Origin of the sequence: Streptomyces sp. NRRL S-31, from assembly GCF_000718775.1 — a bacterium.
Classification (GTDB): domain Bacteria; phylum Actinomycetota; class Actinomycetes; order Streptomycetales; family Streptomycetaceae; genus Streptomyces.
Map to the genome: position 1 here is coordinate 1 of NZ_JOCB01000047.1, position 57,671 is coordinate 57,671.

At 73.4% G+C, this 57,671-nt stretch carries 40 protein-coding genes and 1 pseudogene; 24 read left to right on the forward strand and 17 right to left on the reverse strand.

Annotated features, from left to right (window positions below; all coding sequences use genetic code 11):
• Positions 1 to 189: 189 nt before the first annotated feature.
• Genes IF37_RS0119420 through IF37_RS0119440 form a run of 5 tightly spaced genes read right to left on the reverse strand, consistent with a single transcriptional unit; the run spans position 190 to position 7,639 of the window.
• Positions 190 to 3,210: a glycoside hydrolase family 38 C-terminal domain-containing protein gene (locus IF37_RS0119420; RefSeq protein WP_030743996.1), complete on the reverse strand. Its 3,021-nt coding sequence runs from the start codon at positions 3,208 to 3,210 to the stop codon at positions 190 to 192.
• Positions 3,203 to 4,465: a hypothetical protein gene (locus IF37_RS0119425; protein ID WP_030743998.1), complete on the reverse strand. Its 1,263-nt coding sequence runs from the start codon at positions 4,463 to 4,465 to the stop codon at positions 3,203 to 3,205. The genes IF37_RS0119420 and IF37_RS0119425 overlap by 8 nt, the downstream gene beginning before the upstream one ends.
• 28 nt (positions 4,466 to 4,493) lie before the next feature.
• On the reverse strand, positions 4,494 to 5,429 hold the full coding sequence (locus IF37_RS0119430) for a carbohydrate ABC transporter permease (protein ID WP_030744001.1): 936 nt from the start codon (positions 5,427 to 5,429) through the stop codon (positions 4,494 to 4,496).
• Complete coding sequence (locus IF37_RS0119435; RefSeq protein WP_030744002.1) at positions 5,426 to 6,337, reverse strand: carbohydrate ABC transporter permease; 912 nt, start codon at positions 6,335 to 6,337, stop codon at positions 5,426 to 5,428. The genes IF37_RS0119430 and IF37_RS0119435 overlap by 4 nt, the downstream gene beginning before the upstream one ends.
• Positions 6,338 to 6,343: 6 nt before the next feature.
• Positions 6,344 to 7,639, reverse strand: a complete 1,296-nt coding sequence (locus tag IF37_RS0119440) for an ABC transporter substrate-binding protein (RefSeq protein WP_030744004.1) — start codon at positions 7,637 to 7,639, stop codon at positions 6,344 to 6,346.
• 257 nt (positions 7,640 to 7,896) lie between these two features.
• On the opposite strand from IF37_RS0119440, the gene IF37_RS0119445 reads away from it, so the two are divergent.
• Positions 7,897 to 8,946, forward strand: coding sequence for a LacI family DNA-binding transcriptional regulator (locus tag IF37_RS0119445; protein WP_030744007.1), 1,050 nt, complete (start codon positions 7,897 to 7,899; stop codon positions 8,944 to 8,946).
• Between the two features lie 61 nt (positions 8,947 to 9,007).
• Here IF37_RS0119445 and IF37_RS0119450 read toward each other — a convergent pair whose 3' ends face one another.
• Positions 9,008 to 9,385, reverse strand: coding sequence for a hypothetical protein (locus IF37_RS0119450; protein ID WP_030744010.1), 378 nt, complete (start codon positions 9,383 to 9,385; stop codon positions 9,008 to 9,010).
• Positions 9,385 to 9,624, reverse strand: a complete 240-nt coding sequence (locus IF37_RS0119455; RefSeq protein WP_030744012.1) for a hypothetical protein — start codon at positions 9,622 to 9,624, stop codon at positions 9,385 to 9,387. The genes IF37_RS0119450 and IF37_RS0119455 overlap by 1 nt, the downstream gene beginning before the upstream one ends.
• A 215-nt stretch (positions 9,625 to 9,839) precedes the next feature.
• Between IF37_RS0119455 and IF37_RS0119460 the strand changes: the two genes are divergently transcribed.
• The 3 genes from IF37_RS0119460 (at position 9,840) to IF37_RS0119470 (ending at position 13,280) form a co-directional block, all read left to right on the forward strand.
• The gene (locus IF37_RS0119460) at positions 9,840 to 11,204 is read left to right on the forward strand and encodes an MFS transporter (RefSeq protein ID WP_063886397.1); all 1,365 of its coding nucleotides are present in this window, start codon (positions 9,840 to 9,842) and stop codon (positions 11,202 to 11,204) included.
• A gap of 450 nt (positions 11,205 to 11,654) precedes the next feature.
• Entirely contained in the window at positions 11,655 to 12,188 is a 534-nt protein-coding gene (locus IF37_RS0119465) for a 2'-5' RNA ligase family protein (RefSeq protein WP_030744018.1), read from the forward strand.
• 300 nt (positions 12,189 to 12,488) lie between these two features.
• Complete coding sequence (locus tag IF37_RS0119470; protein WP_030744020.1) at positions 12,489 to 13,280, forward strand: membrane protein; 792 nt, start codon at positions 12,489 to 12,491, stop codon at positions 13,278 to 13,280.
• Between the two features lie 53 nt (positions 13,281 to 13,333).
• On the opposite strand, the gene IF37_RS0119475 is transcribed toward IF37_RS0119470, so the two are convergent.
• Both IF37_RS0119475 and IF37_RS0119480 read right to left on the reverse strand, forming a co-directional pair.
• Positions 13,334 to 14,698 (reverse strand): HAMP domain-containing sensor histidine kinase, encoded by a 1,365-nt coding sequence (locus IF37_RS0119475; RefSeq protein ID WP_037856772.1) that lies wholly within the window; start codon positions 14,696 to 14,698, stop codon positions 13,334 to 13,336.
• Positions 14,695 to 15,357, reverse strand: coding sequence for a response regulator transcription factor (locus tag IF37_RS0119480; RefSeq protein WP_030744026.1), 663 nt, complete (start codon positions 15,355 to 15,357; stop codon positions 14,695 to 14,697). The genes IF37_RS0119475 and IF37_RS0119480 overlap by 4 nt, the downstream gene beginning before the upstream one ends.
• 737 nt (positions 15,358 to 16,094) lie before the next feature.
• Here IF37_RS0119480 and IF37_RS0119485 point away from each other — a divergent pair.
• Both IF37_RS0119485 and IF37_RS0119490 read left to right on the forward strand, forming a co-directional pair.
• A complete protein-coding gene (locus tag IF37_RS0119485) occupies positions 16,095 to 16,934 on the forward strand; it encodes a membrane protein (protein ID WP_030744029.1) in 840 nt (279 codons plus the stop codon).
• A 149-nt stretch (positions 16,935 to 17,083) separates the two neighbouring features.
• On the forward strand, positions 17,084 to 18,013 hold the full coding sequence (locus IF37_RS0119490; RefSeq protein ID WP_052845252.1) for a hypothetical protein: 930 nt from the start codon (positions 17,084 to 17,086) through the stop codon (positions 18,011 to 18,013).
• Between the two features lie 33 nt (positions 18,014 to 18,046).
• Here the strand turns inward: IF37_RS0119490 and IF37_RS0119495 are convergent, their stop codons facing one another.
• The gene (locus tag IF37_RS0119495) at positions 18,047 to 20,428 is read right to left on the reverse strand and encodes a helix-turn-helix domain-containing protein (RefSeq protein WP_367647097.1); all 2,382 of its coding nucleotides are present in this window, start codon (positions 20,426 to 20,428) and stop codon (positions 18,047 to 18,049) included.
• 341 nt (positions 20,429 to 20,769) lie between these two features.
• On the opposite strand from IF37_RS0119495, the gene lanKC reads away from it, so the two are divergent.
• The gene (gene lanKC, locus IF37_RS0119500; protein ID WP_037856773.1) at positions 20,770 to 23,325 is read left to right on the forward strand and encodes a class III lanthionine synthetase LanKC; all 2,556 of its coding nucleotides are present in this window, start codon (positions 20,770 to 20,772) and stop codon (positions 23,323 to 23,325) included.
• 488 nt (positions 23,326 to 23,813) lie between these two features.
• Here lanKC and IF37_RS0119510 read toward each other — a convergent pair whose 3' ends face one another.
• The gene (locus IF37_RS0119510; protein WP_052845255.1) at positions 23,814 to 24,875 is read right to left on the reverse strand and encodes a hypothetical protein; all 1,062 of its coding nucleotides are present in this window, start codon (positions 24,873 to 24,875) and stop codon (positions 23,814 to 23,816) included.
• A 132-nt stretch (positions 24,876 to 25,007) separates the two neighbouring features.
• Here IF37_RS0119510 and IF37_RS0119515 point away from each other — a divergent pair, with 132 nt between their 5' ends.
• A complete protein-coding gene (locus IF37_RS0119515; RefSeq protein ID WP_030744045.1) occupies positions 25,008 to 25,664 on the forward strand; it encodes a TetR/AcrR family transcriptional regulator in 657 nt (218 codons plus the stop codon).
• Between the two features lie 120 nt (positions 25,665 to 25,784).
• Here the strand turns inward: IF37_RS0119515 and IF37_RS0119520 are convergent, their stop codons facing one another.
• On the reverse strand, positions 25,785 to 27,143 hold the full coding sequence (locus IF37_RS0119520; RefSeq protein ID WP_030744047.1) for a hypothetical protein: 1,359 nt from the start codon (positions 27,141 to 27,143) through the stop codon (positions 25,785 to 25,787).
• Positions 27,144 to 27,566: 423 nt separating this feature from the next.
• On the opposite strand from IF37_RS0119520, the gene IF37_RS0119530 reads away from it, so the two are divergent.
• Together IF37_RS0119530 and IF37_RS0119535 are read left to right on the forward strand one after the other, a co-directional pair.
• Entirely contained in the window at positions 27,567 to 28,235 is a 669-nt protein-coding gene (locus IF37_RS0119530; protein WP_030744053.1) for a hypothetical protein, read from the forward strand.
• A gap of 2 nt (positions 28,236 to 28,237) precedes the next feature.
• Positions 28,238 to 28,891 carry an RES family NAD+ phosphorylase gene (locus IF37_RS0119535; RefSeq protein ID WP_037856774.1) on the forward strand — a complete coding sequence of 218 codons (654 nt, stop codon included), beginning with the start codon at positions 28,238 to 28,240 and terminating at the stop codon, positions 28,889 to 28,891.
• Between the two features lie 161 nt (positions 28,892 to 29,052).
• On the opposite strand, the gene IF37_RS0119540 is transcribed toward IF37_RS0119535, so the two are convergent.
• Both IF37_RS0119540 and IF37_RS40885 read right to left on the reverse strand, forming a co-directional pair.
• The gene (locus IF37_RS0119540; RefSeq protein ID WP_030744057.1) at positions 29,053 to 31,047 is read right to left on the reverse strand and encodes a caspase family protein; all 1,995 of its coding nucleotides are present in this window, start codon (positions 31,045 to 31,047) and stop codon (positions 29,053 to 29,055) included.
• A 79-nt stretch (positions 31,048 to 31,126) separates the two neighbouring features.
• Complete coding sequence (locus IF37_RS40885) at positions 31,127 to 35,386, reverse strand: CHAT domain-containing protein (protein ID WP_052845256.1); 4,260 nt, start codon at positions 35,384 to 35,386, stop codon at positions 31,127 to 31,129.
• 461 nt (positions 35,387 to 35,847) lie between these two features.
• Here IF37_RS40885 and IF37_RS44500 point away from each other — a divergent pair, with 461 nt between their 5' ends.
• The 14 genes and pseudogenes from IF37_RS44500 to IF37_RS0119620 all read left to right on the forward strand — a co-directional run.
• Positions 35,848 to 35,997, forward strand: coding sequence for a hypothetical protein (locus IF37_RS44500; RefSeq protein ID WP_158727358.1), 150 nt, complete (start codon positions 35,848 to 35,850; stop codon positions 35,995 to 35,997).
• A gap of 1,714 nt (positions 35,998 to 37,711) precedes the next feature.
• Entirely contained in the window at positions 37,712 to 39,592 is a 1,881-nt protein-coding gene (locus IF37_RS0119560) for a WD40 repeat domain-containing protein (RefSeq protein ID WP_030744064.1), read from the forward strand.
• Positions 39,592 to 40,260, forward strand: a complete 669-nt coding sequence (ribA, locus tag IF37_RS0119565) for a GTP cyclohydrolase II (RefSeq protein WP_030744067.1) — start codon at positions 39,592 to 39,594, stop codon at positions 40,258 to 40,260. Before IF37_RS0119560 ends, ribA begins: the two co-directional genes overlap by 1 nt.
• A complete protein-coding gene (locus tag IF37_RS0119570; RefSeq protein ID WP_030744070.1) occupies positions 40,257 to 41,231 on the forward strand; it encodes an SUMF1/EgtB/PvdO family nonheme iron enzyme in 975 nt (324 codons plus the stop codon). Before ribA ends, IF37_RS0119570 begins: the two co-directional genes overlap by 4 nt.
• Entirely contained in the window at positions 41,228 to 42,337 is a 1,110-nt protein-coding gene (locus IF37_RS0119575; protein WP_052845258.1) for a pyridoxal-phosphate dependent enzyme, read from the forward strand. Before IF37_RS0119570 ends, IF37_RS0119575 begins: the two co-directional genes overlap by 4 nt.
• A 7-nt stretch (positions 42,338 to 42,344) precedes the next feature.
• Positions 42,345 to 43,034 carry a class I SAM-dependent methyltransferase gene (locus IF37_RS0119580; protein ID WP_158727359.1) on the forward strand — a complete coding sequence of 230 codons (690 nt, stop codon included), beginning with the start codon at positions 42,345 to 42,347 and terminating at the stop codon, positions 43,032 to 43,034.
• A 6-nt stretch (positions 43,035 to 43,040) separates the two neighbouring features.
• Positions 43,041 to 46,523 (forward strand): ATP-grasp domain-containing protein, encoded by a 3,483-nt coding sequence (locus tag IF37_RS0119585; RefSeq protein WP_030744078.1) that lies wholly within the window; start codon positions 43,041 to 43,043, stop codon positions 46,521 to 46,523.
• Entirely contained in the window at positions 46,520 to 47,077 is a 558-nt protein-coding gene (locus tag IF37_RS40890) for an NADPH-dependent FMN reductase (RefSeq protein WP_052845260.1), read from the forward strand. Before IF37_RS0119585 ends, IF37_RS40890 begins: the two co-directional genes overlap by 4 nt.
• A gap of 10 nt (positions 47,078 to 47,087) precedes the next feature.
• Positions 47,088 to 48,044 (forward strand): isopenicillin N synthase family oxygenase, encoded by a 957-nt coding sequence (locus IF37_RS0119595; RefSeq protein ID WP_030744082.1) that lies wholly within the window; start codon positions 47,088 to 47,090, stop codon positions 48,042 to 48,044.
• Positions 48,045 to 48,141: 97 nt separating this feature from the next.
• Entirely contained in the window at positions 48,142 to 49,431 is a 1,290-nt protein-coding gene (locus IF37_RS40895) for an acetyl-CoA carboxylase biotin carboxylase subunit family protein (protein ID WP_052845262.1), read from the forward strand.
• Between the two features lie 8 nt (positions 49,432 to 49,439).
• Complete coding sequence (locus IF37_RS0119605; protein ID WP_063886398.1) at positions 49,440 to 49,940, forward strand: serine O-acetyltransferase; 501 nt, start codon at positions 49,440 to 49,442, stop codon at positions 49,938 to 49,940.
• Positions 49,937 to 51,226, forward strand: coding sequence for an MFS transporter (locus IF37_RS0119610; RefSeq protein ID WP_030744088.1), 1,290 nt, complete (start codon positions 49,937 to 49,939; stop codon positions 51,224 to 51,226). The genes IF37_RS0119605 and IF37_RS0119610 overlap by 4 nt, the downstream gene beginning before the upstream one ends.
• On the forward strand, positions 51,223 to 51,666 hold the full coding sequence (locus IF37_RS0119615; RefSeq protein ID WP_063886399.1) for a VOC family protein: 444 nt from the start codon (positions 51,223 to 51,225) through the stop codon (positions 51,664 to 51,666). Before IF37_RS0119610 ends, IF37_RS0119615 begins: the two co-directional genes overlap by 4 nt.
• A 142-nt stretch (positions 51,667 to 51,808) precedes the next feature.
• Positions 51,809 to 52,276, forward strand: a pseudogene (locus tag IF37_RS0119620) (deaminase); the annotation flags it as partial.
• A gap of 760 nt (positions 52,277 to 53,036) precedes the next feature.
• On the opposite strand, the gene IF37_RS0119635 reads toward IF37_RS0119620, so the two are convergent.
• The 3 genes from IF37_RS0119635 to IF37_RS0119645 form a co-directional block, all read right to left on the reverse strand.
• Positions 53,037 to 54,437, reverse strand: coding sequence for a serine/threonine-protein kinase (locus IF37_RS0119635; RefSeq protein ID WP_052845264.1), 1,401 nt, complete (start codon positions 54,435 to 54,437; stop codon positions 53,037 to 53,039).
• Between the two features lie 5 nt (positions 54,438 to 54,442).
• Entirely contained in the window at positions 54,443 to 55,216 is a 774-nt protein-coding gene (locus IF37_RS43670; RefSeq protein ID WP_030744095.1) for a hypothetical protein, read from the reverse strand.
• A gap of 397 nt (positions 55,217 to 55,613) precedes the next feature.
• Positions 55,614 to 57,656, reverse strand: coding sequence for a family 43 glycosylhydrolase (locus IF37_RS0119645; RefSeq protein ID WP_030744097.1), 2,043 nt, complete (start codon positions 57,654 to 57,656; stop codon positions 55,614 to 55,616).
• Positions 57,657 to 57,671: the final 15 nt, after the last annotated feature.

Below are 57,671 nucleotides of genomic sequence, written 5' to 3' on the forward strand. Positions count from 1 at the left end.
CGTCCACCCCTACCTCGTCGCCACCCAGGCCCACCCCGAGCTGCGCTCGCGGCCGACCCGCGCCAACCCCCTCTTCGCCGGACTGGTGAAGGCCGCGGTCGAACACCGCACCGGCACTGGGCAGTAGGGGGCGGACCGCCGGGGACGACAGAGGGGTGCGGGCCCGGTACCGGACCCGCACCCCTCGGCTCAGGCGCGCCGCAGCCTGAGCGTCATCAGCTGGAACGGGCGCAGGCGCACGGTGATCCGTTCGCCTTCGTGTTCCGGGGCGGTCTCCTCGGGCAGCGGGCGCTCGAGGAGGTCGGTGACGGCGACGTCCGCGACCGCGAAGCCGGCCGTCAGGGTGGTGCGGGCGCGTCCGCCGTGGGCCTCGTGGAAGCGGACGACGACGTCCCCGCTGCCGTCGTCGGCGAGTTTGACGGCGGTGACGACGACGGCGTCGTTGTCGGCGGTGATCAGCGGGGTCACCTCGCGGGCACCCGTCAGACGGCGCTCGGGCAGGTTGATCCGCCAGCCTTCGCGGACGGCGTCGGCGATGGCCGCGCCCGGGACGAGGGCGTGGCGGAAGCGGTGGACGCCCTGGTCGGTCTCCGGGTCGGGGAAGCGCGGAGCCCGCAGCAGGGACACCCGGACCGTGGTGGTGGTGCCGTGGTCGGTGTCCGTGCGGACGGTGCGGGTGACGTCGTGGCCGTACGTCGAGTCGTTGACGACCGCCACGCCCCAGCCGGGCTCTTCCAGGTGCAGGAAGCGGTGGTTGCAGGCCTCGAACTTGGCCGCTTCCCAGGAGGTGTTGGTGTGGGTGGGACGGTAGGCGTGTCCGTACTGGGTCTCCGAGGCGTACCGCTCGGCGTGCACGTCCAGAGGGAAGGCCAGCTTGAGGAACTTCTCCGTCTCGTGCCAGTCCACCTCGGTGTCCACCACCAGCCGCCGCTCGCCCGGCGGCAGTGACAGCACCTGCTCGACCCGCGAGGCGCCGAAGGCCCGGACGACCCGCACCGACGCGCCGTCGTCGCCCGGGGTGACGGACTCGGCGTCGGTGAGGTCGGTGACGGTGTTGCGGTAGAACTCGTCCACGTCCCAGGCGTCCCACATGTTGGGGAAGTCCGGGTGGAGCTGGAGGAGGTTGCCGGCCCGGCCCGGGGCGATGGTCTCGCGACCGGCGGCCGGGTCGTAGGCGGAGACGACCAGGCCCTGGGCGTCGACCTCGATCCGCAGCAGACCGTTGTCCAGCGTGAACCCGCCGCCCTCGCGCGGTACGACGCTGGTGGCACCGGCTGCGGCCGGCGCGGCGGCACCACCCGCCGCGACACCCGACCGCAGGTGCGGAGCGGAGTTGAACACCAGCTCCCGGCCGCCCTCACCGGCCAGCGCCCGCTGGGCGCCCTCGATGATCGCGTTCAGTTCGGCGGCGACCCGGGCGTAGGTGGCGCGGGCCTCGCGGTGCACCCAGGCGATGGACGAGCCGGGCAGGATGTCGTGGAACTGGTGCAGCAGGACCGTCTTCCAGATGCGGTCCAGCTCCTCGTACGGATACGGGAACCCGGTGCGGACCGCGGCCGTGGCCGCCCACAACTCCACCTCGCGCAGCAGGTGTTCACTGCGCCGGTTGCCCTGCTTGGTCTGCGCCTGGCTGGTGAGGGTGGCGCGGTGCAGTTCGAGGTACAGCTCGCCCACCCAGACCGGCGGCTCGGGGTACTCGGCCTCGGCCTTCTCGAAGAACGTGCGCGGCGTCTCCCACACCACCTGCGCGGAGCCTTCCAGGTCGCGCATGCGCGCCGCCTTGGCGACCATCTCGCGCGTGGTGCCGCCGCCCCCGTCGCCCCAGCCGGTGGGGGCCAGGGAGTGCCGGGCCCGGCCCTTGTCCTTGAAGTTGCGGGCCGCGTGGGCGATCTCGCTGCCCTTCATCGAGCAGTTGTAGGTGTCCACGGGCGGGAAGTGGGTGAAGATCCGCGTGCCGTCGATCCCCTCCCAGTCGAAGGTGTGGTGCGGGAACTTGTTCGTCTGCGACCAGGAGATCTTCTGCGTCAGCAGCCACTTGGACCCGGCCGCCTTGATGATCTGCGGCAGGCCCGCGGCGAAGCCGAAGGTGTCCGGCAGCCACGCCTCCTCGTTCTCGATGCCGAACTCGTCGAGGAAGAACCGCTTGCCGTGCACGAACTGCCGGGCCATCGCCTCCGAACCGGGCATGTTGGTGTCCGACTCCACCCACATGCCACCGGCGGGCACGAACCGGCCCTCGGCGACGGCCGCCTTCACCCGCGCCCACACCTCGGGCCGGTGCTCCTTCACCCACGCCCACTGCTGCGCCTGGGACATGGCGAAGACGAACTCCGGCTCGTCCTCCAGCAGCGCGGTCATGTTCGACGTCGTCCGCGCCACCTTGCGCACCGTCTCCCGCAGCGGCCACAGCCACGCCGAGTCGATGTGCGCGTGCCCGACGGCGCTGATCCGGTGCGCGGAGGGCACGGCGGGGGCGGACAGCACCCCGGTCAGCTGCTCACGGGCGCGCCCGGCGGTGCCGTTCACGTCCTGGAGGTCCACGACGTCCAGGGCGCGGTCGACCGCGCGCAGGATGTCGTACCGGCGCGCGGAGTCCGCGGGCAGCTCGGCCATCAGCTCGCCCAGCACCTCCAGGTCCAGCACCAGCTGCCACACGGTCTCGTCGAACACGGCGAGGTCCATGCGGGTGAGCGTGTACTGCGGCTCGCTGCCGGCCGTCTCCTTGTCTCCCAACTGCGTCGGCAGGAAGGGGTGGTAGTCCAGGATCACCGGGTTGGACGCGGCCTCGACGTGCAGGCGCACCTCCTCGCCGCCCGCGACGGGCGAACCGATCCGCACCCACTGGTTACGCGGGTTGAGCCCCTTCACGGGAGTCCCGTCGGGCCGGTAGACCAGGCCCTCGCACTGGAAACCCGGCATGTTCTCGTCGAACCCGAGGTCCAGCAGGGCCTCGACCGTCTTCCCCGCCCACGCCTCGGGCACCGTCCCGGTCACCCGGAACCAGCTCGTCCCCCACGGAGCGCCCCAGCGCGCGCCCACCTCGATCGGCTCCGGCTCGGCGGCCAGACCCTCCGCGACCGGCACCGGCTCGCCCGGCGCGTGCCACACCGCCACGTCGAGCGGCACGGACTCCGGGTACACGGCAGGACGGATGCGCTCGTCCAGGACACGCTTCAGACGGGCTTCGATCAACGTACGGTCGTCATGCATGACGGGTGCTCCATCGGTGGTGCTGGGTGAGGACCTGCTCGGCCGTGACGGTCTCGGTGACACCGCGGGCCGCCAGGTGGGCCGCGTCGTCCGCGCGGACGTCGAGGACCGTGGTGGGCCGGGCGCCGTCGGCGGTGAGCTGGAAGAAGGCGTCGTACACGCTTCCGCCCGGGGCGAGCGCGGCGCGCTCCCGAGGGTCGGCGGGTACGACGAGGGCGGTCGTGCGGGGTGCCGGGGCGCGGTGGGTCCGGCCGGCCGCGTCGGACAGGACCCGGGCGATGTCCTTCGGCTGCCGGTCGTTGGTCAGCAGGCCGAGGCTGTACTCGAGTTCGGGGAAGTCGGCGAGGCCGCGGGAGACGTCGTGGGAGCACCACCAGGTGATCCCCCACAGGTCGGGGCAGTCCAGGACGTTCGTGACGGTGGCCTCGGCGAAGGCGGCGGCGTGCTCGGCGGGCACCAGCGGCGCGGGGGCGCCGACCTCCTGGAGCCAGACCGGCCGGTGCGGGTCGTCCGCCCACGCCTTGCTCAGTTCGACCAGGTAGGCGGCGTGGTGCTCGCTGGGGACGGAGTCACGGCCGTGGCGCTGGGCGGTGCCGTTGAACACCCAGGAGTGCACGGCGGTCACCCCGCCGTAGCGGGCGGCCTGGGCGGGGGTGAACGGCATGTCGTACTGGTACCACGTGGCGTCGTACTCGGCGTGCAGGTGCAGCCGGCCGGGGGCGCCGTCCTCGCAGGCGGCGAGCATGCGCTCCAGCCAGCCGTCGATCTGCTCCGGGGTGGCCCGGTCGGGGTCCGGGTGGGGGCCGGCGGAGAACTGGTTGACCTCGTTGCCGACGGTCATGCCGATGAAGTTGGGGCGGTCGGCGAGGGCGGCGGCGAGGGTGCGCAGATAGGCGGCCTGGCCGTCGATGACGTCGGGGTCGGTGAACAGGTTGCGCCGGTGCCAGGTCCGGGTCCAGGCGGGCAGGAAGTCGAAGCTGGACAGATGGCCTTGCAGACCGTCCACGTTGACGTCGAGGCCGCGTTCGGCGGCGGCGTCGGCGAGCGCCACGAGCTGCTCCACCGCCCTGGGGCGGATCAGGGCCCGGTTCGGCTGGAAGTACGGCCACAGCGGGAAGACCCGGACGTGGTCGAGGCCGAGCGCGGCGATGGAGTCGAGGTCGGCGCGTACCGAGTCGAGGTCGAAGTCGAGCCAGTGGTGGAACCACCCTTCGCTGGGGGTGTAGTTGACGCCGAAGCGCACGGCAGGAGACATGGATGTCCTTGGTGGGGGTGTACGGTGGTCAGCCCTTGACAGCCCCCTCGCCGACCCCCCGGAAGAAGAACCGCTGGAGGCAGGCGAAGAGAACGATGAGCGGCGCCACGGCGATGACCGTGCCGGCGGCGACGAGGCGCTGGTCGTTGGCGAACGTGCCGTGCAGATAGTTCAGGCCGACGGTGAGGGTGAACTTCGACGGGTCGCCGAGCACGATCAGCGGCCACAGGAAGTCGTCCCAGGCGCCCATGAAGGCGAAGATCGCCACCACGGCGAGGGTGCCCTTGACCGACGGCAGCGCGATGCGCAGGAACCGCTGCCAGACGTTGGCGCCGTCGACGTAGGCGGCCTCCTCGACCTCGTGCGGCAGGTTGAGGAAGGCGTTGCGCATCAGCAGCACGTTCATCGCGCCGATGCAGCCCGGCAGCACCACGCCGATCAGGGTGTTGTTCAGCTCCAGCGACCGCATGGTGGTGAACTGGGCGATGATGATGCTTTCGGCGGGCACCAGCAGCGCCAGGATGAAGACCAGGGTGGCCACCCCGCGGCCCCGGTAGCGCAGCCGGGCCAGGGCGTAGCCGGCGAGGGCCGAGCCGACGCAGTTGGTGACCACGCTGGCGACGGCGACCTTCAGGGAGTTCAGGGCGTAGTCCCAGACCGGGATGACGTCGGCGACCCGGCTGTAGTTGCGCAGCGTGGGATGCTCGGGCAGGAACGACGGAGGAGAGCTGTAGATGTCCTCCGTCGGACCCTTCAGCGAGGTCGACAGCTGCCACAGGAACGGGCCGATGGTCAGGGCCAGCACCACGAGCAGCAGGACGTAGCGGACGACGAGTTCCACGGGCCGGACGCGCCGGCCCGTCTCGTCGGTGAAGCGGGACCGGCGGGGAGCCCGCCGGGGGGTGTCGTCGGCCGAACGGCCCCGGGGGGCGCCCTGCCGGGCGGGGGTGGTGATGTCGGTCATGCCCGTGCCTCGTCCTTCCGGTCCGCGCGCAGCACCAGCAGCATCAGCACCACGGTGATCAGGAAGACCACCACGGAGATGGCGGAGGCGTAGCCGACCCGGCCGCTCAGACCGGTGCCGGTGCGCTGTACGAGCATGACGAGGGTGGTGTCCTCGCCGCCCGGGCCGCCGGTCGGGTTCGCGATCAGGTACACCTCGGAGAACACCTTGAAGGCGGAGACCGAGGCGAGCGCGGCCACCAGGACCATCGTGGACCGCAGCGCGGGCATGGTGACCGAGAGGAAGCGGCGCACCGGACCCGCGCCGTCCACGGCGGCGGCCTCGTGCAGTTCGCGCGGCACGTTCGCCAGCGCGGCGAGATAGATGATCATGTAGTAGCCGAGGCCCTTCCACACCGTGACCGCCATGGCGCTCAGCAGGATCAGCCACTGGTCGCTGAGGAACCCGACCTGTCCGCCGCCGAGCGACTCCAACAGCGAGTTGACGAGGCCGCGTTCGTCCAGCAGCCAGACCCAGATCAGACCCACGACCACGATCGAGGCGACGACCGGGGTGTAGAACGCCGACCGGAAGAACGAGATGCCGGGGATGTGCTTCTGCACCAGCAGCGCGAGCAGCAGCGGCAGGAGCACCAGTGCCGGGACGACTCCGACGACGTACAGCGCGCTGTTGCGCAGGGCGATCCAGAACATGTCGTCGTGGAGCATCTCGCGGAAGTTGGCGAGACCCACGAAGTGACCCGGTATCAGGGTGCGGCGGTCGGTGAACGAGTTCACCACCGTGGAGACGAACGGGTATAGCACGAACGCGCCGATGACGAGCAGTCCGGGTGCGGCGAACAGCCACGGGCTGGTGGGCAGTTGACGCCGCACCCGGGAGCCTCGACGGGCAGGGGAGGAGAGGGCCACGACGGATCAGCCCTGCTTCAGCAGCTGGTCACAGGCCTTGACAGCGTTGTCCAGGGCCTGCTTGGGGCTCTGCTTGCCCTGGAGCGCCTTGGCGACCTCCTGCTGGAGCGCGGTCTTCATCTGGTCGCTGAACAGCACCGGGGTGTAGTTCACGGCCGTCTTCAGGGACTTGGCGGCGGCCACCCGCACCCGGGTCTCGTCGGTGCCGTCCTCCTTGGTGAAGTACGGGTTGTCGAGGGAGCCGGCGGTGCTCGGGAAGATGGCGACCTTCTTGGCGAAGGACATCTGGTGCTGCGCGTCGGTCACGAAGTGCGCGAACGCCACGGCCGCCGGCTTCTGCTTGGACTGGGAGCTGACCAGCAGGCCCATCACGTACATGTTGGCGTGCCCGGTGCTGGTGATCTGGTCGGTGATGCCGATGTTCTTGTACAGGCTCGGCGCCTGCGTCTTGAAGTTCTTCAGGTCCAGCGCGCTGCCGGGGTTCATGGCGACGGCACCGGTGAGGAACTTGTGGCCGGCCGACTCCGGCGTGGCGGCCAGCGCCTGCGGGTCGAGGGCCTTGGCGTCGTACAACTCCTTGTACTTGGTGAGGAGTTCGACACCCTTGGCATCGTTGAAGGCGAAGGCGGTGCCTTCCTTGTTCATCTGCGGGACGCCGTAGCGGCCGAAGTCCTCGATGGCCGGCACGTTGGAGAGGGTGGCGACCTTGCCGTCGGTCTTCTTGGCGATCTCCAGACCGTCCTTGAACAGGTCGGCGTACGTCTTCGGCGGCTGGTCGGGGTTGAGACCGGCCTCCTTGAACAGGGCCTTGTTGTAGAACAGCGGGCCGGTGTTGAGGTACCAGGGGAACGCCCAGGTGCCCGAGAGGCCCGGGACGGCGGTGCTGCTCCAGGCGCCGGGCAGGTACTCGCTCCGGTACTTCGCCGCCGTCTTGTCCTTGTCCAGGTCCAGCGCGAGGCCGGCCTTGGCGAGCGGGGCGGCGAGGTCGGGGGAGACGTTGACGACGTCCGGCAGGCTGCCGCCGGCCGCCTCGGCGCTGATCTTGTCGGCGTAGCCCTCGGCGGGCTGGTCGACCCACTTCACGTGCGTGCCCGGGTACTTGTGCTCGAAGTCGGAGATCAGGCCCTCGAAGTAGGGCTTGAAGTTGGCGCGCAGGTTCCAGGTCTGGAAGGTGATGTCGCCCTGGATCTTGCCCGAGGCGTCGCCCGACGAGCTGTCGTCTCCCCCGGTGCCGCAGGCACTGAGCGGCAGCAGGGCCGCGACGACGACAGCGGTGGCGAGGGTTCTGCGGGATATGCGCACGGCTGGGGACTCCTTCGGACGACGGGCCACGGCGACGGTGCCGGCCACGGGTTCAGAGGCAGACATTGCATCCTTCGGCGGAAAAATGTCAATGGATTCGTCCGAAAACTTACTCACGATGATGGAAACCGCAGGTCAGATGGGTTGACGGGAGCTGAACAAAGACGACATGCGGCTCTTGCCTCCTGCTGCTAATGCGCTTTAGGCTGAGGTAGCTCAAGCGCATTAGTGCGCGATGCCAGCGAAGGGGAGCGGAAGTGACGGACAAGCGTGCACCGGCTCGCCGGCCGACGATGAAGGACATCGCGCGGCGGGCGGGGGTCTCCGAGAGCGCCGTCTCCTTCGCCCTCAACAACCGCCCCGGCGTCTCGGAGGTGACCCGGGCCCGGGTGCGCCGGGTGGCGGAACAGCTGGGCTGGCGGCCGAGCACGGCCGCACGCCAGCTCTCCGGCGAGGGCGCGGCGACGGTCGGGTTCGTGCTGGCCCGCCCCGCCCACACCCTCGGCGTGGACTCGTTCTTCCTCCAATTGGTCTCCGGCATCCAGGAAGTGCTGGCCGAGCGCCATCTCGGCCTGCTCTTCCAGGTCGTGGAGGACATCGCGGACGAATGCGCGGTGTACCGGGCGTGGTGGGCCGAGCACCGGGTCGACGGCGTCCTCATGGTCGACCCCCGCACCGACGACCCGCGCCCCCGACTCCTCGACGAACTCGGCCTGCCCGCCGTGGTCATCGGGGGCGCGCCGGCCGGGCTGAACCCGCGGCTGTCGGCGGTGTGGGCCGACGACGCCGGTGCGATGGCCGCCGTCGTCGGGGAACTGCACGCCCTGGGGCACCGGCGGATCGTGCACATCGCCGGGCTCCCCGGCCTCGCGCACACCCAGCGGCGGGTGCGCAGCCTGCGGGCCGAGGCCGAACGGCGCGGGCTGACCGAGGTCCGCTCGGTGACCACGGACTACTCCGACGCGCAGGGAGCGGCCGTCACCCGCCGGGTCCTGACCGCCCGGGCCGCGCCCACCGCGCTGATCTACGACAACGACGTGATGGCGGTCGCGGGCGTCGCCGCCGCGGCCGAACTGGGCTTCGCCGTGCCGGACGAGGTGTCGGTGGTGTCCTGGGAGGACTCCACGCTGTGCCGGATGGTCAAGCCGTGGCTCTCCGCGCTCTCCCGGGACACGGTGGCCTTCGGCCGCGCGGCGGCCGGGGAACTGGTCTCCCTCCTGGACGGCGCCGCCCCGGGCACGGTCCAGGTCCCCCTGCCCGAACTGATCGCCCGCGAGAGCACGGGACCGGCGCCGACGGCACGGTGAACCGCGGGCGCGAGGGCCCCGCCCCTGACCGGACGCCGGGGCGGAGGCGGGTGCCCCCGCTTCAGATCCGCCAGGAACGCAGCGCCTCGGCGACGGCGTAGACGCTCAGACGGGTGTCCCGGACCTTCCGGACCAGCTCGGACAGGGCGCCGTACGGCGGGTCGATGCCCTCACCGGACTGGTCCATGTACTGAGCGGCCACGAAAGCGGCGAACAGGCTGTTCCGGTGGGGGAGCGGTTCGAGGCGCACGATCGTGTGCAGCAGCGCTGCCGCGCGCCAGGCGCTGTCGGGGTCGGCCGTCTCCAGCGTCGGCAGCTTGGTCTTGTGCCGCGCGACGGCCGCCACCAGCGCCGAGTAGTCCGTCACGGTCACGTCCTCGTGCCCGAGGGCCGCCTCCTGGACGTCGAGCAGCCAGGAGACATCGATGTGGAGAACCATCAGGCGGCCGCAGCCCCGCCGCCGCGCCCGGAGGGGGGCACCTCGTCGGGGAACGCCTCGTCGAACTCGCCGCGCAGCCTGTCGGCCCAGGTGACGGCGCCGGCGACGAACCGCCTGCGGTGCATCTCCCGCACGCCGAGGTCATGGAGGTACTGCTTCAGGCTCTTGCCCTCCGCCGCCGCGGCGGCACGGACGCCTTCCATTTCCTCGTCGGAGAAGGACACGTTCAGTGATGGCATGCTCCGATGGTACCTAGTTGGTACCGGGCTTGTCAGGTCATGGCAGACCGGGACAGGCCCTGGCAGATAAAAGCATTGGCGTAGACCAAGTGCCGGCCCCTACGTTGCTGCCCGTGACTCGCCCTCGCCCTCGCTCCGCACCCGGCCGAACCGCCGCGTCCACCGGTCTGTTCGCGCGCGGGTACCTGGCCACCACCGCCAGCTTCGCGGCCGTGATGTTCCTGACCGGGTTCGCCTCGCTCGCGGTGATGCCGTTGCTCCCGGTGGCGGCCGAAGACCTCGACGGAGTCGGCCTGTACCCCCTCGTCGCCGGGGCCTTCGTCGCCGCGAGCCTCTTCGGCGGAGTCCTCGGCGGCGCGTGGGCGGACCGCGGCGGGGCCCGCCGGCCCCTGATCGCCGGAGTGGTCCTGACCGTGGTGACCCTGCTCGTCTCCGCGACCAGCACCACCATCTGGCAGCTGGCCCTCGGGCGCTTCACGGACGGCATCGCGGCGGGGATGGTGGCGGTGTCCGTCAACGCGGCCATCGGCCAGTCCTACCCGGACCACCTGCGCGCCCGCGCCCTGGCCCTGATGAGCGCCTGCTGGATCGTGCCGTCGCTGGCGGGCCCGCCGCTCGCCGGGGCCGTCGCGGCCTGGTGGTCGTGGCGGGCGGTGTTCTTCGGCCTCGCGGGGCTCACCCTGATCCCGGCGGTGGCCGCGGTGCTGCTCCTGCGGCGGCCGACGGCGTGGTCCGGAGCGGCGGCCGGGAACGAGGAAACCGAGGGACCGGTACGGCGGTCCGCCCTGCCCGCGGCGGTCGTGGTGAGCGTGGCCGCCGCCCTCACCCAGTACGGCGTCTCGGCCTGGAACGTCCGGCACGCGGCCTGTCTGGCGGCCGGGCTGGCACTGCTCGTGGCCTTCGCCCCGCGCCTGCTGCCCCCGGGCACCTGGCGGGCCGGGCGCGGACTGCCCGCCACGGTGCTCCTGCGCGCGCTGACCTCGGGCGCCTACTTCACGCTCGAAGCCTTCGTACCCCTCATGCTCAGCACGGCCCGACGGGTGCCCGGCGTCGTGACCGGACTCGCGTTCACCACGGCGGCGCTCGCCTGGGCCGGGGCGTCCTGGGCGCAGGGCCGTCTCCAGGACCGCGTGCCGAGGCACCGGCTCGTCGCGGTCGGGGCCGGGACCATGGCGGTCTCGGTGGCACTGGCCGCGCTCTGCACCCTGCCCGCGGTGCCCGCGGCCACGGCGGTGTCCGCCATGGCGCTGGCCGCCGTCGGCATGGGACTGGCGGCGCCCTCGCTGACACTGCTGTCGCTCGCCCACGCGCCGGCCGGCCGGCACGGCTCTGTGAGCGGCGCGATGCAGATCTCGCAGAACCTCGGCCAGACCCTGGTCCTGGCACTGTCATCGGCTCTGTTCAGCGCGGTGTCGGCGGGAACGGCCGGGCGCCTCCCCGCGTTCGCCACGGCGTTCGTCCTGCTGCTGGTGCCGATCGCGGGCGCGGCCTGCCTGGCGGGCCGTACGCGTACGACGAGCCCGGACCGGCGGCCCGGCCCCGAGCCGACCGGCACCGCCGCCCGTACCGAACACCTGTGACGAGCGCGGCCGGGACGCAGGGCCTCCCGGGGCCGCCGCCGCGCACGGAAGCCCGGGCGTACGGTGAGGCCATGCCGTCCCAGCCGCACCGCGCCGCGCTCCTCGTCATCGACACGCGGGCCGACCTGGCTCCGGAACCGCTCCCGCGCGGGAGCCGGGGGACGCACGGGGCGGACGCCCCGCGCGGCTGGTCTCCGAGCCCCTGTCCGCAAGTGCCGTGGCCGCGTCGGAAGCCCGGAGTGCCGGTGCGGCCGGACGGCGAATCACCGGGCCGCCGCCACGGGTGCGTGGAGCGCCGCGCGGTCGCATGAGCCACGCAGGACCGGCCGCGCCCGCGGGCAGTGCCACCCGGGGCGCCGGAACCGCCGGCGGACCGCGGACCGACCGGGCCGCGGCCGGACGGACCGGCCGGCGGCGGAAACCGCGCGCGATCGCCGGTAGGCTGCGGCGGTGCGTACGGTCGAACTCCTGTTGGACGAGGCGGCGGAGGCGGCGGTCCGGGAGGCATGGCGGCGGCTCGCGGACGCGGGGCTGCCCAGCCAGGCACGCCACCGTTCACCGACCAACAGCCCGCACCTCACCCTGGCCGCCTGCCCGGAGCTGACCGCCCCGATCCGCTGGGAGCTCGCCGAGGTGGCCGCCGCGCTGCCGCTGCCGGTGCGGTTCACCGGCCTGGTCCGCTTCGAGCGGCCCACCTCGGTGCTGGCCTGGGCGCTGGACCTCGACTCCGCGCTGGCGGACCTGCACCGCCGGGTGTGGGAGGCGGTGGCCTCGGACAGCCCGTCCGAGGCGCTCAACCCCTTCCATCAACCCGGGCGTTGGAGCCCGCACGTCACTCTCGGCCGGACCCGGCGGGCCGGTGCCTTCACCGACCGGCGGGTCCCCGAGCTGCTCCCGGCGCCGCCGCTGTCGGTCCGGCTCACCACCCTGCGCAGCTACGACACCCTGACCGGCCATCTGGAGGTGCTGGGGCCCCGCCCCTGAGGGCCCTGTCCTTGAGGGCCCCGCCCCTGAGGGCCCTGTCCTTGAGGGCCCCGCCCCTGAGGGCCCTGTCCTTGAGGGCCCTGCCCCTGAGGGCCCTGTCCTTGAGGGCCCCGCCTCTGCCGGCCCCCGAACCCGCCAGCGTTCTATCACCGGTCGCACGCCTCTGACCAGGCCATCCGTCCCGCCGTTCAGGTTGCGCTCAGGTTCACGCGCGCCTCGGGCAACGTGAGTACCAGAGGCGACAAAGCTCTGGCAAAAGGGTCTGGGACGACGGCCGGGCGCCATGTCATCGTGCCTGCCATGTCGACTGATCACCTCACTTACCACCGGCCCTCGGGCAACATCCAGCGCGCGGCGAGCAAGGTGCCGGAGGTGACCGTCTACTTCTGGATCATCAAGGTGCTGACGACCGGCATGGGCGAGACGGCCTCCGACCTCCTGGCCCATGTCCTCGGCCCGATCCCCGCCGTCGGTCTCGGCGGCGCCGGCCTGGTGGTCGCCCTGGCGGCGCAGTTCGCCGTCCGGCGGTACGTGGCCTGGGTCTACTGGACGGCGATCGTCATGGTGAGCGTGTTCGGCACGATGGCCGCCGACGTGCTGCACGTGGGCCTCGGTGTGTCGTACGCCCTCGCGACCCCGTTCTTCCTGGCGGCGCTGGCCGCCGTCCTCGTCCTCTGGTACCGCAGCGAGGGCACCCTGTCCATCCACGGCATCCGCACCCGGCGCCGGGAGACCTTCTACTGGGCCGCCGTGCTGGCCACGTTCGCGCTGGGCACCGCCGCGGGCGACCTCACCGCCACGATCGGCCTCGGCTACCTGGGCTCCGCCGTCCTGTACGCCGCCGCGATCGCCGTTCCGGCCGTCGCCCACCGCTGGGGCGGCCTGAATGCGGTGGCCGCGTTCTGGGCCGCGTACGTCCTCACCCGCCCGCTCGGTGCGTCGGTCGCCGACTGGATGGCCGTCGGCGGTGGCCGAGGCGGACTCGGCCTGGGCCTCGGGCCGGTCACGCTGTCCTGGACGGTGGCCATCCTCGGCTTCGTCGGCCATCTGGCCGTCTCCCGCAAGGACACCCGGCCCGATGTCACGCCATGACACGCCATGACACGGCATGACACGCCGGCACCGCCGCGGGGCCGGGGCCGCCTTCACGCGGCGGGCAGACGGACCACGAACCGTGCCCCGGGCGCGTGCCCGGGGTCGTGGGTGACCTCGCCCCCGGCGGAGCGGGCCAGGCGCCGTGCCAGCGGCAGCCCCAGGCCCGCTCCGCCGTGTCCGTCGCCGGGATCGGCGCGTTGCCCGGGTTCGAAGAGCCGCCCGGCGAAGGAGGGCGGCACGCCGGGGCCGTCGTCGGTGACGTCGACGCGTACGCCGTCGGGTGCGCGGTACGCGCGGACGGTGACGCCGGTGCGGGCGTAGCGGCAGGCGTTGGCGAGGAGCGGGCCGACGATCCGTTCGAGGAGGGCGGGCGGGACTCCGGCCGTCAGGCGCGGGCCGTCGGTGGTGACCGTCACGTGGCCCGGCACGTCCAGTGATTCGGCGAGGCGGTGCAGCGCGGGGAGGACCTCCGCGGTGCCCGGGGCGGTGAGCGTAACGCCCCGGGCGTCGTCGAGGAGGGTGTCGCAGATGACGCGCATGGACTCGGCCGCGTCCGCGATGACCTCGTGGCTGGCGCGGGTCTGGTCGGCGGTGCGGGGCCGGGTCCGCCACCAGTCGAGTTCGGCCGTGATCCGGCTCAGCGGCGTACGCAACTCGTGCGAGAGTTCCCCGGTGAGCTGCCGTTCGTGACGCAACAGGGTGCGGATGCGGTCCAGTATGGCGTCCAGCGAGGCACCGAGCCGGGCGAGTTCGGCCGGGTGCCGCGCGCTGCCGAAGCGTTCACCGGAGGCGACCGTGCTCCACTGGGCGGCCTGGTCGGTCATCGTGCGGACGGGACGCAGCGCGTGGCCGACCGCCAGCCGTGTCAGTGCGTAGGTGCAGGCGAGCATCACGGCGTCCAGCGTGAGCGACCCCAGGAGCAGGGTGTCGGCCGAACTCCGGTAGGGGGAGAGGTCGAGCGCGGCGACCACCGTGGCCCCGCCGCCTTCGGACACCGGCTGGGAGCAGAGCCGGAGGGGGCCGTGCACGTCGGCGGTGACGCACCGCTGCCCGCCGTGCGCGGCGAGCGTGTCGGCGAGGCGGGTCAGGGGGCCGGCGTTCGGCGGCTCCTCCAGCAGCCGCCGGCCGGCGTAGATCCACACGTTGGTGTCGAGGAGCGCGTCGTGGGAGGTCTCCAGGACGCGTACGGTCGTGCCGCCGGTGTCGACGGTCGTGGCGACGGCGGCGGCGCGGGTGCGCAGTTCGTCGTCCGCCTGGTGCTGGAGGCGGTGCTGGGCCACGGCGTTGAAGGCGACGGTGAGGACGAGCATCAGCAGCGTGGCCGTGACGAGGGCGAAGAGCGAGAGCCGGCCGCGCAGTGTGCGGGGCGCCGGACGGCGGAACAGGGCCGCGCGCGGTTGGTGGACGTCGTTCACGACAGCCGGTGCCCGACACCGCGGGCCGTGCCGATCGTCCGGTCGCTGCCCGCCTCGCGCAGCTTGCGGCGCAGCCGGGTCAGGTACTGGTCGAGGGTGTTCTCGTGGACCTGGGCGCCCTCGGGCCAGGCCGCCCGGACCAGCTCGCGGCGGCGCACGAGGCCGCCGGAGGCCGCCATGAGCGCGGCCAGGAGACGGAACTCGGTCGGTGTCAGGTCGACCCGGGCGCCTCGGACGGTGACCAGGTGCCGGACGGCGTCCAGTGCGAGGTCTCCCACCGGGGCGGCGGGCGGCGGCGCGGCCCGTTTGAGGGCCGCCCGCAGCCGGGCCGCGAGTTCGGCGAGATGGAACGGCTTGGGCAGGTAGTCGTCGCCGCCGGCCGAGAACCCGGACAGCCGGTCGGCCAGCCGGTGGTGGGCGGTCAGGAAGACGACGGGGGAGCGGAAGCCGTTCGCGCGCATCGCCTGGCACACGTCCCGCCCGTCGGCGTCGGGCAGCCCGATGTCCAGGACGGCGGCGGAGACGTCGGCGGTGGCCAGCCGCAGGGCGGTGGCGCCGTCCGGCGCGGGCAGGGTGTCGAAGTCCTCCTCGCGCAGGCCGCGCATCAGCACGTCACGCAGGGCGTGATCGTCCTCGACGACCAGGATCGTCCGACGCATGGTTCTCCCTCTGTTCCGGTGGCCCGGCGGTCAGGCCCTTCGGCGGACCGGTCCGCCCTGTCGTCCCCCTGCGCAGCCCGCCCGGCCGGGCGCCCACCACCCGGCCACGGCACACGGACCCGCGCGCCCGTCGGCGGAGGACCCCGGCAGCCCGGCGCGAGCGACGTACCTCGGAGACGGACGCGAGCGGCGACAGGGCCGCGTACCGGTGTCCGGCGGACCGGCCGTGAACAGCGGCGGTCCGCCGGCGAGGAGCAAGCCGATCAGCGGCCCGGTCGCGGCGAACAGGGCCGTGCCCACGCCCGGCACGCCGAGGGCGGCCGGCCGGGACCGGGCATCCGGCACGTTGACGGCGGGCCGCGACGGCAGGTGCGTGGCTGAGGTCATCGCCGAGGGCCCCTTCGTCGTTCTTCCCGGCCGCCGACCGCCGGCCGCCGACCGCACCGGCACCGCCACCGGCCACCCGGCACCCGGCCACGCTCCCGTGGACGGTCTACTGCACTGTAGACGATGGCGGGGCGGGGATCGTTCCCGTGACCGGACGCGAGGCACGGGACGCGAGGGACTGGACGCGAGGGACTGGACGCGAGGGACGGCACGCTAGGGACGGCACGCGAGGGACGGGCGGCGGCCGGATGGAGGTGCCTGCGGCCATCGTGTCCGCGGGGGACCGGCGGGGGCATGATCACCGCGGGCGGTCAGGAAGCGTTCAGGTGACCGATGGCACGGTCGCCCCCATGACCAGCGAACTCTCCGAGACACCGAAGCCCGCGCGGGACGTCGGCGGTCCCGCCTGGCACCCGCGACTCCGCCGTCTGAACAAGGTCCCCGAGGTCACCGTCTACTTCTGGATCATCAAGGTCCTGTGCACGACGGTCGGCGAGACCGCGGCCGACCTGCTCAACGAGAAGGCCGGGCTCGGCCTGACGGGCGTGTCGGTGCTGATGAGCGCCCTCCTCGCGGTCGCCCTGGCCGTCCAGTTCCGCACGCGCGCCTACCGGGCCGGCGCGTACTGGCTCGCGGTGGCCCTGATCAGCGTCGTCGGCACGCTGATCAGCGACAACCTGACCGACAACGTGGGCGTACCCCTGGAGACCAGCACCGCCGTGTTCGCGGTCCTCCTCGCGGTCGTGTTCGTGGTCTGGCACCGGCGGGAGCGGACCCTCTCCATCCACAGCGTCGACTCCACCAGCAGGGAGGCGTTCTACTGGCTGGCCGTTCTGTTCACCTTCGCCCTCGGTACCGCGGCGGGCGACCTGGTCTCCGAGCGTATGGACCTCGGTTACCGGCTCTCCGCGGTCCTCTTCGCCCTGGCCATCGCGGCCGTGGCGATAGCCCGCTTCACTCTCGGCCTGAACGCGGTGTGGAGCTTCTGGACCGCCTACGTCCTCACCCGCCCGCTGGGTGCCTCGATCGGCGACTACCTCTCCCAGCCGTCCGGCGACGGCGGCCTCGGGTTCGGCACCGTCGCCACGAGCGGGCTCTTCCTCGCGGTCGTCCTCGGCCTGGTCATGTACCTGACGGTGACCCGCAAGGACGTCGCGGAACCGGCGCGCGAGCCGCGGCGGGCTGCCTGAGCGGGCCGGCGGGCGTTCAGGCAGCGTTCAGGCGATCGTTGGCAGGGTGATCCACCACGACCGTCCAGCGCGCTCGGCCGTATGCCCTGGGGGCGTCCGTCCTCTCCGCGGGGACGGGCGCCCTCCCCCACGAACAGGAGTGTCCGACCTTGGAGAACCCGGAAGTCCTCACCGACTCCGACGCCGCAGGAACGAGCGGGCGGGCCGCGACCACGGCCAAGTCGGTGATGAAGAAGCTCCCCGAGGTCACCCTCGCCTTCTGGATCATGAAGATCGCGGCGACGACCCTGGGCGAGACGGCCGGTGACCTCTTCGCCCAGACCCTGAAGCTCGGGTACTTCCTCACCACGACCGCGCTGTTCCTGATCTTCGTGGTGACCCTGGTCGTGCAGCTGCGCTCCCGGCGCTACAACCCGTATCTCTACTGGACGGTCATCCTGTCGACCAGCATGGCCGGCACCACGATGTCCGACTTCATGAACCGCGACGCCAGCGCCAGGTACCTCCAGCACGGCGCCACCTCACTGGGCTGGGGACCCCAGGGCCTCGGCCTCGGCTACCCGACGGGCGCGGCGATCCTGATCTCGCTCCTGGTCGTCATCTTCGCCGTCTGGAAGCTGACCGGAATGACCTTCGTCATCCGTGACATCGTCAGCTTCCGCGGGGAGGCGCTGTTCTGGTCGGCGATCCTCGTCTCCAACACACTCGGCACCTCGCTGGGCGACTTCCTGTCCGACAGCTCGGGCCTCGGCTACGCCGGCGGGGCGGCTCTCGTGACCGGCGTCCTGCTGGTGCTGCTGGCCCTGATGAAGGTGCCCGCGGTGCCGAACGTGCTGCTGTTCTGGATCGCCTTCGTGCTGACCCGCCCGCTCGGCGCCACCGCCGGCGACTTCCTGACCAAGCCGGTCGCCAAGGGCGGACTCGACCTCGGTACGGCCGGTTCGTCAGCCGTCCTGCTGGCCGTGCTGCTCGGCCTGACGGCGTACGCCCACGCCCGGGAGCGCCGCGACCGCGCCTCGTCCCCGGCCCTGCCACCGGAGACCGGCGGGCACGACCGGCTCACCGAGCGGTCCGGCTGAGCAGAGGACCCGGGACCACCGCCGACCGCTCCGCTACCGTGCCCGCTCCCGGAGTTCGCGCAGTTCGGCGGCGGCCTCCTCCTGGCGGGGGTGGTTCAGTTCGCGGAGCGCGTCGTGGGCGGCGAGCAGGGTCTCGTGGGCCTCGTCGTAGCGGGCCAGCCGGCCGAGGACGATCCCGAGGTCGAGCCGGGTGGGTTCGGCCCAGGCCGCCATGTTGACCGTCTCGAAGGTCTCCAGCGCCTGCCGGAGCGGCAGTTCGGCCTCCGCCCAGCGTCCCAGCGCCGCGAGGTCGTTGCCGATGTGCTGACGGGCCGCCCCGAGGTAGGCGGTGATCAGTTCGGCGGGCGCCCCGGACACCTGCGCCTGGCAGATCGCCTCGCTGCGCCGGTGCATGGCCAGGGCCTCCTCGGCGTCGCCCGCCTGGCGCAGGTGGATGCCCAGCAGGTTGAGGCTGGAGAGCTCGGCCAGGCGGCCCTGGGTGGAAGTCTCGTCGGCGAGGCAGGCGGCGGAGTCGCGCAGCCGGGCTATGGCTTCCTCGACTCGGCCGGTGCGACGCAGCGCCGACGCCCCGTAGCCCAGCGCCCAGCCCGTCTGGAGCCGGTCCCCGATCTCACGCGCCACCGCCAGGGCGGCGTCGGCGGCGACGAGGGAGGCATGCGGATCATGGACGCACGTGTTGTACGCCCAGGCCAGGAAGTTGAGCTGAACGGCCTCGTCCCGCCGGCTGCCCAGGGCGCGGGCCGCGTCGACCCCGCACCGGAACACCTCCACCCACAACTCCCAGTGCTGGTTGAGGTCGGAGAACCAGTGCATCGCCTCGGCCGTGTCGAGCACCTGCCGGTGCCGCCCCGCGGCCTGCGCCCGGTGCAGGGCCGCGAGCCACTGGGTCCGCTCGGCCTCCAGCCACGCGCGGGCCTCGTCACGGTCGGCGGGCGCCCCGGCGGGATCGGGATCGTCGTCCGGGGCGTCCCGGTGGCGGTCGGCGTCGAAGCGCAGCGCGGCGGCGGTGGCCCGGCGCAGCATCCACCGCGCCGTGCGGTCCAGCGCGGCGCCGACCACCGCGCTGCCGTCCTCGGCGGCCAGCTGTTCGGTGGCGAAGAGCTTGACGAGGTCGTGGAAGCGGTAGCGCTCGGCCGTGGCGTCGGGCTGGAGCAGACCGGCGTCCGCCAACTCCTCGGCGTACCGGGCCACTCGACCGACCGGCAGATCGGCCAGCAGGGCGGCGGTCTCCGGGCTGAACTCGCCTCCGGCGGCCAGGGAGGCCCGGCGCAGGACGGTCCGGACGGCCGGCGACAACTGCCGGTAGGACAGGGCGAAAGCCGCCCGCACCTGGAGATCGCCGACCTGGAGGGTGTCCAGCCGCCGTCCCTCCCGGGCCAGTTGGGCGGCCAGTTTGCCGATGCGCTCGTGGGGCCGGCCGGCGAGACGCTGCCCGGCGATCCGTACGGCCAGGGGCAGGCAGCCGCACAACTCCACGAGGTCGCGGGCGGCCTGGGCCTCCTGCCGTACCCGCTCCGGGCCGACGATGAGGCCCAGCATCTCGACGGCCTCCTCCCGCCGCAGCAGCGCCAGGTCGATCCGGTGGACCGCCTCCAGACCGGCCAGCGCGTGACGGCTGGTGACGATCGTCAGACAGCGCCCGGCGCCGGGCAGCAGCGGGCGGACCTGGTCCTCGCTCGCCGCGTTGTCCAGCACCAGCAGCAGCCGCCGGTCGCGGACCACGGACCGCAGGAGTCCCGACCGGTCCTCGGCCGAGGCCGGGATCGCGCGCTCGGCCACGCCGACCGCCCGCAGCAGCGAGCCGAGGGCGTCGCGCGGGGTGGTCGGCTCCGGGTCCATCCCGTGCAGGTCGACCGCCAGTTGCCCGTCCGGGAAGTGCGGCGCGAGACGGTACGCGGCGTGCACGGCGAAGGCGGTCTTGCCCAGGCCCGGCTGACCCGACACCACGCTGACCGGGGAACAGGCGGGGGCGGCGCCCTCCACCAGGGCGAGCAACCGGGCCAGGGCCGGCCCGCGAGCGACGAAGTCGCCGATGTCCCGCGGCAGGGCGAGGGTGTTGTGGGCCCGCGGCCCGACGGCCGGCCGCGGACGGGGCCTGCCCAGGCAGGCCGCCCGTTCCAGCTCGGCGGCGGTGTCCTCGTCCAGGCCCAGCCCGGCGGCCAGGGCCTGTACGGTGCGCCGCTGCGGTCCCCGGGAGCGGCCCCGCTCCAGATCCGCCAGCGCGCGCACGCTCACCCCCGCGGCGTGAGAGAGCCGCTCCTGGCTCATCCCGGCGCGCGTGCGCAGGGCCACCAGCATGGGCCCGAATGCCTCGGCGACCGGTTCGGCGGCCGTCCCGCCCCTGTCGTGTCCCCCTTGCGCGGCCTGGTCCGGGCCCCTGCCGTGTGCCCTCTGCGCGGCCTGGTCCGGGCCCATGTCGTGTTCCCCTTGCTCGGCCCGGCCCGGGTCCAGTCGCGTTCGCGCTGCTCGGCCCGGCCCGGGTCGCTGTCGCACGTCCCCCGTTCAGCCTGGTCAGGGCGTGGAGACGATCTTCCGGCAGAAGTATGACGGGCCGTAGATCCGCCGGGGGAACTGCCTGGTGCCGCAACGGGCCTGACTGATCAACTTGTTCTGCCCACACAAGAGGCCGGCCCGCCCGCGGATCCCCGGCATCGTCCGGAACGGCGGCCGTCACGGCCCCCGCGTCCGGAGGGCCGACACCGGGGCCGGGGTGATCCGAATCACGTCGTCCGCACGCCCATGAAGGAGAGGAACGCGTGGAGAAAGCCAACCATCTCGCCTACTGCCGAGCGGGCGTACGGTTCTACGACCACCCGCGCGGCTCCCGGGCCGGCACGCCGTTCCCGGCCGCCGAGCGCCCCGCGCCGGCCGGCTGGCGCCGCGTCGAGAACGCGAACTGGGTGTACCTCAGCCCCGAGGACGCCCGACTCCCCGACCAGGGCTGGAAGATCCACGTGTCGGCCACGGCCGACGACGCGGCCGAGATCATCGACGTGGTGTGGGACTACTGCCTGTCCCGTTCCCTGACCTTCAAGTTCCTGCCGAACCAGCGGGTCCACCAGTCCACGAACGGCAAGTACGCGCCCCGCGGCAGCAGCGGCAAGCTCATCACGCTGTACCCGGTCGACGACGCCGACCTCAAGGGCGTCCTCGAGGAACTGGAGCCCCTGCTCAGCGCGTACCGGGGCCCGTACATCCTCAGCGACCTGAGGTGGCGGCGAGGGCCCCTCTACCTGCGCTACGGAGGCTTCGCCCGCCGCGAATGCCTGTCCGCGAGCGGTGAGCGGACGGCGGCCGTCGCCCGCCCCGACGGGGTACTCGTCCCCGACGAGCGCACCCCGGTCTTCCGGATCCCCGACTGGGCGCCGGTACCCGACTTCGTCGCCGAGCAGATCGCCGCCGGACGCGCGACCGAGGACGAACCCGCCTTCCCCTACACCATGGAGAAGGCCCTGCACTACTCCAACGGGGGCGGCATCTACCTCGCCACCGACAACTCCACGGGGCAGCGGGTGGTACTGCGCGAGGCCCGCCCCCTGGCCGGGCTGGACGGCGCGGGCGACGACGCCGTGACCCGGCTGCACCGGGAAGCCGAGACGCTGCGCCGCCTCGCCCACCTGACTTGCGTTCCCGCGCTGCTGGGCACGTTCACCGCCTGGGAGCACCACTTCCTGGTGCAGGAGTACATCGAGGGCCGGACGCTTCAGCAGTTCACGGCCACCGAAAACCCGCTGACCGCGCCGGGCCGCGACGCACGGCGGCGCCAGGAGTACGTGGACACCGTGCTGGACATCCTCGACCAGCTCGAACGCGTCCTGGAGGACGTCCACGCCACCGGAACCGTCTTCGGCGACCTGAGCCCCAGCAACGTGATGATCCGCCCCGACGGACGCGTCGCGCTCATCGACTTCGAGATCGCCTACCGGCCCGGCACCGACGACCCGGACCCCAGCATCGCCACCCCCGGCTTCGTCGCCGCGCACGCCACCGGCTTCGACCGCGACCGCTACGCCCTGGACAGCCTGCGGCTGGCGCTGTTCCTGCCGCTGACCACGACGCTCGACCTCGACCCGGCCCGGGCCGGCCGGCTCGCCGACGCGGCGGCCGGACTCTTCCCCCTCCCGGACGGGTGGACCGACCGCGTACGCGACGCGCTGACCCCTCCCGGTGTCACGGCCCGCACCGACCGGACGGCGGACGACCTGTTCGCCGCCGCCGCGGACGACCCCGGCTCCTCGGCCGCCCGCGAACTGGAGCGGGCCCTGGTCACCGCCATCCGGGCCAGTGCCACCCCCGAACGTACCGACCGGCTCTTCCCCGGCGAGCCCGGCGCCCTGCACGACGGCGGCTACACCCTCGCCCACGGCGCCGCGGGCGTCCTGTACGCCCTGACCGCCACCGGGCACGAGACCGACCCCGCACACCACGAGTGGCTGTGGCAGGCCGCCCACCGTGCCGGACAGCCCCGTCCGGGCCTCTACGACGGCCTGCACGGCGCCGCCCACACCCTGAGCCTCCTGAACCGCCCCGACCAGGCCCTCGACCTGCTGGACCGAGCCGCCGACCGCACCACCGACGCGACTCCGTCCGGCCTGTACGACGGGCTGGCGGGCATCGGACTCAACCTGCGCCGGCTCGCCCGGGCCCTCGACACACCCGCCCTGCACACACAAGCCCTGGAGACCGGCGAGCGCCTCGCCGCACGACTGGGCGGGGTCAGGCGGGCCCCCGCCGGCCGCACCGGGCTCATGCGCGGCTGGAGCGGACCGGCCCTGCTCTTCCTCGGCCTGTACGAGGACACCGGCGAGAGCCGGTACCTGGACCTGGCGCGCCGGGCCGTCCAGCTCGACCTAAACCGCCTCCCCGGCACCGCCACCACGCCCGCACCGAGCGACGGAACACGACCGGCGCCCACCCTCGGGGCCGGCCGCGCGGGCGTCGCCGTCGCCCTCGCCGCCTACCTGCGGCACCGTCCCGAGGAAGCGCTCACCGACACCCTGGACGCCCTGCACACCGCCCTGGACCTGGACTTCACCGTCTACAGCGGGCTCCTCGCCGGACGGGCCGGCCTCGCCGCCGCCCTCGCGCACAACCGCGCCGCCGAGCGTGATCCCCGACTGGCGGCCGCCCTCACCGGCCACCTGCGCGACCTCGCCTGGCACGCGCTGCCCCACGAAGGCGGCATCGCCACCTTCGGCGCCCAGAACATGCGCCTGTCCATGGACCTGGCCACCGGTACGGCGGGCGTCCTCCACGCCCTGCACACCGTCGCCGGCCGCCTGCCCGTCCTGCCCCTGATCCCCCGCCCCTGAGGAACGAGAGGACCGATCGTGACCGCACACGCCCCACCACCGCGGAACGCCGACGAGACGCACCACCGAAGACGCCGCACACCGGCACGGGGCAAGTGGCCATAGCCCCGTGACACCGGGCCGTCCCCGACGGCTCACCTTCCCTGTTCGTTCACGTCACAAGGAGAACCTCCATGAACGCGATCCTCGACCTCCAGATCCTCACCCCGCAGGCCGACTCGGAGGAGCTGGACGGCGCCATCGGTCAGAGCAGCACCATCTGGTTCTGCCACACCGACGTCAAGTAAGCGGTGGTTCCGGCTGACACCGGAACGGATCTGACCGTCTGAACCGACGGCGGACCAGGAGGGGGGCGGGCCGATCGGCCCGCCCCCCACCAGCATGAGCCGGCGACGGCGCGGACGTTCCCCGTCGGCGCGCAGCGAGGAAGGCGGGAGTTCGACGACAGGGCCTGTTACTCCGTTCGTGGACCGCGACTTGACGGGGTGTCACACGGCGAGGGGCGAGTCGGGTTCGGTGGCGGCGCCAGCGGGCCCGGGCCCGGTGCGATACCGCTGCGCCACCGCCGCGAAGGCGGCCTTGGGTTCCCATTCCATGTCGGGGTAGGTCTGCCCCCGGCTCCCTTCGCGGAGTTTGACGATGCCCAGGCCGGCCCGGTCCAAGTCGTCCCTGGGGTCGCCGTCCGGGCGGTGCGGGTAGCCGGCCAGAGCGAACAGGAACACGAACGCGCTGTCCACGCCCTCGGTCTCGAAGACCTCCAGCAGTTCGCTCAGATACGCGGCCTGGCCGGCCTCGTCACGCTCGTATACGTCCTTCAGCCGTACCGGGGCCCTGGTCTGCGGGTCGTACTCGACCACTTCCAGCACCCGTCCGCCGCGGTCTCCCGCGCCGCGGTAGGCCGCGGTGCCGAATCCGGTGACGGCGAGCGGCTTCGGGCCTTCGGCCAGGGTGCGCACCGCGTCCCGGAACCGGTCGGCGACCTCGGCGGAGCGGATCAGCTCGAACGTCATCATGTCGAAGGGAGTCCAGTCGACCTGCTCGAACTGGATGGACGCGTAGGTGAGTCTGCCCCGGAAGCGCTCGCGGACCGTGGCCGCGGCGTCGCCGAGGAACGCGTTGACGCGCACACCGAGTTCACGCATCGCCTCGGCCCGCCGCTCGGGTCGGCCCATCAGCTCCTCGACCCGCTCCTCCGGGCTCTCTCCGGGCAGGAACCCGCGGTTCATCACGCTCAGCTCGACCCCTGCGACGAACACGACGACGGCCCCCCGCTGCCGGAGCCGTTCCGCTCGCTCGGCACAGTCACGGAAGAGCGCGAGGATCCGCTCCGGTTCCAGCTCCAGCGGATAGGGCGAGAACCAGACCTCCAGGCCGAGTTCGGCGGCGGCACCGGCGGCCGACTCCAGCCGGTCCGGGTCGCCGCCGATGATCTGGACCGCGTTGCAGTGCAGGTCGTCGCGGATGATGGCGAGCTCGCGCCGGACCACCGCGGGGTCGAAATGCTCGCGGGATATCCGGCCGTGCACGACGAATCCGGTGTCGTAGGTCATTCCTCTTGCCCGCATGGCGACGTCCCCTCTGTCGATCTCGGTCGAAGCGAGGCTGACAGGAAAACTGCGTGCACGCAAGTTTGCCTGAGCGCAAGTTTGCGTGCGCGCATCGATGTGTGGAACGCTGGCACCGTGACGACACCACCACCAGGGCTGCGGGAGCGTAAGAAGCAGGCCACACGCGAGGCGCTGCGCGAGGCGGCCCTGCGCCTGGCGGTTGAGCGCGGACCGGACCAGGTGCGGGTCGAAGACATCGCCGAGGCGGCCGGGGTCTCGCCGCGCACCTACAACAACTACTTCGCCAGCCGCGAGCAGGCGATCGTCTCCGCTGTCACCGCGGACCGGGAGGCGCGGATCGCGGCGGCGGTCGCGGCCCGGCCCACCGGAGTGCGCCTGGCTGACGCCGTCACGGAAGCAGTGGTCGAGCAGTACACGCACACCGGTGAGCGCGAACAGCAGGCGCTGCTGTTGATCACCACCCGGACCGCGCTGCGCGACGCGTTCCTCGACACCACCGCCGGCATCGAGCGCCCTCTCACGGCGGTGCTCGCCGAACGCCTGGACGACACCGGACCGCACACGGCCCGCGTCCTCGCGGCAAGCGTGGCCGCGGCGGTGCGCATCGCGCTGGAAGGCTGGCTCCGGCCGGCCGGGAACGCGGAGACCGCCGGGAGCTTCGGCGCCGGGGGACTGGTCGTGCCCTCCGGCTCACTGCCCGACCAGCTCCGCGCGGCGCTGGCCCCGCTCGCGCCCGCGTTCGACGCGGCCGAGCGACGCACCCAGCCGTGAAGCCGACCCGACCGGGACATCCGCTGGACGAACAGCGGTCCCGGAACACGCCGATGCGCCCAGCCGGCGCCGGCACCCTACGACTGGAGGACTAGCGCGGCGCCCGCGCGCCAGGAGCGCTCAACTGTCCGCCCCGGCCTCCCGCTTGCGCCCGCGCGGCACGTAATCGCTGAAGAGGTGCCGACGCCGCACGGATTGCCTGGCCCAGGTGCGCAGTTTCGGGTCGGGGTCCTCCAGCAGACCGACCGCCGCCCGCAGCGCCACGATACCCCCGCGCGCGTCGAGCAGCCGGAACGCGCCGACGCGAACGTGCCGCGGCCGTTCGGAGCCGGTGCGCTCCAGCAGCCAGTCGTCGGGCAGCTCCTTCACGGAAGGCAGCAGGGCGAGAACCGCCTCCCGGACGACCCCTGCCGCGGAGTCGTCGAGGAGCGGCCGCAACCGCCGCACGTCCACGCGGTCCAGCGTCCGCAGCCCCGCCACCGCCCGCGCCCGCACCCCGGCCACCGGGTGCGCGAGCAGGGGCCACAGCAGCCCGGCGTCCGTGTGGTCCCCGCACTCGGCCAGCCCGATGACCGCACCGGGCGCCAACCCGAGGCCGTCCGGCGCCGAGCACCGCTGCCGGTACCAGGCCGCCGGATCACCTCCCCACTGCCGTACGACGTACCGGGCGCAGGCACGTACGAGCGCGGACCGGTCGCTGAGGAACGGCTCCGCCTGTCCCGGCCGCCCTGCCCGCCGCAACGCGGTGACACCGGCCGAACGGGTACGCGGGTTGCGTGCGGACAGCAGAGGAGGCAGCACGTCCTCGAAAGGGTCCCCCTCCCGCAGGGCCGTGAGCGCGGCTGTGGCGCACAGGTCCTGGACCACGGTGTCCGCGTCCCGGGCGGCCGCACGGGCCAGTTCGGCGGGACGGAGCAGCCGGCTCTCGACGGCCAGCCGGTACGCGAACCGCCGGACGGTACGGTCGGAGTCGGCGAAGAGGGGAGCGAGCTGCCCGTGGGACGCCCGGCGCAGGACCTGTTCGAGCAATTCGACGCCGAAGGCACCTCTTTCCCGGCGGCCGACGCGGAGGACGAGCGGTGCGAGGCCGGGGGCGGAGTCCGCGTCCAGGGCCGCGCGCAACAACTGCCGGGCGCGTTCGCGCACCGGGCCGGCCCAGTCGGCGCAGCGGATCACGACCAACGGCAGCAGAGCCGGGTACCGGGCCGACGGGCGGACCGCCTCCTGACGGACCCGCCCGTCGCGGTGGCAGAGGGCGAGTGCGAGCCGGGACTCGCCCAGCCCGGTCAGGTCGGCGGGCAGCGGGGCGGACTCTTCCCACTCGGGCAGGGGCCGCGGGCTGTACCAGGCCACCTCGCGCACTCCCGCGTCCAGCGCGAGCCAGTCACCGGGGTCGGCGACGTCGAGCGTGCTGCGCAGCGGCGCTCCTCCCGCGAGCCGCGTCGCCGCCGCGCTCCCGTCCGTGACGTCGTCAAGCATTCCCGCCCCCTCCGGCAACCGTGGCGAGTGATCGTATTCCGCGTGCGGGGCCCGTCACGGCCCGGCCCCTACCCGGGGCGCGCGCCCGGTCCCCAGCACCTTCCTGGTGCCGATCCGGCGGCCGGTCTTCGTCTCGTACACCGTGACGTCGTACCGGCCCTGCCTGACGTAGCGGACGTAGCCGTGGTTGTAGCGGCACCCGCCATCCTCCCGGCTCGGCGCCCTCCGAGCAACGGCATGGCGGTGGCCCGCGGGTGGCAGGGAGAACCAGCCGGGGCGGAGGTGCGTTCCGGACAAGGCCCGGTCAGTTGTGGGGTGTTGGGGTGTGCGACGGACCGGTCGGCGGTACGGTCGGCCCCGGCGCGGCGCGGCGCGTGCCCGTGCGCGTACGCGTGCCCGTCCGGACCGGGGGAGGGGGAGCGGGTGGATCCGTCGCAGGTGCTGGCAGAGGTGGCGGCCTCGTGGGAGCGGCTGGGGCCGTATCTGACCGGTCTCGGCGGAGCGCCCAGGGAGCGGTTGGTCTCGGCCCTGGAGGGGCTGCGCGCGGCGGGCGCGGAGGACGAGCGCCGCGGCCACGCCGCACAGGCCGCGCGGCTGGTGCTCGACTGCCTGCCGCCGGAGGAGGCCGGGAGCCTGGGGGACGCGGACGACATCCGTTACTCCGGGCCCGAGCGGAACGTCACCGTCCACGGTTTCGGCGCCACCGATCTCGCCGTGCTCCTGATCGACGGCAGCCCCATGGTGGGTCCCGTCCTCGGACCCGTGCGCGCGCGCCTGCTGGCACAGCCGGCGCTGGACGACGCCGACGTACGGACCCGGGGCGGTGATCCGACGGCCCCCGGCCTGATCCGGCTGCCCGGCACCGGGGGGCGCGGGGTGCTGCCGCGTTTCCAGTTCCGCGAGGACGCGCTGCCGTGGCGGGTGGTGCTGGAGGTGAACGCGCTCCTCGACGCGGGCCGGGACCCGTGGGGAGCGGCGGACTGGTGGCTGTCGGACAACGCCTGGCTGCGTACCGCGCCCGCGTCCCTGCTGGGCACCGCCCGGGACGCGGAACTGGTCGGTGCGGCACGCTCGTTGGTGGAGGGGGAGTAGGGGTGCCGAACGTACCGCCGCCGGCCGCGCTGCCCGGCACGCCCACCAAGGTGACGCTCCCCGAGGGCACGGCGCTGTTCCGGGTGCACGGTTCGGCGCTCGCCGGAACCGCGTTCAACCCGGTCCCGGCCGAACGGCTCTACGGCGGCGGGCGCTTCGACGCGACGGAAGCCCGGCCCTACGCCTACCTGTACGCGGGACTGGCACCCGCGGCGGCGGTGTGCGAGTCGCTGCTGCGCTCCGTGCCGTTCGCCGCGGACGGCGGCCCCCGGCTGCTGCCGCGCGCGAGCGTCGCCCGGAGACGCTGCACGTTCCTGCGGCTGGTCGCCGACGTCACGGTGGTGTCGCTGATGTCCGGCGCCGACCTCGCGGCGGTCGGGCAGGACACCTGGCTGGTGCAGGCCGAGGCTGCCGAGTATCCGTGGACGCGGAACTGGGGGCACTGGATCCGCGACCGGACCGAGCCGTGGGCGCAGGGCTTCGTCTGGCCGTCGAAGCGGGAACCCGCCGACCGGGCCGTGATCTTGTTCGGCGACCGGTGCGCGACGGACACGGTCGCCGAGTCCGAGGAGCCGGCCGTCGACTTCGGCACGCCGGAGGGCGAGGACTGGCTGAACTCCGTACTCGCGCCCTATCACGCGCGGGTGGCGCCCTGAGCGACGGTCGTCCACGGCCGGTCCGGCGCCAGCCGCCACCCGTCGGTCGCCGCCGGTTAACCGCCACCCGTCGGTCGCCGCCGGTCAGCCGCCACCCGCCACCCGCCACCCGCCGCCGGTCAGCCGCCACCCGCCACCCGCCGCCGGTCAGCCTCCGCCGGTCAGCCGCCGGCCGGGATGACCGTGCGCAGCGGGATGGTGCGCGTGGCCCACTGGCCCGGCCGCTGCCGGCGGGCTTCCCCCAGGTCGCGGTCGCCGTGGTCGGGCGGCGCGAGACGCAGTACCGCGTCCGCGCCCGACCGCTCGGCACCCCGGTCGTCGGGACGGTCGGGGTCCCAGGGCGGCAGATGGAAGGGGACGGTGTTCAACTCCCCCTCGGCCACGATGAGTTTCAGCCAGTCCCGAACCTCCGCCCCGGGGCGGGCTCGGCCCGCGGGCACGGACAGCGCGACCGGCCGGTCGTCCAGGGCGAAGCCGGTGTGGCCGGGACCGATGAAGTGGCCCGGGTACAGGGCCGTATGGCAGGCGTGACTGTCGGTGAGGTTCAGCAGGACGCACCACAGGGTCCGCGTCGCCGAGCGGTTGTGCAGGCGGATGGAGAGCCACGGCTCCTGCGGACGGCCGGACGGCGAGAGGGCGTAGCGGCAGACGACCTCACCGGTGCCGTCCGGGAGGATGGGGCCGGCGCCGTCAAAGCTCCAGGGGCCGTCGTAGGTCCAGGGCAGGATCTCGACGCGGACCAGATCCCGCAGGGGCGACGACGGGTTGTCCAGGGTCAGCAACTGGTGCCAGCGCGTGAGGTGGTGCAGGCAGCCGGTGACACGCCGGGCGTCCTCCGGCCGGTCGAGCCGCAGTGAGGGCACGGCGGGCGAACCGTCGCGCCGCAGGACGTGGGCCGCGAGGCCGGTGCCGCCTTCGCGGGACACGACGACGCGCAGCAGGTGGTCCGGGGCGGAGGCCGGGTCGTCGGTCAGCCGCAGCAGCGGTGCCGGTCCGCCGCCTGGACCCGCCGAGCCGATGGCCTCACCCATCAGTCCGGCAGCCGCGCGGGCCGCGGCGGAACCGTCCGGTGCCTCGATGTGGACGGACGTCGGCGGCAGCGCGAGCGCCGACAGCGCCACGGGATGGACCCGCCCGCGATCCGGCTCCCAGCCGACGGGTTCGACCTCGGCACGGTCGGTGTGGACGGTCCGGGCGCGCAGGACGCGGGGCGCGTCGCCGGGCCCGGTGACGGTGAACTCGGTGCCGGCCCCGCCGCCACCGCGCAGCCCGTGGACGCGACCGCAGTCGACCTCCCAGCCGTGCGGGCCGTGCCGCAGCAGGTGCGGGCCGCGGCGACGGGTCACCGCGCCACCGAGGAAGGGCCGGTCGGCGATGCCGCCGGGCTCCGCCGGGAACACGACCGGGTGCTGGTCGGCGTGCTCGGTCTGGACGGAGCAGTGAGCGGCGGCCAGCAGGTCGCGGTAGGTCGCGCCCGGGCCCGCCGCCCGCACCGCCGCCAGCAGGGCGTGGGTGAACACCCCGTGCGGCACGCCGTCGAAGTCCCGTTCGTAGGACGACTGGTTGAGCCGGCTGGCGGCGAGCAGCACATGGCGGGCAGCAGGTTCACCGGCGCCCCCGGTCAGCCCGCGTTCCCCGGGGGGCTCGCCCCACCAGGCGGCGGGCGGCGCGTAGCGGGCGGTGAGGCCGGTCCGGGCCGAGGCGCGGGTGGCACCCCCCGAGAAGCAGCAGTCGAGCACGGCCGCCACGTGCGCGCCCCGCGCCGCGACCGCGTCCAGCAGCCCGCCCAGTTCCTTGTCGACGAGCGGGCGACCGCCCTCGCGCGGGCTGTCGGCGCAGACCAGCGCCTGGTAGCGGCCGGTCGCCTCGGTCCGCCGGTGCAGGGGCAGGACGGCCTCGTAGTCGGTGCCGTGCCCGGAGAACCAGAACAGTGCGGTGTCCCCGGGCCCGGCCGCCCCCAGGTGGTTGCGGACGGCGGCGGTCACACCGTCGGTCGTGGCCTCGCCGTTCCTCAGGAACGCGGGCTCGAAGGCCCTGTCCGCGAGGCCGCCGAGCAGAGCCGCGGCCGCCTCCGCGTCGTTGACGGCGCCCCGCAGGCCGCGTTGCGGAACCGGGTAGTCGTCGATCCCCACGAACAGCGCGTACACAGTCCCCATGGCGGAAGTCTCGCAGACGGCGGCCCGCGCCCCCGGGCTCGTCCCGGTCGTCCTCCGGGCGATCCCCGGTCGGCCGCCCTCACTGGCCGAGATGGGTGAAGCCCGCCCAGCCCCGCAGGTCGTCCGCGTTCAACGAGCGGACCCGGCGGGCCAGTTCGGGCGGCATGGTCGAGGGGGGCCGCCGGTCGGGGTCGAGCATCCACAACTGGGCCAGGCGCAGCGCCGCGGCGGGGCGCGCGCCCTCGGCGTGCAGGTAGTGGTGAACCATGAACATCAGGTACGACGTCGCCTCGTCCGGCACCGGCCACAGCGACCCCAGCACCGATCCGGCCCCCTCCACCAGGAACGCCGTGGACAGGGTGAACGCCTCGTCGTAGCCGCGTCCGGAGACGTGGGTGGTGCAGGCCGCCAGCGACACCAGGCCCAGCCGGCCGGTCCGGCCGTGGCGCTGCGCCTGCTCGGTGAGCTGCTCGGCGGCGAGGGTGCCGCCCGCGAGGTGGAGGTGCGCGGTGCGGACGGTCGTGTTCCGGTCCACCTCGGCGTGGCAGGCCAGGTGCAGCACCCCGCCCGGGGACAGGCCGCGCAACCGCAGCCAGCCGAGGACCTCCGCCGGGGTGCCGGCCCCGGCCGGGGTGCCGGTCGCATGCCGCCCCAGGTACGGCGCGGTGCGGTAGAAGGCGGCGTGCAGGGCGGCGGCCTCCCGGCCCGCGTGGGGCAGGTCTCCGGTCGGGTTCCCGACGACGAGGGCCGGCGCGTCGTACGGCACGGGCTCGCCGGCCACGACGTCGCAGAACAGCCGGGCCGAGGCGGCGTACGAGAAGACGGCGTCCTGGAGGGCGTACCGGTACCGGCCGCCCGGCGCGCTCCGGCGTGCCGCGTGCCAGGGTACGGCGGCGAGCTGCCCCATGGGGACCAGCACCACCTTCGGGGGCCGGGTGGCGCCCCACGCGCGCAGGTGCGTGAGCAGCGGCTCCGTCACGGCTTCGGACGCCCAGTCACAGAGGGCCTCCAGCGTGCGGTGCCCGGCCGCGCGGGCGTCGGCCGAGGGCGGCGGCGCACCGTCGGCCGGTCCCATGTCCCGGGAGCCGGAGTCCGCGCCCGAGCCGAGGTGGGCGACGAGCGCGGGCGCGTCCACGGTCAGTTCCGGCAGGCGCACCAGGCTCGTCCGGCCGTCGGGGTGGACGGCGACGGCGCAGCCGCCCCGGCCGGACCCCGCGCCTTCCCCGGGCACCAGGTACACCATGGCGTCCGCCCCGGCGCGGCGCAGCGCCGTGGCGATGTCGTGGAGGGAAGGAGGCACGAGCAGGTGGCCGAGACGGGAGCGCGGGCCCGCCGTACCGGCGTCGTCGGCGGGCCCGTCACTCCGTCCGCCGACCGGTCCGCCGGTCCGTTCGTCAGCCGGTCCGTCGGCGGGTCCGCCGGTCAGTTCGTCGACCGGTCCGCCGGTCCGTTCGTCAGCCGGTCCGTCGGCGGGTCCGCCGGCCGGGGAGTCATCAGTCAGCAGGTCATTGGCCAGGAGGCCATCGGCCAGGAGGTCGTCGGTGCCGGCCAGGACCCGCAGCACCCGGTAACGGAGGTCGCCGGGGATGCCGTCCGCGGCTCCGGGCCCGTCGCCGGCGGCCGCCGTACGCCACTCGGCGGCGAGGTCGGGGCGGCCCGCTGCCGCGAGCCGTTCCGGCACCGTGCCGGCGGCCGAGGCCGCGTGCAGGACGAGCCCGCGGCCGGCGTCCAGCGCCTGCACTGCCTCGGCCGGACAGCCGTCCGCGATACACCAGCGGGCCACCGTCAGGGCGTGTGAGGCGGAGACGGCGAGCGTCTCGGCCGTGTACTGCGCCTGCGACTGCAACAGGACCTGCCAGGCATGGCCGCGCAGGGCGCGCAGCCCGGTCTCACGCCCGCGGGCCAGGTGTTCGGCCCGGTCGCCGCGGCCGGACTCGGCGACCCGGCGGTAGACCTCGGCGAGCTGCATCGCCGCAGGCGCCCACCCGAAGTGCCCGGGATGCGCCGCGAGACGCACCGCCTCCTCGTTCCAGCGGACGGCCTCGTCCAGGTCGGTCCCGTCGTGCCCCGAGTCGTACCTGTGCAGCCGGAGCATCGCCAGGGTGTGCGCGAACCGGAGCCTCTTCCCGCCGCCGTCCGCGGGGTCCAGCGCGAGAGCCTCCTGCAACAGCGCGATACCGGCGTCGAGCCGGCCGGGGTCCGGGTGCCGCAGGACGCGCAGGCCGATCGCGAGCCCGGCCATGCCCAGCGCCTCGGCACGGTCCGGCGGCGGCATCGGCGCCGCCTCGCGCCGGATCCGGTCGGGGTCGACGTCCTCGTACCGGGGCCCGGCGTCCGGGGTGAGGAACAGCCGGGCGGAGGCCAGCGCGTCGAGCATCACGACCACTCTGGGCCGCATGGCGTCGTCCGCGGGCAGCCGGTCCCGGGCGTCGCGGAGATCCGCCGCCGCCGCGGCCAGCCCGGCGGCGTCGTTCGTCGCGAACGCCTGCCGGGCCTTGATCAAGGCGTGCTGCACCGCCGCGTACACCCGCGTGTACGCCGACACGGACGGGTCGTCACGCAGGACGGTCAACTCCGCCGCGGCCTGCGCGAGGGCGTCCCGCGTGCCCCGGACAAGCCCGCGGAAGGCGAGCGCGGCGATGCGCCAGACCTCCCGGCCGCTGCGCAGCGCGTCGCTCTCCGCCGCGGCGCCCGCCCCGGCCAGCGCGGTGTCGAAGTGGTCCAGCGCGACCTGGGCCTGCTCCGGGTCGTACGACTCACTGCTCGCGGTCAGGGCGACCTGACCGGCCACCATGTGCAGGCTCGTCCGCACGGGATCGTCCTGCGGCAGGACCGTCAAGGCCGCGCGGACCCGCTCCAGCACCTCCTCGGCGGTGGGCCGGATGCCCAGTCCGGCGAGGAAGGGCGCGAAGAAGGTCATCAGCATCAGGGGCAGGCGGCGCAGCGCGGGGGACGCGTCGGCACGCTGGCACCGCTCGGTGACCCTTTGCAGGTCCTCGCCCCCGGGCCCGAGACTCGCCAGGCCGAGCCGCTGGAAGTCCCCGGCGCCGTCCTCATCCGCCCGCTCCCCGGCCGCGCCCGGCACGGCCGTCGCCTGCCGGAGCGCGGCCGCCGCCGCCAGCCCCGCGCGGACGACGGGATCGTCGGGCAGGTCCGGCAGGTGTCCGGCGCGGACCCGCACCCCTCTGAGGTACCCGCGGGTCGCTTCCATGAAGGTACGGACCCCGGGCGGACACCCGGGCTCGGAGAGCGCCTCGGTGTACGCGTCCTCCGCGTCGCGCAGCGCCTCCGCGTCGAGGGTGCCGAGCGCCACCAGCTGCCACGCCGCGGCCACGTCCATGAGGCCGACCCAGCGGTCCGGGGCGTCCGCGGGGTACTGCTCGGCCACCTGCCGCAGCACCGCGAGGGACCGCGTCGCGTCCGCCGGGCGCAGCTGCTCGCCGGCCCGCTCGCACAGCAGCCTGCCGTAGTTCCGCAGGACCGGCGGCGGCAGCTCCGCCATCAGGGGGCTGTCGAGCGGCAGCCCCTCCAGTTGGGCCAGGGCCAGATCGGCGTCGCGCGGATCGCGGTGCTCCCGAGCCGCCGGCAGCCGGATCAGCAGGATGCGGGCGAGCTGCGCGCGGGCGATGGGGAACCAGCCGTCCTCGCACTCGGTGGACTTCTCGCCCTCCTCGACGGCCCGCCGGATCTCGGCGAGGCCCCGGTCGAGATCGGTTTCGGCGCCGGTCGCGTCGAAGCGGCGGGTGAACTGCTGGCCGTAGTGGAAGCGGAAGAAGGCCGACTGGCCCATCGGTTCGGGTACGCCGTCCAGTGCCCCGCCGAGTTGGGCGATCGCCGCTTCGAGGTCGGCCGGGTCGTTCGTGTGGCAGAAACGGGTCCCGTAGGCGATGCCCAACCGGCCCCGGACCTGGCGGGTCGTCTCCTCGCCAGGGGGGAGGACCGCCGCGGCGGCCTCCAGGTGCCGGGTGGCCTCCACCAGGAGGGCGGCCTGCCGTTCCGGCGGCACACCGGGTTCACACACCTTCTCGTAGCGGAACCAGTGCAACTGGCCGAGGAGGCCGTGCCACAGCGGTGCCTCGGGGTGCCCCGGGTCGTCGTCGAGCGCCCGTGCGACGGCGGCGATCGCGGCATCGAGATCGCGGGGATCGCCCTGGCGTTCCGCCAGCTCCGCGAGCCACAAGCCCATGGCCACCCGATCCGCCGCCGCGGCGGGGCCACCGTCCGGGGGCTGCCCGGCCGGCTCCGCACGGGTCCGGGCGATCCACTCCCTCAGCTCCTCGTCCGACACGCCGCCGAGGTCCCCGTCCGCGCGCTTCCCTGCCGAAGCACCGTCCCCCATACCAGCTCCCCCGTCCCGGGGCGCCCGTGCCCACCGGATACCAGTGAACCCCAACTCCCTTGCGGACAAAGGTCGTCAGCCGGTCGTTCCGCGGGCGGATCCCGGCTCACGGGCGACCTGATCCCAACGGAACCCGCTGGGGTCTGTTGGGAAGGTGGATCTTGTTTGTCGGTGCTCAGGTGCTGTGGGACGTGGGGATCTGACGAACGGCCAGTGGGCCGGGCTTGAGCCGTTGCTGCCGACGGGCATCAAGCCGGGTCGGCCGCAGGTGTGGACGCGGCGGCAGCTGATGGACGGCATACGGTGGCGGGCGAGGAGGCTGTGGGCATGCGCAGCCGGGCGGCGGTGCACTACCAGCCCGGTGAGCTGGAGGCGAAGGGCGGGATCGTCCGTGAGCCGGGGCGCGCCCGCGGGACCGCCTTGCATGACTGGCCCCGGCCGCTACCGCCGGGGGCCGGCCGGTGCTGGACGGCTGGTGGGGCCGGGAGGAGACCGCGCGGGACAAGTTCCGGCGCTGTATCGGCGAGTACGGGAGCATGCCCGGTGCCCGCGTCACCCTCCCCGATGCGACGACCGGCGAGACGCTGGTCTCCTGGCCCGACCCGCAGTAGGCCCGCCGACCCGGCGCCCGACCCGGCCCGCGGGGGTTACTCGCCGGCCGGGTCGGCCGGGGGGTGCCGGACGGCCTTCTTCACGGCCTGCTCCAGCTCGTACCGGTTGACCTGGGTGGCTGCGGCGTGGTCGGCGATGGCCGCTTGGGACGCTTGGGAGGCTTCGTGCCAGCGGCGCAGCCGGGGGCGCCGTACTCGTGCAACCCGCCGTCACACCTGACGGCGCCCGCTGGTGCCCATCGCCCCCGGCGCGGGTGGGGGACTGCCGCTGCCGACCGAGCGGGTACCGAAGTCCGACATCGCCGACGGCCCCCGTTGCGGCCGGCACCTCCCCTCGCCGACCGGGCTTCCACCAGGTGCAGACGAACCCGCGACGCGCTCTCCTCCCGGCGCCGGTATGGCTGTTCACCACGGCCGGGTGACTTCCCGGCCGTACGGCCCCCCGGCCGGCTCAGCGGCGGCTACCACGGAGCCCATGCTCACCACTGTTGCGCGTGGCCTGGCCGCCGCGGCTCTCGCCGTCCTGCCCGCTCTTGTAGCCCCAGCCGCTGCCCACGCGACCGTCCCTTCCCCGCGCCGCCCGGCCATCCCCGCGCCGCCTGGTCCGCCCCGGCTGCGTGAGCAGTCGATGCCTGGGAGGAGCAGCTGTGCAAAGACGCCGAGGAGCTGCCACATGCACTGCCGCATCAGGTGCTGGAGGCCACCGTGGCGACCGTGCGGGAGCTGGGCCGGGACCAGCCGGACATTCTCATCCACGGCGACCTGCATGTCCGGAATCCATCGCGTGCAGGGCCAGGTTCAAGAGGAACGGGCTGATCACTCCGCTTTGCGGAGTCCCCGCTTCGGTCGGGGCGAACCGACCTCGATCCACCGCCCCGGCCTCCAGCCGCTGCCGGACCAGTCCCCGCCACGGGTAAGGTGCCGAGCGCGGCCCTGTCGGCCGTTCATGGTCGATTCTTTATCTCCCGCAGCCCCCGCTTCTTCCCAGGTGAGCAAGAACTCGTCTCGGGGGTTGCAGAGAATGTCCGCGGAATGGCTTGGATCCTCGGCGGCTGCCGCCTTCGGCTTATGCATCGAACTTCAGTGCACGTCATCACTGTTCCGTTCGCTGAGGTCTGCAGTGCCGAAAAACATTCGCTGTAGACGACGTCGGACGATTCTGGTTCGGCGAATCGAATGAGGGTGCGGAATGCCTGCCCGGTTCGGCAGTCGCTTCTTTCCCCTTCACTTTCAGGGAGTTATTCCGACGACGGCCTACCGGAAATTCCTGCACGGCAAAATGCCTGATAGGAGGTTTCTCGGCCACCTCCGTCGAAACTGAGTGTACGTCGCAAGGATCGCAAATCGGACTGGTGGCAAAGAATCAGCCACGCTGTTGTTTGCGTCCGGGACCCGGGTTAAGGTCGCATCCGTGTCCGTCAGCTGAGCCGAACGAGCACACCAGCTCTGTTCTTACCGGTTGACGACAGTGCATCGTGATGGCTCTTTCTGGACGGGGGAGATCTTCAGTGAGTTCGTGGCTCGACAATGGGCTTTGTCACGGCACCCTCCCCCGGTCTCTGTCGACTGCCGTCGCGTCCTGAACGGGGCGTGCCGGCCAAGCTCCCGCACACAAGGCAGTCCAATGGCCCGGGCCGATGCTCGTCCACAGACGAGCGGTGCGCCCGTGTGCCGTACCGCTGCCTAACACCCACGGAGAGGCACGAAGACAGGTATGCGCCCCATCGATCTGCCGCGCACCGCATCCGGTCACTCAGCTCCCATCACCCACGTCGGGCTGCGCAACGACGCGCGTAGACTGGCGAGTTGCTCGTACGACGGCACCGTCATCATCTGGGACCTGTCCGACCCTGCGCGGCCGGCCCGTGCGGCCACGTTGCACCACCGGCGGCTCGTCAACGCCTCCGCCTGGAACCCGGCGAAGCCGCACCTGCTCGCCACCGCCTCCGCCGACAAGACCGTCTCGGTCTGGAACGTGCCGGACGACGGCCCCGCGACCCTCCTCAACGTTCTGGCCCGGCACACCGATGACATCAACTCGGTGGCATGGGCGCCCGACGGCGAGCGGCTGATCTGTGTCTCCGAAGACGGCCGCGCCACGATGTGGGAGGCCCTCGCGGGCCGGTTCCTGCGTGAGGTGGGCTCCCACGAGGCGCACTGCATGATGGTCTCGATCAGCGTCGAGGGACTCGTCGCCACCGTCGGCGAGGACGGCTTGGTGGCCGTCACCGACCCGGACTCGGACGCCGAGCCGTCCGTCCGCCGATACGACTCCTCGATCGAGGGCTGCGCCTGGTCGCGGGCCGGTGACATCCTCGCGGTCGCCCGCGACGACGGCGCCGTCGATCTGCTCACCAAAAAGCTCGACCACCTGCGCACGGTGGAGGTGTCCTCCTCCGCCGCCCGTTGCGTGGCCTGGTCGGAGGACGACGCCCGGTTCATCGTGGGCGCCTACGACGGTTCGCTCCACTTCTTCACCGCCGACGGCGAGCGCGTCGACCGGGTCGTGGACGCCCGCATCTGGCCCCGCTCGGTCGACGCCGCGGGCGGTCTGGTGGCCGCGGGCAGCTTCTGGAGCAGCCCCCACCTGCTCGACTTCGCCACCGCAACCGAGGTCGCCGAACCTGCCGAGGCCACCCATGGCCCCAACGCGATGGCGGCCTGCGGCGACGAGTTGTTCATCGGCTGCGACTCCGGCACCGTCGTGGTCCTCTCGACGGCCGACGCGGACGCCGACGCGCCCGCCGTACGCCTCATCGAGCTCACCGACGGTCCGATCCTCTCCCTCGTCGTCCAAGACGACATCGTCTACGCGGGCACCTACGCGGGTCACGTCGTGCGGTTTGAAGGTGGTGACCGCCTGGTGAGCGCGCAGTTGGGCGCGCCGCTGCCGTCACTGGCCCTCGACGACGGGCGTCTGATCGCCGGCACGTACAACGGCGAACTGATCGCTCTGGACCCCGTGGACCTCGTGGAGAAGGACCGCTGGGAAGCCCACGGCGGCTCCGTGAAGTCGCTTGCCTCGCTGCCCGGTGAGGGCACCGGCTTCCTCTCCGCGGCGACCGACCGGACCATCGCGGGCGGCGGGTTCCGCGACCGGACCACCCTGTGGGAGCACGGCAACCTCGTCAACGCCGTCGCCGCGCTGGGCGATTCCGTGGCGGCCAGCGCCTCGCGCGACCACACCGTCAAGGTCGGCCGGCTCTCCCGTACCCAGGACGGAGCGGTGCGCGCCGAGGCGGTGCAGACGCTCATGGGGCCCGACGAGTCGGTGAAGTGCGTCGCCGTCCTCGGCACTGCCGACCATCCCTTCGTGCTCGCCGGAGCCTACGACTTCGGGCTCTACGTCTGGCCCGTGAACTGGAGCGCCGGCACGTCCGTGCTCACCTCCGGGCAGGTTCTGGCCGAGTTCGGGCAGGGCCTGTCCTGCATGACGCAAATCGACGACGCCTCGGTCGCCGTGGCCGGCTGGGACGGCCGGATCGTCCTGGTCACGCACACGGCCGACGGTGGGATACCGGGCGTCCGCCGTTCGTGGTGGGTCCAGGATCTGGTGCGCGCCGCGCGCGCCACGGCCGCGGAGGAGACGAAGTGATGTCCGTACAGACGGAGATGAACAGCGGGGCGACCGCCGAGGCGCCCACCGGGACCACCACCGCCGGCGTTCGTGCCCGAGTGGGCATCACCATGGAGCGGGTGGGTGGTCGGCGCGCCGAGCTCGTCACCTTCGAGGGTCTCCCCGACCGGGCCGAGCATGTCGCGTGCGTGTTGCCGCCCGACGCCGGCAGGCCGCCGCTCGTGCGGCTGCACAGCGAGTGCCTGACGGGCGACCTCTTCGGCTCCGAGCGGTGCGACTGCGGTCCGCAGCTCGACGAGGCCCTGTCCCTCATCAGCGAGGAGGGCGGCACCGTCCTCTACCTGCGCCAGGAGGGCCGCGGGATCGGCCTCTACAACAAGCTCGACGCGTACGTCCTCCAGGACGGCGGCGCCGACACCTTCGAGGCCAACCGCCTGCTCGGCCGAGGCGCCGACGAGCGCGACTACGCGGCCGCGGCCGCGATGCTGCACGCGCTCGGTCAGACGACGATACGGCTGCTCACCAACAATCCGGACAAGGTCAGGCAGTTGCGGCGGCACGGCATCGAGGTCACCGAGGTCATCCCGACCCGCGTCCACGTAACCGCTGAGAACAGCCGCTACCTGTCCGCGAAGGCCGAGGTCGGCGGGCACACCCTGAATGTGTGGGAGGACGAGACCGCATGAAGCTGACCGATGTCGCCGACTCGCCGCACTTCAAGGAGTATGCCGATCTGACCGACCCTGCCCGCGTGCACCGGGCGGGGCAGTCGGACTCGGTGGTGTGCGTGTCCAGCACCGCCCAGCTGGCGGCCCTGGTCGAGAACCCGGAGGCGCCGCTGCACGAGCGGCTGGCGGCCGGTGCGACGCTCGCCGCGATCGGGGACCCTCGGCTGGCCGGCCCGCTCCCCGCCACTTGCTTCGTTCCGGGCGGCCCCACTCCGGTGGGCCTGCCGCCGGAAGAGGTCGCGGCCGTGGTCGAGCAGTGGCGGCACGTCGGTGTCGAAGCCTCCTGGATCGACAAGGAGACCCCCGAGCACGCCGTGTTCGTCGACGACTTCTGGATGGCCGCCTACCCGGTGACCAACGCCGAGTATCGCGACTTCCTCGCCGACACGGGGTACGAGGTCCGGCCCACCACCTGGTACCTGGGTGCGTACCCGTGGGAGCGGTCCAACCACCCCGTCGCCGGCGTACGCCCCGAGGACGCCGACCGGTACGCGCAGTGGCTGACCGAGAAGACCGGTCACCCGTGGCGCCTGCCCGGCGAGGCCGAATGGGAGCGCGCCGCCAAGGGCGAGGACGGCCGCGAGTTTCCCTGGGGCGACACCTTCGACCCCGAGGCATGCAACACCCGCGAGACGGGTGTGCACACGACCACGCCGGTCGGCGCCTTCCCGGCGGGCCGTTCGCCGTACGGCGTGTACGACATGGGCGGCAACGTCGAGGAGTTCGTCGCCGACGACTACGTTCCCTACCCCGGGGGCAGGTTCGTCGACGATCACCTCGTCGAGTCCATGGGCACCTACCGTGTCGCCCGCGGCGGCAGCTTCTCGCGCTTCGGCGACCTGACCCGGACCCGGCGCCGGCACGGCGCGTTCCCGGGCCCGCTGTACCCGGTCGGATTCCGCCTCGCGACCAGCGAGCGGCCGTCATGACGAACAGGACGGACCCGACCGACGCCGCGATCGACGCCGATACGGGGGACCGGGCCGATGACGTCCCCCCGCCGCGCATCACTCGGGCCCTTGAGCGGCGCGCCCCGGCGGGCGCTCGGCTGACCTCGCTGTCCTTCGCCGAGGTCGAGGCGAGGGCGCACGCGGTGCTCCCGGAGCTCGCCGCGCTGCGCCCCACCATCGGCGACACGCCCCTGGTGCCGGTGCCGAGCCGGCACGGGCGCGGCACCGTGTGGCTGAAGATGGAGTCTGGCAACGACACCGGTACGGTCAAGGCCCGTACCGCCTACGCCCTGCTGTGCGGGGCCGTGGCCGGGCACGGCTCGCGCTCGCTGCGGTGCGTCGAGTACTCGAGCGGCAGCCTGGCCTTCGCGCTCGCCGAGTTCTGCGCCGTACTCGGCCTGGACCTGCACCTCGTGGTGCCGCACACCTCGCCCGACTCCCTGTGCGTCGCCCTGCGGCGCCTGGGCGCGGGCGTATCCAAGGCCCCCGAGGGCACGGGCTTCCTCGGAGCCATGGAAGAGGCCGCGCGGGTGGCCGAGACGGACGACCGGCATCTGCTGCTCCAGCACTGCGCGGCCGAGGCCGTGGCCATGCACCGGGAGCTGACGGGGGCCGAGACGGTACGGCAGTTGCGAGCGGCGCGCGTCGAGCCGGCCGCCGTCGCCGCGTCCGTGGGTACCGGCGGCACCGTCCTGGGCATGACGCTGGCCCTCCGTACGGTCTGGCCGGAGTGCGCCGCCTTCGCGGTGTTCCCCGCGGAGGGGCCGTACGCCGATCCGCTGCCGCCGACCGGTACGCCGCGCATGAAAGGCACGGGTGGACTGGGTCACGGTCTCCGGCAGCCACTGCTCGCCCCGCACGAAGCGGCACTGGGCTTCCGCGAGGTGGCGCACCCGGACGCGCTGGAGGGCATGCGCGTCCTGCGTTCGGAGCATGGCATAGCGGTTTCCGCCAGCGGAGCGGGCGCCTGGCTCGTGGCCTCGCAGGCCCTGGACGACGCCGCGGCGCCGGGCGGCGCGGCGGTCGCCGTCGTCGCTTCCCGCGGCACGAAGGAGGAGTGGGCCGATGCCGGCGCAGGAAGGTGACGTTTCGATGTCCGAACAGCACGTGGATCACGGGGGCGACCTCTCCTCCGGCTACACCGCGTACCGGCGGACGGTCCAGGACTCGTTCGCGCAGTGGTACGGCGCCGACCGGGACTCCTGGAGCGGCGGTCCGGTCAAGAGTCGGATCACCGAGTTCCTGCTGCGATCCGCACCGGCCGCCGAGGCCGGCCGCCGGCGGAGCGTCCTGGACATCGGGTGCGGTCGCGGCCTTCAGACGGCGCAGCTGGCCGAGGGGCTCGACGCCGACGTCGTGGGTCTGGACCTGATCGACGTCTGGGCCCCGCCGGTCACCGGCCGAGGCTCGCTCCGCTTCCAGCGGGGCGACTTCCTCGGCTTCGACGAGCGGCCGATGGACTACCTCGTGGACAGCGGCTGCCTGCACCACCAGAGGCGCGAGGACTGGGAGCCGTGGGTGCGGCACGGCTCCGGCCTGCTGCGCGCGGGCGGTGTCTGGGCCGTGAACATCTTCCTCAGTCCGGACGGCGCCGTCGTCGACAAGCGGCTGGCCGACGGACGGTCGAACTGGTGGCTGACCGAGGAAGTGGTGACCGACTTGTTCACCGCCCACGGCTTCACTCATGTGGCGAGCGAGGAGGTCGACCGGAACTTCCAGTACGAGGGCCACTGGCTGAAGTACCTGACGCTCGCCTTCTCCCGGGTCGGCGGAAGGGGCTGACCGGCCGTGCACGTCCTGATGGTCGAGACGAACCGGCCGCGCGGCTTCGACTACCTGGAGGAGCTCGTGGCGGCCGGTGTCGAGGTCTCCTTCCTCACCGAGAGCCTCGACGACTACGCGGACATCCAGGGGTTCGAGCGGCACAAGCTGGCCGCACGAGTCATCGAGGTGCGGGAGCTGCGCTCCCGGGAGGACATCTCGCCGCTGCTCCGGGGCCGGCTGGGGCCGCGGCCCCTCGACGGCGTGCTGTGCTTCCGCGACGAGTTCCTCGTCGCGGCGGCTTGCCTCGCCCGTGACCTGGGCCTGCCGCACGAGCCGGTGTCCACGGTGCGGATGCTGCGGGACAAGGCCGCAGTGCGGGAGCGGCTGACGGCGGCCGGTGTCGGCACCCTGCGCTGGCGCTGCGCCGCCACCCCGGAGGGGGCTCTGGCCGCCGCCGCGGAGATCGGCTATCCGGTGGTGGTCAAGCCCGTGGCCGGGCACGGCTCGATCGGCGTGTCGGTCCTGTGGACCGAGCGGCAGGCCGAGACCGTGCTCGCCGGCTTCGGCGCCCGTGCCGGTGCCTACGGCACCGGGCCGCTGCTCGTCGAGGAGTACCGGGCGGGCCTCGACGTCGCCGCCGAGCTCCTCGTGCAGAACGGGCGCCCGATCCTGTACGGCTTCGGGGAGCGGCTGCCGGCCGGACCGAACAACACCGTGGAACTGGGCGGGCACTTCCCCGCCCGGTTCGAGCAGCGCGGCGCGGCCCGCCGGTTCGTCACCGACGTGGTGCGGGCCCTCGGCATCCGGAACAGCGCCCTGCACATCGAGCTGCTGATCACCCCGACCGGCCCGGAACTCGTCGAGGTCAACGGCCGGATGGCCGGGTACGTGATCCCGCGCCAGATCGGCGTCGCGCTCCGCCGCTCGATCCCGCTCGACCTGTTGGCCCTGTGCACGTCAACGCCGGTCGAGCCCGTCGCCGAGCCCGTCTCGTACGTGGCCCTGCGCAACCTGTGCAGCGAGGCAGCCGGCGAGGTCAGGGCGGTCGACGGGCCGTCCGGTCTGCCGGCGGAGGTCATCGACCACTGGATCACCGTGCGGCCCGGTGACCGCGTGGTGCCGACGACCCGCAACGCGGAGCGCTTCGGGTACGTCCTGGCCGCGGGTTTCTCGGCCGAGGCCGCGAACCGGGCCGCGGAGGACGCGTTCCACCGGATACGGGCCGGGCTCCGGGTGGCAGGGGAGCAGGACGCCGCCGCGCCCGGTGCCGGCGAGGAGCCCGAGTGCGGCCCGCACGTGGTGCTCCTGCTGGACGCGAAGGAGGGCGGCGCGCGCCCCGAGCGCGTCCTCGACGCGCTCGGGGCCGTCACCGGACGGGTCACCGTCTTCTGGTGCGGCCCCGACGCGCCGGCGCCGGCCCTTCGCGAGCGGTGGTCCGCCCGCTTCGTCGGCGCCTGGTACGACACGCCGGGTGCCCGAGCCGCGGACGTCGCGCTCGCCGACGTACACGCCAGGCATCCCGTGGCCGCCGTCGTCACCTTCGAAGCGGACCTGCGGTCCTGGCGGGACCGGCTCGCGGGCGCGGTACGGGGCGACGCGGGCGCGTCGGCGGAGCCCGCGCCTCGGGAGGAGGTGACTCCCCTTCCCGTGGGCGGTCACACGGTACTGTCCGTCGTCCACGACGGAGCCGTGCGCCATCTCGACGTCGTCGAGGACCTCGGCACGGGTCCGGACGGGCACCGTACGCTGAGCAGTCCGCCGGCGCTGCCGGAGGGCGCGCTGGACGCGCTGCGCCGGGCCGCGGACCGGGCCGTGACCGGCTCCGGGATCTCCTCCGGGGTGGTCCGCACGCACTTTCCGGCCGGAGCGGCCGACGGCCCCGCGCCGCCGGTCCCGGACGCGGTCGTGCCGGGCCTGGACGAGGCCACGCACGCCGTGCACGACGCCGGGCACGCGCGGGACGTCGTGACGACGGCGGTCTCGGCCGCCCTCGGCAGGCGCACCGGACCGGCAGCGCGCGTGGGTGCCGCGGTGTTCCGTTCGCTCGCCGCGCCGGCCGGCGCCCTGCGCGTGGTGGCCGCGACCCCCGCGGCGGATCTGTTCGACCACCCCGAAGTACGCCACGTACGCGCCGAATTGACCGAGGGCCAGGTGCGCACGGAGCCCGGTCCGGGCGGTCGCCTCCACTACGCGGTGGCGGGCGCGACCCTGGCGGAGTGCCGGGCCGTGGTCGCCCGGGTGGAGTCCGGACTGGTCTTCCGCCACGCACCGCTCGACCGCACGCACGTCGTCGTGATCGACCGGGTCGGGGCCGCCACCTGGACGCGGGACGACGGCACGCCGCTGCTGCCGCCGGCCCGCTTCCGCGTCAGCGTGCTCAGCGGCAGCCCGTCGGTGAAGGAGCGGGGGGCCGCCCTCGACGTCGCGCTGCACACCGACGTCTTCGACCACGCCGCGACCGCCGAGACCGTGGCCGCCCTGCACCGTGTGCATCCGGTCCAGCGGATCGCCGCCGCGTCCGAGCGATTGCTCGCACCGGCCGCGGCCCTGCGGGAACGGCTCGGACTGCCGGGGGACACCCCCGAGGCCGTCCGCGGCCTGATCGACAAGGCCGAGATGAAGCGGCTCGCCGCCCGCGGCGGCATCGCCCACGCCGAAGGCCATGTGCTGTACGAGCCGGGCGACGCGCACGAGCTGATCGACCGGTACGGTGCCGTCGTCGTCAAGCCCCGGGACCTGTCCGGTTCCCAGGGCGTCGCCGTCTGCGACGAGCGCGCGGACCTGGAGCGGTGGCTGCGGGAGCGCTTCGTCCCCGGCCGCTACCTCGTGGAGCGCAAGGTGTCCGGTCCCATGGGCCACCTGGACGCCCTCGTCCACGAGGGGATCGTCGCCTGGGACGTCTCCCTGTACCGGCGCGACACCCTCGCCTACACGCGCGGACAGCCGCTGTCCTCGCGTACCGTCGACGACCCGGCGCTGCGGCGGCGTGCGGGCGGGCTACTGGAGCGGATCGTCGACACCTGGGGCATCCGGTCCGGCGTGCTCCACGCCGAATTCTTCGTGGAGGGCGACCGGCTCGTCTTCTGCGAGGTGGCCGGACGCCCGGGCGGCGCCGGGGTCATCCCGGCCTTCCGGGCCACCCGGGGCTTCGACTTGCGGCACGCCAAGATCCTGCTGGACGCGGGCGAGGACCCGCGGTCACTGCGCCGGGACCCGGTGGCGGCGCACGCCGGGTGGGTGTGCCACTACTGCTCCGGAGGGGTGCTCGCCGTGTACGACGACTCCACGGTGGCCCCGCACGCCTACGCGCACGTGCTGCGGGGAGCCGTGGGAGCCGCCGTGGCGGCCGACTCCTTCTCCGGTACGAGCCTGAGCACCCATGTGTTCGCGAACGACTCGAGCGCCGAGATCGACCGCCTGGTCACCGCTGCCGAGCGGGACGTCCGCATCGTCACGACGCCGACGGGCACACCGCCCACGGCCGATCCGAAGGGGAGCCATCGATGATTCTGGGAATTCTGGGCAGCGCGTCCAAGGACTCCAACACCAGGCACGGCCTGGCGGCCGTGGCCCAGCGGATCCGGGCGGCGGGCGGCGAGTTCGAGACCGTCGACCTCTCGGTGGAGTTCTCCGAGCCGCACGACATCGGCGACTACGACGACCCCGCCGCGCACAGCCAGACGGCGGCGATACGCCGCCGGATCGCCGAGGCGGACGGAGTGATCCTGGCGACGCCCGTCTACCACGGCTCGTACAGCGGTCTGCTGAAGAACTTCCTGGACCACCTGGAGGGAGACGCCTTCGCCGGCAAGCCGGTCGGCATCCTCGCCAACGGTGGCGGGCCGCGGAGCGCCGTCGCCGCCTGCGACCAGCTGCGCACCGTCGTGCGCGCCATCAGCGGCTGGGCCGTGCCCGCTCATGTCGCCACCGCCAACTCCGACTTCACCGACGGGGTGCCCGGTGCGGCGATCGCCGGGCGCATGGACGCCATGGTCGCCGACCTGCTGATGTTCACCGATGCCCGGAGCGCCGCCGCCGGTTCGCGCGCCGCGGATGTATGAGAGGCCACTGATGCTGCACGAGATCGATGTCGCCGGGCGCACCGGCTCCGCCACGGTGAGGGCCGCGCTGGGGGACGGCTTCTTCCTGGTCCGCAACGCCGTCCCGGAGAGCCTGCTCGACGAGGCATACCAGTTGCTTGAGCAGTTCTTCGCGCTTCCCCTTGACGACAAGAAGAGCGTCCGGGTGCCCGGCAGCAACGGCCAGTCCGGCTATACTCCGCCGCTCGTCGAGACGGCGGAGAAGTCCGGGAGGACGCCCGACTGGAAGGAACTCTTCCACTGGGGTGCGGCGCTGCCCGCCGGTCACCCGCTGCGCACCCGCTACCCCGCCCGCTATCCCGACCCCTGCCTGCCGGACGAGCTGGTGCCCGGCATCGGCAAGGTGCTGTCCGAACTGCACACCCGGATGAAGGCGTTCCAGGTGAAGGTCGTCGGCACGATCGGCGAGGCGCTCGGGGTACCCGCCGGCTACTTCGAGGAGATGCTGGACGACGGCCCGGTGGTCAACCGCGCCGCCTGGTACCCGCCGATGGGCGGTGCCCCCTCCGAGCAGCACACCTGGGCCGTCGAGCACCAGGACTTCGATCTGATCACCGCGCTGCCCCGGGCGACGGCGCCAGGCTTGCAGGTGCTGCACCACGACGGCGAGTGGCTCTCGGTGGACGCGCCGGAGGGGTACGCCGTCGTCAATGTCGGCATGGTGCTGGAGCGGCTCACCGACGGCCTCGCCCGGGCCGCCGTGCACCGGGTGGTGGCCGACCCGCAGCAGTCGGGGGGCCGGCTCTCCATCGTCCAGTTCTGCCACCCCACCCCGTGGACCGTGCTCACGCCGCTGCGCCTGCCCGGCTCGGAGGGGCAGCCGCAGCGCTTCCCCACCCTGACCGCCGACGCGCTGTTCCAACGCACGATGTACCGGATCAACCGGCTCGACGCACAGCAGACCTCGGCCGAAGCCGAGGTGAGGTGAGGTGACGGAGCCACGAACGGGCGCTGGGGCTACGGGCGGAGTCGACGGTGCGGGGGCTGCCGGACGCGCCCGGGAAGGCGACCGGGAGCCGCCGCACTTGGCCCTGATCGTCGGGGTCGGCGGTCTGCCCGCCCCCGACGCGCTGCGCGTCGCCCTGACCGTCACCCCGCGTGTCAGCGTCCTCTTCATCACCGCCTGGACCGACCCGGCGGCTGTGCGCACCATGTGGGAGCAGCACCGCGCGGCCGGTCTGGGCGCCGAGTTCCTGGCGGTACCGGATCTGGACGGCGCGGTCGCGGCGGGCCTCGGCCTCCACGAACGGCAGCCGCTGACGGGTGTCGTCACCTACTCGGAGGTGCTGCTCCAGCCGCAGGCCAGGCTCGTCGAGCGGCTCGGGCTGCCCGGCAACGGAGTGGAGGCCGTGTCCGTCGCCCAGTCCAAGGCCCGTCAGCGGGCGGTGTTCGCCGCGCACGGCGTCCCGGCCCCGCGGTTCGCCGAGATCCTCGGCGAGGACGACATCGAGCGGGCCGTGGCCGAGGTGGGGATGCCGGCTGTGCTCAAGCCGTCGCTCGGGGCGGGCAGCCAGAATGTGCGGAAGGTGCGCACGGTCGGCGAGGTCGTCGAGGCGTACCGCGCCGCGCGTGCGTCGAAGACCGCCTTCCTCCAGCACGACGAGGTGTTCCTGCTGGAGGAGGCCTTGCCCGTCGAGGGCGCCGAGGACTCCCCGTACGCCGACTACGTGAGCGTGGAGACGCTGCTCGTCGAGGGGAAACCCGACCACCTCGCGGTGTCCGACCGGCTGAGGCTCCGGCACGGGTACGTGGAGGAAGGTCTCGTCCTGCCCAGCCGGCTCCCGGCGGAGCGTACCGCCGAGATCGTCGACTGCGCGGAGCAGGCGATCCGTGCCACCGGTCTCACACACGGTGCCGTGCACACGGAGATCGCGCTGACGCCCGAGGGTCCCAAGGTCATCGAGGTCAACGCGCGGGCCGGCGGACCGATTCCCAAGATGCTGCTGGCCGCCGCCGACTACGACTTCGCCGGGGACATCGCCAGGGTGGCGCTGGGACAGGCCCCGGGGCCGGGGCCGCGGTTCTCGGGCGTCGCCTGGTTCCGCTTCCTGCCCATCCCGGCGGGGGAGTGGCGTGTGGTCTCCCAACGCACGGCCGAGGAGACGCGCCGGGAGTTCCCGGAGCTGACGCAGCTCTCCCTGCGCTTCAAGCCCGGACAAACGGCGAGCCGGAACAGCACCCAGCACTTGGCCTCCTTCACCGTACGTGGCGCCACGCCGGAGCAAGCGCGCCGGATCTCCGCGGCCGTGGAACGCTTCCTCGCCATCGACCTACAGCCGGCGAGCCAAGGGCAAACCACGGAGGAAGGGCGTTGAAGGGGCGGATGCCTGGGCTGTTGCGGCTGATGAGGGAGGACCTTGAGGCGGTCCTCGAGCGCGACCCCTCCCGCACCCGTCTGTCGGAGGCGGCACTGCACGCACCGTGGCACGGGCTGGTGCTCTACCGGGTGGCCCACCACCTCCACCTGAGGGGGCACCGGGTGGGCCCCGGGCTGCTCACCTGGTTCGGCCGGCTCCTTTCCGGAATGGAGATCCACGCGAGCGCACGCCTCGGCCGACGGGTCTTCATCGATCACGGATTCGGCGTGGTGATCGGGCAGACCTGCACCGTGGGAGACGATGTGACGATCTACCACCACGTCACGCTGGGGTCGCGCGGCTGGTGGCAGGATGGCGGTGCTCGGGCGCAACGCCACCCCAAGATCGGCAACCGGGTGACGATCGGTGTCGGGGCGTCGGTGCTCGGGCCGGTCACCATCGGCGACGACGTGCGCATCCGGGCCCATGCCCTCGTCCTGAACGACATCATGAGCGAGGACCAGTGACGGCCCCGAAACACCACCCGAGTGCCCGCACGGACAGGGAGAAGCGACCTCCGCGCCGCATCTACGTCGCGGGATTCCTCGACGCCATCGGCCTCGGCATGTACCTGTCCTTCTCCGCGATCTATCTGAACCAGAGCGTGGGGCTCTCGAACTACCGCGTCGCCGTGGTTCTCGGAACCGCCGGCGTGGCATCGGTCCTCGGAGCGATCCCCATAGCCAGGTTCGCTGACCGGTTCGGCCTGCGGCGGGCCCTGGCCGCTCTCTTCGCGGCGCGCGCCCTGTCCTATGCGGGGCTCGGCGCGGCCACCAACCTGTGGACGGCCCTGGTGGCCGCTGCCTTCGGCGGAGTCCTCAACCGTGGCATCGGCCCGCTCGTCCAGACCGCACTGATCGCGGGCCGGGACCAGGCCGCCGCGGTGGGGCCGCTGGCCCGACTGCGCGCCTTGCGCAACGCGGGCATGGCCGTCGGAGCCCTGCCCACCGGCGCGGCCGTCGCCATCGGCGAGCAATGGGCGTTCCGGTCGGTCATGGTCGCTGCGGCTGTGATCTTCCTGTCCTGCGCCGCGGTCGCCCTCAGTCTGCCGGAGGACGCGGATGCCGTCGCGTCCCGGCGAGCCGGCCGGCCTCGGCTGGTCGACAACGCGGCCTTCCTGAAAGTCACCGTGCTCTACGGTGCGTTGACTCTCTCGGCCGTCCTGCTCGGCGTGGGCATGGCACTGTGGATCACCCAGCAGACGGACCTGCCGCCGTGGATCGTCAGTGCGAACTACGTCATCAACACCGTCCTGGTGGTCGCTCTCCAGACCAGACTGGCCCGCGGGTCGGAGTCCCCGCTCCGCGCCCGACGCATGATGATCGGCGGCGGCGTCCTGGCGGCGACGGGTTCCGCGGTGGCGCCGCTTTCCGCCTGGGGAAGCGGGTACGCCCCGATCGTCGTCGCGGTTCTCGTGGTGGTGCTGATGACCGGGGCCGAGATCTACGTCGTCGCGGGGGGAACCAGTCTGGCGCTCGTACACACTCCGCAGGACCACCGCTCCACTTATCTGGCCACGTTCAATCTGGCCTTCGGCGTGGCCACCGTGATCGGCCCCACCCTGATCAGCGTCAGTCTGGGCCTGGGCTCCGTGGGATGGCTGGCCTGGGCTGTGTTCTTCGCCATCGCGTCGGTCGCCGCGCGTACCGTGGCACTGACCCCAGGCCGGAACGAACCGTCGCCCCCGGAAACGGATCGGCACTCGGCGGGAGCCGAAACCGCACGACGTGAACCAGAAGGAGAAAGCGCGTGATCGACGCAGGCCACAGCATCCGTATCGCACGGCCCTCGACCGACCTCGCCGCGGCTGAGCGCTTCTACTCCCAGGGACTCGGACTGGACGTTCTCCACAGGGGCGCCGGGGACCCGGAGGCCGGAACGCATGATCTGCTGATGGTGGGCCCCCGTGGCGGACAGTGGCACCTGGAGCTGACGGTCGGCACACGGGAGACCGTGCTGCCGTCCTCCACTCCTGACGACCTCCTGGTCATCTACCTGGATGCGCCGGTGAGCAAGGAGATGGTCGACCGTGCCACCGACCACGGCGGAAGAGTGGTCACCGCGCACAACCCCTATTGGGATCGTGGCGGAGTGACCATCGCCGATCCGGACGGCTATCGCGTCGTGCTCACCGAGCGGCGCTGGGGTGCGAACACCCCCCTATCCGATCAGAAGAACCCTGGTGACCGCTGACGAACACCGAGGATGATCCGCGGTCTCCTCAGCCTGACATCGCCGCGCACTTCGCGATTCGCCGAGACCCAGCGGCTCGGAGCACCGTGCCGCATCGCCATCACCTGGGAGAGTTCACCGAATGACAGTCACCGCGACCCGAGCGGACCGGCACTGGATGTCTGTGGCGGTACAACACGCTCACCGCTGTCCGCCTTCGTCGACCGCTTTCAGCGTGGGGGCCGTCATCGTCGACCAGACGGGGCAGGAGATCTCACGAGGGCACAGCCGGGAAACCGACCCCGTCGAGCATGCAGAGGAGTCCGCCCTGGCCAAACTCCTCCCAGACGATCCGCGGTTGCGGCAAGCGACGCTGTACAGCACTCTGGAGCCGTGTTCGCGCCGCGCGTCCCGGCCTCGCAGTTGCACGCAGCTCATCCTGTCGGCGGGGATCGGGCGCGTAGTGATCGCCTGGCGGGAACCGGACCTGTTCGTCATCGGTTGCCAGGGCAAGCGCATGCTCGCGGACGCGGGCGTCGTGGTCGTCGAACTCCCCGAGCTGGCCGAGCTGGCGAAAGCACCCAATGCGCATCTCCTGCGAGGCGAGCAACTCCGGGACCGTGTTTCATGACTGCGGGCTGAGCGGGAGGGATATCCCGCCTTGCCGGGGGCTGGTGGGGACACACAACCTTGGACCCGCTCCGTCGCCGGCGCCGGTGAACGCGCCGCGGTGGGAAGGCCCGGCCCCGGCCTGCTCAGACCGGCAGCGCGCTGAGCCCGAGCGTCCTGACCGCACCGGCCGCCGCCGTCCGCACCGGCCGGCGCGGTGTCTGACGTACGGGGAGCAGTGAGCCACGGGGCTGCCGGAGTGGTTGTTCGGATGGGGAACCGGGGTCGGTGTCATGGCGCTGCTCGTCGCCGTGGCCGCGCCGGCCGTACGGATCCGGCGGGCGGGGCCGCTCGTCCAGGTCCTCGCCGAGTGCACCGCGCTGCTGGTCATCATCAGCCACGCCTGAGCCGCAGGCCGCGCAGGCCGACGGCAGTTCGGCCGCACGGCATCCGCCCCACGCCTCCTTCAGCCCAGCTGCGAAGACGACGGATTCCGTCGGCGGCAGCGGGGAAAGCCGCGACCCGCGGTGGCCGGGGTTCGCCTGCCGGTACGGACTCGACCCCGGCCGGCGCAGTGGGAGGTCGATGCGCTCGACCCAGCCGAACTTCAGCGCCCGCTCCGACGCCAGCACCAGGACGCCGGCGACTGCGGCCGTCGGCGGGAAGAGGAAGGCGGCCAGGGCTGCCAAGAGCCGACTGAGGTCCTTCGCAGGTGCCATGGGCGCCGGGGAAGCGGGGGCGGGTGCGTTCATGACGTGATCAACAACGAACAAGATCCACCTTCACGACGGACTCCAGCCCGAGGGGTGCGCGCACCGCGGCAGCGCCGGGTGGTCCTTCGTCCGGACGGCGGGGAGCCAGGCCGTCACCGTGGGGACCGCCCGGGGCACGCGAATCCGGAACCAGAGGGTGGACCCGTGGTCCTCCTCGTCGATGATGACCTGGCCGTCGGGCAGTTGACACTCCGCTTCGAGGACGTCGCCGTGCCACACCCGGGTCGGTACGACGTTCTCCGCCGTGTACGGCCGGAACGGGTCGACCGCCAGGCCGAGGCTGCACTGCCGGTCGCGGTCGGCGCGGCCCTGGCAGCCCCGCTCGGCGTTGAACACCCGGATGCGGGCCGGGCCTTCGGCGGCTCCCGCCGCCGGGCCGCCGCGGGATCCGTCCCCTCCCGTGTACGACCAGAGCGTGGCGCCCGCGGCCGCGCAGACGGCCACGGCGAGGAGGGCGGGGCGCGGGCGGATCCGCCGGCGCGCGGGACGCCCGGACTCGTGGGCCCGGATCCGTTCGAGCAGGCGCTCGGCGGTGTGCGGGGCGCGGGCGGCGTGGGTGGGGGCGAGACAGTCGGCGGCCAGGGTCCGCCAGAACTCCGGCACGGCGTGGTCCATCCGTAAGGACGCGCGCCCCTCCGCGTACTCCTGCACGGCGGCCCCGCGCGCCGCCGGGGTGGCCCCGGGGAAGGGTGAGACACCGGCCGCGAACACCTCGTGGATCACGATCCCCAGGGCCCAGATGTCGGCGGTCGGCCGGACCGCCACGCCCCGCTCCCCGAGGGGCTCCCTCCACCGTTCGGGCGGGAGGTAGTCCAGGGTGCCCATCGGGGCCGTGTAGCCGTGGGTGCCGGTCAGTTCGATGGCGAACCCGAAGTCCGAGAGCCGCACCTCGCCGTCGCGGCCGATGAGGATGTTCTCGGGCTTGAGGTCGGTGTGCACCCAGCCGGCGGCGTGCAACCGGGCGAGTCCCTCGCAGATCCCGGCGACCAGCCGGCCGCCCTCCGCCTCACCGACCCCGCTGTCGAGGAGGTCGCGCAGGCTGCACCGGGCCCGCTCCATGACGAGGACGATCGCCCCGTCGAGGGCCGGCTGGTCCGGTGCGGTGAGCACCGTCGAGTCGAGCAGCCGGATCAGCCTGGGGTGCCGCGCCCTGCGCCCCAGCTCGACCTCGCGCCGGGCCGCCTCGGCCACGTTGCGGGCCTGGCGCGGCGCGAGTCCGGCGGTCGGCATCACCTTGAGGGCGACCTCTTCCGCGTCCGTACCGTCGGCCGGCCGGCCGGCGTAGACGGTCGCCCAGCCACCGGCACCGATCGGCTCCTCGACGATCCAGTCGCCGATCCGGTGGCCCCGGGGCAGTGGTTCCGGCCGGCCGCTGCCCCATGTGACGGCACGGTCGTGCGCCTCCCCCACGCCTCCTACCTCCCGTGCCCGGCCGGTTCGGTCCGCGGCGGCAACAGGGCGAGATGCTCCTCCCGCACGATGCCGAACTTCAGGGCGAGGCCGACCACGGCCTCCCGCTTGCCGTTCCTCCGGTCCGCCCGGCGGGCCTCGTCCGGGCCGGGGGCGCCGATCCGCAGTTTCTCGTCGGCCAGGTAGTCGATGTGCGAACTGACCGCGCGAGCCGTCAGCCTGGCGCAGGCCGCGTGGGCGCGGAGCCGCTCCACGACCTGGGGCGTGGTCGGCACGGCGACCGGTGAACGGTCCCGCAGCCATGGTTCGCAGAGCGCGACGAGCACGAGGAAGTAGGTGGCGGTCTCGTCCAGGGAGTACGCGCTCAGGGTGCGGCTCTCCCAGGAGCCGCCCAGAAGGTGCGGGTCCAGGTAGATGTGGTCGGGCGCGAACACCTGGAAGAACACCGGCGTGTCACGGCGCGTGGGCAGCACCACCCGGGAGAACTCGAACGGGATGGGCGCCCCGACCCGGCGCGGCGGCACCCGCAGGTACTCGCCCGCCCCCTCCGGGTTCTCCACCAGGTAGCCATGGGTGGTGCTGAGGTTGCTCAGCTGCCAGTGGTCGTCGGTCGCGCGGACCTCCCCCGCCAGGCGGGAGACCGCCTCGTCGGCGAGGCGGAGCTCGACCGGTGTGCTCGGCGCCCCGCGACCGAACCGTGCCCGTTCCCCCGGACCGAGCCGCAGGGTCACCGCGTCGCCGCCGCTCCCCTCCGGCACGTGGACGACAATCCCGCTCACCGCACCCCCGTTCCGACCGTTGCCCGACACCCCGAACGTTACCGCTTGCACATGGTGATTCACCGCGTGTACGGGCCACTTGGGGGCGGAGCGGGGAGTCGGGCCGCGGGTCGGCGGCGGGAAGCCGGCGCATACGGGCCGCTTCGGACCGGCAGCGGGAAGCCGGGCGCACCCGCACCCCGGTCGAAGCGTGTCCTCCGCCGGGCGGGGTGACCACGACGATCCGGGCGACGGCGTTCGTCGACGGCGTTCGTCGACGGCGGAGGTCCGCCGGTCCGCGGCGGCTCCCTACCGGAGTGCCGAGGACGGACGGACGGCCGGACGGTCGGACGGGCGGGCAGGCAGGCGGAGGGGGGAACCTCCCGGCCGGGCGGGGGGCGGGGCCGGCCGGGCGGGTTCAGAGGGCGACCGCGCCCGAGAGGAGCGGGGCCAGCGGGCGGTCGCCGAACGCGGTCCAGGGCTGCCAGCCGCCGCTCGGCCGCAGCTGCACGCGGGTGCGGACCCGGCCGTCGGCGATGACGGCGAAGACGTGCACACGGCCCGTGGCGTCGGCCGCGGCCGACGGCGCGGCGGCGAGCACGACGCCCGGCTCGCCGAAGTCCTCACCGGCGTCCCAGCCGCCGCCCGGCGCGACCTGCCAGCGGTGGGCGAGCCGGTCGCCGCCGGGGGAGAGCGCGAACGCCTCCAGACGGCCGTCGGCGCCGGGGACGAGCAGCGGGGCCGCGGCCGACCAGCCGAACAGCGGCTGCCAGTCGTCCCAGCCGCCGCTGGGCGCCGACTGGCGCCGGTGGAAGGCCGCCACCCCGGAAGGGGCGATCGCGGCGACGGTGAGCCGTCCGCTGCCGTCGCGGGTCACCCGGGGCACGGCACCGGCCGCGGTGCCGAAGCCGCTCCACGGGCCCCAGGCACCGCCCGGCGCCTCCTGCCACCGGTGGTGGATCGCCGTACCGCCGGGGGCGAGGACGAACACCTCCAGCCGGCCGTCGGCGTTGACCGCGACGACCGGCGGCGCTCCCGCGGGACCGCCGAAACCGGCGTCCCAGGGGTCCCACGTCAAGGCTCCCGGCGACGACTGCCGCCGCCGGGCGATGACGGTACCGCCGGGGCCCGGCGCGAAGACCTCAAGCCGGCCGTTCGCGTCGCGGGTGACGGCGGGGGCGGCTCCGGCCGGGCCGCCGAACTCCTCCCAGTCGTACCAGCCGCCGTCGGGCCGCTGCACCCTGTGGTGCAGGTTGGCTCCGCCGGGGGCGAGCGAGAACACCTCCAGTCTGCCGTCGGTGTCGCGGCCGAGCGTGGGAGCCGCACCCGCCGGGCCGCCGAACGGCTCCCAGTCCGACCACGTGTCGGCGTCCGGGTCGAGCTGGACGCGCCGCAGCATGGAACGGTCCCCGGCGTCGAGGGCGAACAGGGTCAGCCGGCCCCGGACGTCCAGGGCGGCGACCGGGTGCTCCGGGCTCTGCCAAGGAGGCGGTGTGTCCTGCCAGTTCAGCGGTGCCAGGTACAGGCCGCGCCGGAACCAGCCCGCGGCGCTCGCGTACCACCGCCGTCCGTCGGTGACCGGCTCGACGGCGTGTCCGGGCACATGGCCGGCGTAGCCGTCGAGGGTGAAGCGGAAGGGGTCCCGGGAGGCGAGGACGTCGGTGCCGTCGTAGCCGCCGCGGGGCCCGAGGAACAGGTGGTACCAGCCGTCCCGTTCGACGACGAAGGGCGACTCGGTGACGGAGACGCCGGTCTGCTCGGTGGACTCGTCGGCGTACGCGACACCGGGCTCGCTCCAGTGCAGCAGGTCGGCGGACCGACGGTGGCAGACCAGGTGGCGGCCGTCGACGGCGGACAGCTCGGTGTAGTACATGACCCACTCGCCGCCGATCCGCACGACCATCGGATCGCGCGCCGCACGCCCGCGGAACAGCGGTCCCGACGGCACACGGGTCCAGGTGAACAGGTCGGTGGAGGTGGCCAGGTTGATCGCGGCCCCGCCGCTGCCGCCGGCGGCGTAGAACATCCAGAACGTGCCGCCCGCCTCGATGACGTGCGGCGCCCACAGGTGCTGCTCACCGTGGTAGGCCGGGTCGACGGTGAGCGCGTCGGCGTGGGCGGTCCACGGGCCGTACGGGTCGGGCGCGGACGCGTGGGTGAGGGAGATCTCTCGGGCGCTGTCGGGGACCTGACCGGGCGCGGCGCTGTCACCGACGATGCCGAACAGATGCCACCGGCCGTTCGCGGCGATCAGGGTGTGGTCGTTGAGGTAGCGCCGTCGGCCGGGGAGGGACGGGTCGTGGACGTGGGTGAAGGGACCGGCGCCGATCCACCGGTGGGACGGGACGTCCCCCGGGGACCCGCCGACGGCGGACGCGGACGCGGTACGGTCCCGGAGCGGGAGCGCGAACGCTCCCGCTCCGGCCGCACGCAGCAGGGACCGCCTGCTGATCGGATGCATGACTCTTCTCCGGAG

Bases quoted from the DNA above. Each gene is read 5' to 3' on its own strand.
- IF37_RS0119420 (WP_030743996.1), bottom strand. From the start codon at position 3,210: ATGCATGACGACCGTACGTTGATCGAAGCCCGTCTGAAGCGTGTCCTG.
- IF37_RS0119425 (WP_030743998.1), bottom strand. From the start codon at position 4,465: ATGTCTCCTGCCGTGCGCTTCGGCGTCAACTACACCCCCAGCGAAGGG.
- IF37_RS0119430 (WP_030744001.1), bottom strand. From the start codon at position 5,429: ATGACCGACATCACCACCCCCGCCCGGCAGGGCGCCCCCCGGGGCCGT.
- IF37_RS0119450 (WP_030744010.1), bottom strand. From the start codon at position 9,385: ATGGTTCTCCACATCGATGTCTCCTGGCTGCTCGACGTCCAGGAGGCG.
- IF37_RS0119455 (WP_030744012.1), bottom strand. From the start codon at position 9,624: ATGCCATCACTGAACGTGTCCTTCTCCGACGAGGAAATGGAAGGCGTC.
- IF37_RS0119460 (WP_063886397.1), top strand. From the start codon at position 9,840: ATGTTCCTGACCGGGTTCGCCTCGCTCGCGGTGATGCCGTTGCTCCCG.
- IF37_RS0119470 (WP_030744020.1), top strand. From the start codon at position 12,489: ATGTCGACTGATCACCTCACTTACCACCGGCCCTCGGGCAACATCCAG.
- IF37_RS0119480 (WP_030744026.1), bottom strand. From the start codon at position 15,357: ATGCGTCGGACGATCCTGGTCGTCGAGGACGATCACGCCCTGCGTGAC.
- IF37_RS0119485 (WP_030744029.1), top strand. From the start codon at position 16,095: ATGACCAGCGAACTCTCCGAGACACCGAAGCCCGCGCGGGACGTCGGC.
- IF37_RS0119495 (WP_367647097.1), bottom strand. From the start codon at position 20,428: ATGGGCCCGGACCAGGCCGCGCAGAGGGCACACGGCAGGGGCCCGGAC.
- IF37_RS0119510 (WP_052845255.1), bottom strand. From the start codon at position 24,875: ATGACCTACGACACCGGATTCGTCGTGCACGGCCGGATATCCCGCGAG.
- IF37_RS0119520 (WP_030744047.1), bottom strand. From the start codon at position 27,143: ATGCTTGACGACGTCACGGACGGGAGCGCGGCGGCGACGCGGCTCGCG.
- IF37_RS0119540 (WP_030744057.1), bottom strand. From the start codon at position 31,047: ATGGGGACTGTGTACGCGCTGTTCGTGGGGATCGACGACTACCCGGTT.
- IF37_RS40885 (WP_052845256.1), bottom strand. From the start codon at position 35,386: ATGGGGGACGGTGCTTCGGCAGGGAAGCGCGCGGACGGGGACCTCGGC.
- IF37_RS0119560 (WP_030744064.1), top strand. From the start codon at position 37,712: ATGCGCCCCATCGATCTGCCGCGCACCGCATCCGGTCACTCAGCTCCC.
- ribA (WP_030744067.1), top strand. From the start codon at position 39,592: ATGTCCGTACAGACGGAGATGAACAGCGGGGCGACCGCCGAGGCGCCC.
- IF37_RS0119570 (WP_030744070.1), top strand. From the start codon at position 40,257: ATGAAGCTGACCGATGTCGCCGACTCGCCGCACTTCAAGGAGTATGCC.
- IF37_RS0119575 (WP_052845258.1), top strand. From the start codon at position 41,228: ATGACGAACAGGACGGACCCGACCGACGCCGCGATCGACGCCGATACG.
- IF37_RS0119580 (WP_158727359.1), top strand. From the start codon at position 42,345: ATGTCCGAACAGCACGTGGATCACGGGGGCGACCTCTCCTCCGGCTAC.
- IF37_RS40890 (WP_052845260.1), top strand. From the start codon at position 46,520: ATGATTCTGGGAATTCTGGGCAGCGCGTCCAAGGACTCCAACACCAGG.
- IF37_RS0119595 (WP_030744082.1), top strand. From the start codon at position 47,088: ATGCTGCACGAGATCGATGTCGCCGGGCGCACCGGCTCCGCCACGGTG.
- IF37_RS0119605 (WP_063886398.1), top strand. From the start codon at position 49,440: ATGCCTGGGCTGTTGCGGCTGATGAGGGAGGACCTTGAGGCGGTCCTC.
- IF37_RS0119645 (WP_030744097.1), bottom strand. From the start codon at position 57,656: ATGCATCCGATCAGCAGGCGGTCCCTGCTGCGTGCGGCCGGAGCGGGA.